Annotated in this window: 45 protein-coding genes and 1 pseudogene; 28 read left to right on the forward strand and 18 right to left on the reverse strand. The window is 72.3% G+C overall.

Annotation, left to right across the window (positions count from 1 at the left end; all coding sequences use genetic code 11):
- Positions 1-1,163: family 16 glycosylhydrolase (locus tag ACFVS9_RS07930; RefSeq protein ID WP_389930919.1), on the reverse strand; the 1,163-nt coding region annotated here is incomplete at its 3' end.
- Between the two features lie 323 nt (positions 1,164-1,486).
- Here ACFVS9_RS07930 and ACFVS9_RS07935 point away from each other — a divergent pair.
- Positions 1,487-2,332 carry a hypothetical protein gene (locus ACFVS9_RS07935; protein WP_389930920.1) on the forward strand — a complete coding sequence of 282 codons (846 nt, stop codon included), beginning with the start codon at positions 1,487-1,489 and terminating at the stop codon, positions 2,330-2,332.
- A 301-nt stretch (positions 2,333-2,633) separates the two neighbouring features.
- Positions 2,634-4,367, forward strand: coding sequence for an RICIN domain-containing protein (locus ACFVS9_RS07940; RefSeq protein ID WP_389930921.1), 1,734 nt, complete (start codon positions 2,634-2,636; stop codon positions 4,365-4,367).
- A 67-nt stretch (positions 4,368-4,434) separates the two neighbouring features.
- Here the strand turns inward: ACFVS9_RS07940 and ACFVS9_RS07945 are convergent, their stop codons facing one another.
- The 3 genes from ACFVS9_RS07945 to ACFVS9_RS07955 all read right to left on the reverse strand — a co-directional run bounded on the left by ACFVS9_RS07945 (position 4,435) and on the right by ACFVS9_RS07955 (position 10,956).
- A complete protein-coding gene (locus ACFVS9_RS07945; protein ID WP_389930923.1) occupies positions 4,435-8,382 on the reverse strand; it encodes a glycoside hydrolase family 2 TIM barrel-domain containing protein in 3,948 nt (1,315 codons plus the stop codon).
- Between the two features lie 758 nt (positions 8,383-9,140).
- Entirely contained in the window at positions 9,141-9,725 is a 585-nt protein-coding gene (locus ACFVS9_RS07950) for a GNAT family N-acetyltransferase (protein WP_389930925.1), read from the reverse strand.
- A gap of 190 nt (positions 9,726-9,915) precedes the next feature.
- Positions 9,916-10,956: an NAD(P)-dependent alcohol dehydrogenase gene (locus tag ACFVS9_RS07955; RefSeq protein ID WP_383118566.1), complete on the reverse strand. Its 1,041-nt coding sequence runs from the start codon at positions 10,954-10,956 to the stop codon at positions 9,916-9,918.
- Positions 10,957-11,128: 172 nt separating this feature from the next.
- Between ACFVS9_RS07955 and ACFVS9_RS07960 the strand changes: the two genes are divergently transcribed.
- The 12 genes from ACFVS9_RS07960 (at position 11,129) to ACFVS9_RS08015 (ending at position 25,269) form a co-directional block, all read left to right on the forward strand.
- The gene (locus tag ACFVS9_RS07960) at positions 11,129-12,073 is read left to right on the forward strand and encodes a helix-turn-helix transcriptional regulator (RefSeq protein WP_383118565.1); all 945 of its coding nucleotides are present in this window, start codon (positions 11,129-11,131) and stop codon (positions 12,071-12,073) included.
- A gap of 216 nt (positions 12,074-12,289) precedes the next feature.
- Complete coding sequence (locus ACFVS9_RS07965; protein ID WP_389930927.1) at positions 12,290-13,105, forward strand: FadR/GntR family transcriptional regulator; 816 nt, start codon at positions 12,290-12,292, stop codon at positions 13,103-13,105.
- Positions 13,106-13,327: 222 nt separating this feature from the next.
- Entirely contained in the window at positions 13,328-14,647 is a 1,320-nt protein-coding gene (locus ACFVS9_RS07970) for an ABC transporter substrate-binding protein (RefSeq protein ID WP_389930928.1), read from the forward strand.
- Positions 14,647-15,594, forward strand: a complete 948-nt coding sequence (locus tag ACFVS9_RS07975) for a carbohydrate ABC transporter permease (RefSeq protein WP_389930930.1) — start codon at positions 14,647-14,649, stop codon at positions 15,592-15,594. The genes ACFVS9_RS07970 and ACFVS9_RS07975 overlap by 1 nt, the downstream gene beginning before the upstream one ends.
- Positions 15,591-16,445: a carbohydrate ABC transporter permease gene (locus ACFVS9_RS07980; RefSeq protein WP_383118561.1), complete on the forward strand. Its 855-nt coding sequence runs from the start codon at positions 15,591-15,593 to the stop codon at positions 16,443-16,445. Before ACFVS9_RS07975 ends, ACFVS9_RS07980 begins: the two co-directional genes overlap by 4 nt.
- A 37-nt stretch (positions 16,446-16,482) precedes the next feature.
- Positions 16,483-17,697, forward strand: coding sequence for a D-mannonate dehydratase ManD (gene manD, locus ACFVS9_RS07985; protein ID WP_383118560.1), 1,215 nt, complete (start codon positions 16,483-16,485; stop codon positions 17,695-17,697).
- Between the two features lie 630 nt (positions 17,698-18,327).
- A complete protein-coding gene (locus tag ACFVS9_RS07990; RefSeq protein WP_389930931.1) occupies positions 18,328-20,370 on the forward strand; it encodes a GxGYxYP domain-containing protein in 2,043 nt (680 codons plus the stop codon).
- A 356-nt stretch (positions 20,371-20,726) separates the two neighbouring features.
- Complete coding sequence (locus ACFVS9_RS07995; RefSeq protein WP_383118567.1) at positions 20,727-21,323, forward strand: TetR/AcrR family transcriptional regulator; 597 nt, start codon at positions 20,727-20,729, stop codon at positions 21,321-21,323.
- A 40-nt stretch (positions 21,324-21,363) separates the two neighbouring features.
- Entirely contained in the window at positions 21,364-21,564 is a 201-nt protein-coding gene (locus ACFVS9_RS08000; RefSeq protein WP_389930933.1) for a ferredoxin, read from the forward strand.
- Positions 21,561-22,745, forward strand: a complete 1,185-nt coding sequence (locus ACFVS9_RS08005; RefSeq protein ID WP_389930935.1) for an NAD(P)/FAD-dependent oxidoreductase — start codon at positions 21,561-21,563, stop codon at positions 22,743-22,745. Before ACFVS9_RS08000 ends, ACFVS9_RS08005 begins: the two co-directional genes overlap by 4 nt.
- 202 nt (positions 22,746-22,947) lie before the next feature.
- Positions 22,948-24,189 carry a cytochrome P450 gene (locus ACFVS9_RS08010; protein ID WP_389930937.1) on the forward strand — a complete coding sequence of 414 codons (1,242 nt, stop codon included), beginning with the start codon at positions 22,948-22,950 and terminating at the stop codon, positions 24,187-24,189.
- 471 nt (positions 24,190-24,660) lie between these two features.
- Complete coding sequence (locus tag ACFVS9_RS08015) at positions 24,661-25,269, forward strand: SUKH-4 family immunity protein (RefSeq protein WP_389930939.1); 609 nt, start codon at positions 24,661-24,663, stop codon at positions 25,267-25,269.
- A gap of 192 nt (positions 25,270-25,461) precedes the next feature.
- On the opposite strand, the gene ACFVS9_RS08020 is transcribed toward ACFVS9_RS08015, so the two are convergent.
- Entirely contained in the window at positions 25,462-26,907 is a 1,446-nt protein-coding gene (locus tag ACFVS9_RS08020) for a dihydrolipoyl dehydrogenase family protein (RefSeq protein WP_389930941.1), read from the reverse strand.
- A gap of 115 nt (positions 26,908-27,022) precedes the next feature.
- Between ACFVS9_RS08020 and trxA the strand changes: the two genes are divergently transcribed.
- On the forward strand, positions 27,023-27,403 hold the full coding sequence (gene trxA, locus ACFVS9_RS08025; RefSeq protein ID WP_383113679.1) for a thioredoxin: 381 nt from the start codon (positions 27,023-27,025) through the stop codon (positions 27,401-27,403).
- An 88-nt stretch (positions 27,404-27,491) separates the two neighbouring features.
- On the opposite strand, the gene ACFVS9_RS08030 is transcribed toward trxA, so the two are convergent.
- Positions 27,492-27,845, reverse strand: coding sequence for a hypothetical protein (locus tag ACFVS9_RS08030; protein ID WP_389930942.1), 354 nt, complete (start codon positions 27,843-27,845; stop codon positions 27,492-27,494).
- Positions 27,846-27,894: 49 nt separating this feature from the next.
- On the reverse strand, positions 27,895-28,923 hold the full coding sequence (locus ACFVS9_RS08035; protein ID WP_389930944.1) for a LacI family DNA-binding transcriptional regulator: 1,029 nt from the start codon (positions 28,921-28,923) through the stop codon (positions 27,895-27,897).
- A gap of 346 nt (positions 28,924-29,269) precedes the next feature.
- On the opposite strand from ACFVS9_RS08035, the gene ACFVS9_RS08040 reads away from it, so the two are divergent.
- The 5 genes from ACFVS9_RS08040 (at position 29,270) to egtD (ending at position 34,951) form a co-directional block, all read left to right on the forward strand.
- Entirely contained in the window at positions 29,270-29,734 is a 465-nt protein-coding gene (locus ACFVS9_RS08040) for a type II toxin-antitoxin system PemK/MazF family toxin (RefSeq protein WP_383113682.1), read from the forward strand.
- An 870-nt stretch (positions 29,735-30,604) separates the two neighbouring features.
- Positions 30,605-31,903 carry an ergothioneine biosynthesis glutamate--cysteine ligase EgtA gene (gene egtA / locus ACFVS9_RS08045; RefSeq protein ID WP_389930946.1) on the forward strand — a complete coding sequence of 433 codons (1,299 nt, stop codon included), beginning with the start codon at positions 30,605-30,607 and terminating at the stop codon, positions 31,901-31,903.
- A complete protein-coding gene (gene egtB / locus ACFVS9_RS08050; RefSeq protein WP_389930947.1) occupies positions 31,900-33,237 on the forward strand; it encodes an ergothioneine biosynthesis protein EgtB in 1,338 nt (445 codons plus the stop codon). Before egtA ends, egtB begins: the two co-directional genes overlap by 4 nt.
- On the forward strand, positions 33,237-33,992 hold the full coding sequence (egtC, locus tag ACFVS9_RS08055; RefSeq protein ID WP_389930949.1) for an ergothioneine biosynthesis protein EgtC: 756 nt from the start codon (positions 33,237-33,239) through the stop codon (positions 33,990-33,992). The genes egtB and egtC overlap by 1 nt, the downstream gene beginning before the upstream one ends.
- Positions 33,989-34,951 (forward strand): L-histidine N(alpha)-methyltransferase, encoded by a 963-nt coding sequence (gene egtD, locus ACFVS9_RS08060; protein ID WP_389930951.1) that lies wholly within the window; start codon positions 33,989-33,991, stop codon positions 34,949-34,951. The genes egtC and egtD overlap by 4 nt, the downstream gene beginning before the upstream one ends.
- Here the strand turns inward: egtD and ACFVS9_RS08065 are convergent.
- From ACFVS9_RS08065 to ACFVS9_RS08075, 3 genes are all read right to left on the reverse strand, one after another.
- Positions 34,894-35,733 carry a lysophospholipid acyltransferase family protein gene (locus ACFVS9_RS08065; protein WP_389930953.1) on the reverse strand — a complete coding sequence of 280 codons (840 nt, stop codon included), beginning with the start codon at positions 35,731-35,733 and terminating at the stop codon, positions 34,894-34,896. The genes egtD and ACFVS9_RS08065 overlap by 58 nt on opposite strands.
- The gene (locus ACFVS9_RS08070; RefSeq protein ID WP_389930954.1) at positions 35,730-36,527 is read right to left on the reverse strand and encodes a GNAT family N-acetyltransferase; all 798 of its coding nucleotides are present in this window, start codon (positions 36,525-36,527) and stop codon (positions 35,730-35,732) included. The genes ACFVS9_RS08065 and ACFVS9_RS08070 overlap by 4 nt, the downstream gene beginning before the upstream one ends.
- A 745-nt stretch (positions 36,528-37,272) precedes the next feature.
- Positions 37,273-38,526 (reverse strand): extracellular solute-binding protein, encoded by a 1,254-nt coding sequence (locus ACFVS9_RS08075; RefSeq protein WP_389930956.1) that lies wholly within the window; start codon positions 38,524-38,526, stop codon positions 37,273-37,275.
- Between the two features lie 203 nt (positions 38,527-38,729).
- Between ACFVS9_RS08075 and ACFVS9_RS08080 the strand changes: the two genes are divergently transcribed.
- Positions 38,730-38,945 (forward strand): dodecin, encoded by a 216-nt coding sequence (locus tag ACFVS9_RS08080; RefSeq protein ID WP_383113690.1) that lies wholly within the window; start codon positions 38,730-38,732, stop codon positions 38,943-38,945.
- A gap of 292 nt (positions 38,946-39,237) precedes the next feature.
- Here the strand turns inward: ACFVS9_RS08080 and ACFVS9_RS08085 are convergent, their stop codons facing one another.
- A complete protein-coding gene (locus ACFVS9_RS08085) occupies positions 39,238-39,564 on the reverse strand; it encodes a plasmid stabilization protein (protein ID WP_383113691.1) in 327 nt (108 codons plus the stop codon).
- Positions 39,565-39,777: 213 nt separating this feature from the next.
- Here ACFVS9_RS08085 and ACFVS9_RS08090 point away from each other — a divergent pair, with 213 nt between their 5' ends.
- Complete coding sequence (locus ACFVS9_RS08090; protein WP_383113692.1) at positions 39,778-39,969, forward strand: DUF6381 family protein; 192 nt, start codon at positions 39,778-39,780, stop codon at positions 39,967-39,969.
- Between the two features lie 98 nt (positions 39,970-40,067).
- Entirely contained in the window at positions 40,068-42,494 is a 2,427-nt protein-coding gene (locus tag ACFVS9_RS08095; RefSeq protein WP_389930958.1) for an ABC transporter, read from the forward strand.
- An 18-nt stretch (positions 42,495-42,512) separates the two neighbouring features.
- Here the strand turns inward: ACFVS9_RS08095 and ACFVS9_RS08100 are convergent, their stop codons facing one another.
- The 3 genes from ACFVS9_RS08100 to ACFVS9_RS08110 are packed head-to-tail and all read right to left on the reverse strand — an operon-like array spanning position 42,513 to position 45,914.
- A complete protein-coding gene (locus ACFVS9_RS08100) occupies positions 42,513-43,259 on the reverse strand; it encodes a succinate dehydrogenase/fumarate reductase iron-sulfur subunit (RefSeq protein WP_389930959.1) in 747 nt (248 codons plus the stop codon).
- A complete protein-coding gene (locus ACFVS9_RS08105; RefSeq protein ID WP_383113695.1) occupies positions 43,256-45,205 on the reverse strand; it encodes a fumarate reductase/succinate dehydrogenase flavoprotein subunit in 1,950 nt (649 codons plus the stop codon). The genes ACFVS9_RS08100 and ACFVS9_RS08105 overlap by 4 nt, the downstream gene beginning before the upstream one ends.
- A 1-nt stretch (position 45,206) precedes the next feature.
- On the reverse strand, positions 45,207-45,914 hold the full coding sequence (locus ACFVS9_RS08110) for a succinate dehydrogenase (protein WP_389930961.1): 708 nt from the start codon (positions 45,912-45,914) through the stop codon (positions 45,207-45,209).
- 95 nt (positions 45,915-46,009) lie between these two features.
- Between ACFVS9_RS08110 and ACFVS9_RS08115 the strand changes: the two are divergent.
- Positions 46,010-46,891 (forward strand): annotated as a pseudogene (locus ACFVS9_RS08115) (LysR family transcriptional regulator); the annotation flags it as partial.
- Positions 46,892-46,894: 3 nt separating this feature from the next.
- Here ACFVS9_RS08115 and ACFVS9_RS08120 read toward each other — a convergent pair.
- Together ACFVS9_RS08120 and ACFVS9_RS08125 are read right to left on the reverse strand one after the other, a co-directional pair.
- Positions 46,895-49,069 carry a putative bifunctional diguanylate cyclase/phosphodiesterase gene (locus ACFVS9_RS08120; RefSeq protein WP_383113698.1) on the reverse strand — a complete coding sequence of 725 codons (2,175 nt, stop codon included), beginning with the start codon at positions 49,067-49,069 and terminating at the stop codon, positions 46,895-46,897.
- Positions 49,066-49,884: an SAM-dependent methyltransferase gene (locus ACFVS9_RS08125; protein WP_383113699.1), complete on the reverse strand. Its 819-nt coding sequence runs from the start codon at positions 49,882-49,884 to the stop codon at positions 49,066-49,068. Before ACFVS9_RS08125 ends, ACFVS9_RS08120 begins: the two co-directional genes overlap by 4 nt.
- A 1,149-nt stretch (positions 49,885-51,033) precedes the next feature.
- On the opposite strand from ACFVS9_RS08125, the gene ACFVS9_RS08130 reads away from it, so the two are divergent.
- Both ACFVS9_RS08130 and ACFVS9_RS08135 read left to right on the forward strand, forming a co-directional pair.
- Complete coding sequence (locus ACFVS9_RS08130) at positions 51,034-51,801, forward strand: hypothetical protein (RefSeq protein WP_383113700.1); 768 nt, start codon at positions 51,034-51,036, stop codon at positions 51,799-51,801.
- Between the two features lie 186 nt (positions 51,802-51,987).
- Positions 51,988-52,515 (forward strand): hypothetical protein, encoded by a 528-nt coding sequence (locus ACFVS9_RS08135; RefSeq protein WP_389930962.1) that lies wholly within the window; start codon positions 51,988-51,990, stop codon positions 52,513-52,515.
- Between the two features lie 98 nt (positions 52,516-52,613).
- On the opposite strand, the gene ACFVS9_RS08140 is transcribed toward ACFVS9_RS08135, so the two are convergent.
- Entirely contained in the window at positions 52,614-53,261 is a 648-nt protein-coding gene (locus tag ACFVS9_RS08140) for a hypothetical protein (protein ID WP_383113753.1), read from the reverse strand.
- A gap of 348 nt (positions 53,262-53,609) precedes the next feature.
- On the opposite strand from ACFVS9_RS08140, the gene ACFVS9_RS08145 reads away from it, so the two are divergent.
- Positions 53,610-54,272, forward strand: a complete 663-nt coding sequence (locus ACFVS9_RS08145; protein WP_389930964.1) for a class F sortase — start codon at positions 53,610-53,612, stop codon at positions 54,270-54,272.
- A gap of 486 nt (positions 54,273-54,758) precedes the next feature.
- Here ACFVS9_RS08145 and ACFVS9_RS08150 read toward each other — a convergent pair whose 3' ends face one another.
- Entirely contained in the window at positions 54,759-55,601 is an 843-nt protein-coding gene (locus ACFVS9_RS08150; RefSeq protein ID WP_389930965.1) for a polysaccharide deacetylase family protein, read from the reverse strand.
- Between the two features lie 175 nt (positions 55,602-55,776).
- Here ACFVS9_RS08150 and ACFVS9_RS08155 point away from each other — a divergent pair, with 175 nt between their 5' ends.
- Positions 55,777-56,238, forward strand: coding sequence for a universal stress protein (locus ACFVS9_RS08155; protein WP_383113704.1), 462 nt, complete (start codon positions 55,777-55,779; stop codon positions 56,236-56,238).
- Positions 56,239-56,856: the final 618 nt, after the last annotated feature.

Genomic DNA, 56,856 nt, shown 5'->3' on the forward strand with positions numbered 1-56,856 from the left:
ACGATGTCCCGCGCCGCCGGCGTGGCCCACTGCTGCGCCGCCGAACCGTTGCAGTCCCACAACTGCACCACGGTCCCGTCCGCCGTACCCCCCGACGCCACGTCCAGGCACTTCCCCAACGCCCGGATCGTCCCGTCGACGCCCACCGACCACCGCTGGGCCGCCGTACCGTTGCAGTCGTACAACTGCACCGCCGTACCGTTCGCCACCGCACCACCCGCCACATCCACACACTTCCCCGCCAGCCCCGTGATGGGGCCGCCGCCGCCCGGCTGTCCCGCGTCCGTGCTGACGCGGACGTAGTCGACGAGGAGTTGCTGCGGGAGAACCGTGCTTCCGTCGGGGTCGCCGGGCCAGTAGCCGCCGACCGCGAGGTTAAGGATCACGAAGAACGGCTTGTCGAAGACCCACTGCTTCCCGCCCAGGTCGGCGGGGGTCCGCCGCTGGTAGACGGTGCCGTCGACGGACCAGGTGATGGCGTTCGGGCTCCAGTCGACGGCGAAGGTGTGGAACGCGTCCGCGAACGCCTGCCCCCCGGGCAGGGTGTAGCCCGCGCCGATGCCTCCGCTGCCCGAGTACCCGGGACCGTGCAGGGTGCCGTGGACGGTGGACGGTTCGAAGCCCACGTTCTCCATGATGTCGATCTCACCCGAGGCGGGCCAGCCGACCTGGCCTATGTCATTGCCCAGCATCCAGAAGGCGGGCCAGATGCCCTGGCCGCGCGGGATCTTCATGCGGGCCTCGACACGGCCGTACGTGGTGGTGAACCTGCCCGCCGTGTTCAGCCGGGCGGAGGTGTACTCGCACCGCCCGTACCAGCACTGGTAGTTGCCCGGGTTCTCCTTGCGCGCGGTGATGACCAGGTGGCCCTGGCCGTCGAGGACGGCGTTGCGGTTTCCGGCGGTGTAGTACTGCCGCTCGTGGTTGTTGACGTTGTCGCCGGTCTCGATCTGCCACTTGCCGCCGTCGACGGCCGAGCCGGCCGCTCCGTCGAACTCGTCGGAGAACGTGACGGCGGCGGCCGCGGAGGCGGCCGTGGTGTGCGCGGCGGGCGGGGACGCCGGTACGGGCGCGCTCTGCGCCAGTCCGGTGGAGAGCGAGGCGAGGCCGAGCACCATGACGAGGGACAGCACCAGGCGCCGAGGCGAGCGCGGGGAACTCATGCCTTCTCCCTTCGGGGAGCGTGAAGGACTGGCGTGCGCATGACAGACTTACACGCACACCGGATCCGTGCGGGTCGGGCGGGGACCGCGTCGAACACCCCGTGCACCCCGCGCCGGCAGGGCGGGGGCGCGAGGCGGAAGCACTTAGTTCACTACGTGATTTAAGGAATGAACGCCCACCGTGTCAAGAGGTTGGTATAGACCGGGGCCGCCTTCACTCCTTGACGTCCGCACGGAGCGGACGACGCGGGAGCGGGGGACGCGGCGCCACGGATCAGCCCGGGGTACGACGACGGCCGGTCGCATCGTGGAGACTTGGAGCAATGACCGGCCGCCGCGGCCACCGGCGGGCGTCACGGCCGGCGCGCGGAAGGTACGAGGGGGCGCAGCGCCCCCGGGAGCACCGGACCGACGCCGACGAGGGGGACACGATCAACACCACCGAAACGGGCCGGCACGCGCTGGACCCCACCAGTGTGACGAACGCGAAGGAGACGCTCCTCGATCTCCTGGGGCGCGCAGGGGTGTTCCGGGGCGAGGCCGAGGAGCTGATCGCGCTCGTCGAGGCCGGCGCGGTCGCGGACGCGCACGACGAGATCGGCAAGGCGATGGGTGACGGGCCCGGCGGCGGCCCGTACGACGCCGGCCGGTACGACGGCGCCCGGGCCGTGAGCGACGAGCTCGCCCGTGTCGCCGAGCGGGCGCTGGAACGCGCCATCGGCCCTGCGGCGGCATCCGGCTCCGCGGACGCCGTCGCACAGGACCGCCACCCCGTGGGGAGGGTGGACGTGGAGCGCGCCAGGGTGGCCGTGACGCCGCTCTACCTCACGTTCAGCGACATCTCGGACCTCGACCCCGAGGTGTCCCAGGAGGTCCTCACCGCGGTGCTGGGGACGATGAGCGTCGTCGGACGGGTCGGCTACGCCGGGCAGCTGGCGCGGTTCACCGCGTCCCACCACGGGCGGCTGACCCGCCTGTACGCGCATTACGGGCCACGCGGCCACATCGCCGTCCACGGCCGCTACTCCCTCCTCCACTCCCCCACGAGCATCGCCGTGCTCGAACGCCTGATCGCCGCGCCGTCGGCGCTCCGGGCCGAGTGGGAGCACGCGGAGCTGCCGCCCGCGTGGCTGGAAGGACTCGCCTCCGCCTGGCACGACGAAGGCTGAGCCGGGTCGGCCCCGAGGGTGCCGACCGGCCACACCTACCAGGAATCAGCCACGTGCGCTCCGGCCACTTCCCGCTTCGGCGGGGGGTGTGCCACAGTCGGGATCCGCATCCGTCCGGCCCGGATTTACATCGATGTACATGGTTCGACCCCGCGTCACCGAAGCCGCCCGTGACCCGGGAGCACCTGTTCCGGAGCCTGATCCGCCAGGGGCGTGCCCGTCCGCCCCGATGCCGCCCGAACCCGCCGCGTGGCGTGCCCCGGCGCGCCACCACGTTCCGCCGTCCGAGAGGAACCCGCTGATGCGCACGCGCCGACCACGGCTCGATCCCCCCACCCCGTCAGGGAAGGGCCGGCCCGCCGGCACCCCCGCAGCCCGCCCGACGGCCGCCGTGCGGCGGCTCCTGCTCTGCGTCGCGGGGGCCCTGAGCCTCCTGCTGGCCCTGGCGGCGCCCGCCCCCGCCGCCCCGGCCCCCGGGCCCGGCCCCGCGACCACCGCGGCAGCGGCGACCGGCACCCCCCTGCGCGACGGTACGGGCCTGTATCCGCGTGCCGTCCGGCTGGCGCACAGCGGTTCCGCCAACGGCCGGGTGCTGGCGAGCGTCGTCACCTTCGACGGCAACAACGGCGTCGGAGCCATCCACGAGAGCACCGACGGGGGTACGACCTTCCGCGAGGTCGGCCGCGTCACCGACCCCGAGTCGGCCGGTGGCCAGGGGCTCTGCTGCTCGACCCTGTTCGAACTGCCGCGCCAGGTGGGCGCCCTGGCACCGGGCACGCTGCTGTGGGCCTCGTCGGCGGGCCAGGACGAGCAGAACCGGCGGATGGCTCTGCGCGTATGGCGCAGCAACGACGTGGGCCGGACCTGGTCCTACCTCTCCTCCTGTGCCACCGCGAGCGGGACCGGGGGTCTGTGGGAGCCGGAGTTCTCGGTGGCCGCCGACGGCGCGCTGGTCTGCCACTACGCCGACGAGACGGACCCGGCCCACAGCCAGAAGCTGGTGGCGTCCCGCAGCTACGACGGCGTCACCTGGCAGGGGCGCCACGACACCGTGGCCAGCGGCTGGACGCCGGACAGGCCGGGCATGCCCGTGGTGCGCAAGCTGCCGAACGGCACGTACTTCATGAGCTACGAGATCTGCAACCCCGGCGGCCAGTACCAGTGCGTGGTGCACTTCCGTACGTCGGCGGACGGATGGGACTGGGGCAGCCCGACCGCACTGGGCACCCGTCCGGAGACGGTCGACGGCAAGTACTTCCGGGCCGCCCCGACCATCGCGTGGTCCCCGTCACCCGGCGGCGGCCCGAACGGCCGGATCCTGCTGGTGGGCCAGCGGCTGCTCAACCGGGACGGCACGCCCGCGGCGGACAGCGGCCGCACGGTCCTCGTCAACACGGAGAACGGGAGCGGTCCGTGGTTCGAGATCGACTCACCGGTGCGCGTCACCGATCCGGCGGTGAACTACTGCCAGAACTACAGCTCTCCGCTGCTTCCTTCGGCCGACGGGACGCGGTTGCTGCAGATCGCCACCGACTGGGACGGGTCCGTGTGCCGCCCCTACTTCGCCACGGGCTCCGCGACCGGAAGCGGTGACGCGGCCGGGGTGGTGGACGGGGCGCTCTACCGGCTGCGGAACGCCGGCAGCGGGCACTGCCTCGACGTGGCGGGCGACTCCCGCGCCGCGGGCGGCAACATCCAGCAGTGGACCTGCAACGGGCTGGCACCGCAGGACTGGACGGTGCGCGCCCGGGGCGACGGCCGGTTCACCCTCACGGGCCGCAACAGCGGGTACTGCGCGGATGTGGAGAACGGCTCCGCCACGCCCGGTGCGAACGTCCGGCAGTGGTACTGCAACGCCCAGCCGGCCCAGGACTGGCGCCTGCAGAGCGTCGGCCGCGGCTACTTCCGGCTCGTCTCCGCCTCCAGCGGCCAGTGCCTCGACGTGGCGGAGGGCTCCCGCACCGCGGGCGCCAACGTCCAGCAGTGGACCTGCAACGGTCTCCAGCCGCAGATCTGGCAGCTCCGGCGGGCCTGAGGGCCCTTCGGAGCGGGTGGCGGCCCCCTCGTCCTTCCGGGGAGGCCGCCACCCGCTCGCCGCCGCGCTAGCCGGGGAACTCCGTCGCCGTCGGACGGCGTGACGCGGCCGTCGCCCCGTCGATGCCGTCCAGCGGCCTCAGCCGGTAGGTGTAGGAGTAGTCCCGGTCGGCGAACAGCTTGAACTCGTCGTGCGTGTGCGCGCCCCAGCTGTCGTCACCGCCCACTCCCATCTGCCGGTGGTTCAGCCGCAGCACGACCTCCTTCCGCGGGGTCAGCTGGTAGTCGTGGCGGACGCCCCGCGAGAGGTCCTCCGGGGTGAAGTGCGAGGCGTTGAACTCCATCAGCGGCTCGGCCGAGGCGAGCAGCCCCCTGCCCCTGCCGTCCGTCAGCGCCACCCATCGCACACCCGTCCTGTTGCCGTTCTCCTGGGGGCGGACATAGGGCGTCCACTGCGCGGAGACGGTGCCGGAGTACAGCCCGACGTCGGTGCCGTTGTCACGGTCCCAGTGGTTCTCCTCCGGACCGCGGCCGTAGTAGTGCAGGTGTTCCAGACGGCCCGGCAGGAGGAGCAGCGAACCGACCTCCGGGATGTAGGGCAGGCCGGACGCACCCGGGTGCAGGGTGTGGTCGACCTTGATCTCGGCGTTGCCGAAGACCGTGTAGGTGGTGGTGTAGGCCGACTCCGTCGTGGTGGGCAGGGTGCCGCTGACGGTGATCTCGACGGCCCGGTCGCCCAGCTCGCGCACCGTGACTCCCGTGACCTTCCGGTCGCTGCCCGCGAAGCGCCAGGTGCCGTTCCGGCCGGGCTGGCCGTTGCCGATGTCGTTGTCGGTGGGGGCCCGCCAGAAGTTCGGCGCGGGGCCCGAGGCGATCAGCTGGTCGCCTCCCGCCTCGTAGGAGGTGATCAGGCCGCTGGACTTGTCGAGAACGACGGAGAAACCCTCGCCGGTCACCGTCACCGAGCCGTCGCCGTCGCGGTGGCGGAGCGCGGGTACGGAACCGAGCGGCCGGGGCGTCACGGCGGGGCCGCCGGTGTCGAGGGCGAGCTGCCGGCCGGCCACCTCGAACCCGGCCTCGGCCCACTTCGTGGCCTGCCTGGTCGTGAACGACAGCCGCAGGAAGTACTCCGTGCCCGGCCGGGGTGCGTCGGGCAGGCTGAAGGGGACGGTGAGCGTCCTGCTGGAGAGCGGGGCGATGTCGAGCTGGGCGCGGGTCAGCTTCCCGCGCTGCACCGTCCTCCCGTCGGCGACGACGGTCCAGCTGCCGTCGAACTCACGGAGGTTGGTGAAGAGGTACTCGTTGGTGACGGTGACGCGCCCGGAGGCCGCGCCGCCGTCGGCACTGACGCCGATCGCCTGGAGGACCCGTTTGATCTCCGCGGCCTTTCCGGTGTGGGCCCGGTCGGCGGTGACGATCCCGTCGGCACTGAAACAGCCGTCGTTCGGGTTGTCGCCGAAGTCACCGCCGTACGCCCGGAACGTCCGCTCCGGGGGCCGGACCTCCTCGAAGCCGACGGTGGCGGCGTCGAACCAGAGGCGTACGCCGTCGTCGCCGGGTCCACGGGAGCGGGAGGCGAGCTCGGCCGCGGTCAGGGCCCTGGCGTAGACACGGGCACGCCGGACGGTGCCGCTGAACTCGCGGGTCCCGTTGTCCGCGTCGGTCGCCAGGGAGACGGGCGCGTTGTTGCTGTCCGGGCGCCGGGGGGCGGCCTCGGTGGCCTTGACCTCACCGTCGACATGGAGGGTGAGCGTGGCCGCCGACGCGTCGTAGACGCCCGCGATGTGGTGCTCGCCACCGGTCCAGTCCGGCGGCAGTGACCAGCTCGCGGTGGTCCAGCGCCCGCCCGAGTGGATGAAGAACTCCAGGCGGCCGTCCGTCTGCTTCAGGGCGTACTGGGTGTCCCCCTTGGCCACGATCGGCTGGTGACGGCCGGTCACCTTCTGCGTGACCCATGCCTCCAGGGTCAGTGAACCGGTGATGTCGAGCCCCGCGTCGCGCGTGAAGACCGTGCCGCCGCTGACGCCCTCGTCCCGGTCGAAGGTGCCGCTGGGGGCGAGGATCTCGCCGCTGACCGCGCCCGGTCCGGTTTCGGTGAACAGTTTGCGCGTCGGCGTCGGCCAGGTGAGGGCCTGGTCGGCGAAGTCCCAGATCCAGCCGCCCTGGAGGACGTCGTACCTGCGGATGATGTCCCAGTACTTCTTGAAGTTGCCGCTGGAGTTACCCATCGCGTGGGAGTACTCGATCAGGACGAACGGGCGTGTGTCGGCGGTGTCCTTGGCACGCTGCTCGACCTGGGCGGGCCTGGTGTACATCTCCGAGCGGATGTCGCTGATGCCGGGGCGGTCGTCGCCCTCGTACTGGATGACCCGAGTGGGGTCGTAGGCGCGGATCCAGTCGTGCATGGCGACGAACGAGGATCCGGTGCCCGCCTCGTTGCCGAGGGACCAGATGACGGCCGAGGCGTGGTTCTTGTCGCGGTGGACCATGTTCCTGGCGCGGAACAGACAGGCCTCGGTCCAGTCGGCGCGGTCGCCGGGATAGCTGTCCCGGATGCCGTGGGTCTCCAGGTTGGTCTCGTCCACCAGGTACAGGCCGTACTCGTCCGCGAGTTCGAGCCAGAGCGGGTTGTTGGGGTAGTGGGAGGTGCGGACCGTGTTCATGTTCAGCCGCTTGACGACCTCGATGTCCTTGACCATGTCGGCGCGGGTCAGGGACATCCCCCGCTCCGGGTGCATCTCGTGCCGGTTGGTGCCGCGCAGCGAGACGGGCTTGCCGTTGATGCGCATCAGACCGTCCGTGAGGGCGAACTCACGCAGGCCCACCCGGTGCGACAGCGTCTCGGTCACCCTGCCCGCGGGATCGCGCAGCCGCAGTACGGCGGTGTAGAGGTACGGGTGCTCGGCGGACCACAGGCGCGGCTTCGGCACGGCTCTTTCGGCCCGTACGGTCACGTCGTTCCCGGCCGGGGCGGAGCCGAGGTCGGCTGACTGCCGAAGCGGGCGGGACCAGACGGGGTGCCCGTCGGCGTCGTAGAGCTGGGCCTCGACGGTGTACGTCCCCTTCGCGGTGGCGTCGTAGGCGCGCACGGAGGCGGTGACGGACAGTCCGGCCGTCGTGTGGCCGTCGCCGAGCGGGGTGTCGAGCTTGAAGTCCCGCAGGTGGACGGCGGGGGTGGAGAAGAGGTGGACCGAGCGGAAGATCCCGCTCAGCCGGATCATGTCCTGGTCCTCCATCCAGTCGCCGTCGGAGAAGCGGTAGACCTCCACGGCGATCTGGTTGCGGCCCCGCCGGAGGTGCGCGGTGATGTCGTACTCGGCGGAGGTGTAGCTGTCCTCGCGGTAGCCCACCGGCTTGCCGTTGATCCACACGTAGTGCGCCGACTTCACGCCCTCGAAGTGCAGGAACACCCTGCGTCCGGCCCAGCCGCCCGGGACGGTGAACGTACGGCGGTACTGGCCCACGGGGTTGTAGCGGGTGGGCGCGAACGGGGGCTGCGCCTCCTCCCCCAGGCCGTTGGCCCCGGCCCAGGGATAGGTGATGTTGGAGTAGATCGGGAAGTCGTAGCCGTGCAGCTGCCAGCAGGACGGCACGGGGATGGTGTCCCAGGAGCGGTCGTCGAGGTCGGTCCGGTGGAAGTCGGGGTCGCGGTCGTCGGGACGGTCGGCGTAGGCGAACTTCCACGCCCCGTCGAGGTCGAGCCGCCACGGGGACCGTGTCCGGTCGCAGGCCAGGGCCTGGCGGAGGTCCGCGTACGGCATGAGCGTGGTGTGGGGCGCCTCCGAGCCGACGTCGAAGACCGCGATGTTGTTGTTCCACTCCGGGTAGCCGTTGGCGGGCGGCCCTCCGGCAGCGGGTGCGGAGCCGGCGTGTGCGGAGGCGCCCCCGGACATGGCTGCCGGAAGGGCGGAGAGGGCGAGCGCGCCGAATCCGGCGGCTCCGCCCTCCAGAAGCCGGCGACGGCTGACGTTCAGGTGCGGGCGGCCCGGCTGGTGGGGGGAGGACGAGTGCTGCATGGCAGTGGACCCCTAGGGATGGCCGTACTGCGCGCGGCGGTGCGGCGCACAGCACGTGGGCGTGTCGTCGTGTTCCGTTCGATGCCGTCGGTATCCCGGCCGGAGGCTCACGGCCCGGACCTGCCGCGGTGGCCGCCTCCCCGGCCGGCTCGGCCCTGTTCGCGGCTGTCACGCCCTGCGCTGTCGGTCCTCATGTCGATGCGGCTCCTCGCGGGGGAAGTTGCCTCTTCGTCACGTTCGGGATTTCGTCACACGTCCGAAATCCTGCCGAGACCGTAGTGACGCGTGGTGAGGGGTGTCAACGGTCGCGCAGGACAGGTGTGTCCCGAGGGAGCCGCGGGCGTCTCCGCGCGGACGGGGGCGTCTCCGGTGCCCGGCGCGGTCAGGGGGCGGGACCGGCGCCCGGCGCGGACGGGGGGCGGGGCCAGCGCCCGGCGCGGACAGAGGGCGGGGCCAGCGCCCGGCGCGGACAGAGGGCGGGACCGGCGCCCGGCGCGGACGGGGGGCGGGACCGGCGCTGGCTGCGGCGAAGGCGACCCGCACGGTGTTCGGCGTATCGGCGCCGGCTGCCGGGGGCACGGACGCGGCAGGGGTGGGCGGCGCTGTCGGGCCGGGAGCCGGCCTCGGTGAGCGGGCCCGGCGGCGCGGAGCGGGCGGTCACCGCTCCGACGCCTCCCGGCCGGGGCGGCGGGGCGGCCGGTGCGGGACAGTGCGGCCGGGGCGGCCAGTGCGGCCGGGGGACGGTCGCGTGCAGGCGCTCACCCCGTCCGGCCACCGGTCCCGTGGCCCGACGGAGCCCCTGGCAGCTGGTCCGGCAGGTCTCCGAGGATCCGCTCCCACAGCAGCGCGTCCCGCCAGCCGCCGTCGAGGAGGATCGTGGAGTGCGCGACGCCGTAGGGGCTGAACCCGTTGCGGCGCAGTACCCGTTGCGAGGGCAGGTTCTCCAGGTCGGTCGACGCCTCGGCGCGGTGCAGCCCGAGTTCGCCGGCCATCACCCCGAGCACGAGACCGAGGGCGCGCCCGGCGTGCCCCCGGTTCTGGGCGACGGCGGCGATCCAGTATCCGACGGAGCCGCGGCGCAGGTGCGGCTGCCGCAGGATTCCTCCGACGGTGACCTGCCCGATCACCTGGCCGTCGGCGAGCACCACGCCCGGCCAGACCGTTCCGGCCCGGTATCCGGCCAGCAGGCCGTCGATCCGTTCGGCCTGGCCCTCCGGGGTGAAGAAGCCGTCCGGCTGGGCCGGTTCCCACGGCCGGAAGGCCTCGATGTCCCGCGCCCGGTGCCCGGCTATCGCCGCGGCGTCGGCGGGCTCGATCAGTCGGATCCTGGTGCTGCTGCGCATGGGCCGGTCCTCGTCGCGGTGCGTCACATGGGCGGCCACCCTATGCGAGCACCACCGGGGCCGGAGCGGGGCCGGGCGGCCGGAGGCCCGGTCCCGGTCCGGGGCCGTGCACGAGCGCGTCGTCCGCCCACGCGCGAAGGCCCCGCGCACGGCCAGGTGGCCGTGCGCGGGGCCCGGAGGACGGGCGGGCTCAGATCGTCGCGGCGTCGATCACGAACCGGTACCGCACGTCGCTGTTCAGCACGCGCTCGTACGCCTCGTTGATCTCGGACGCGCCGATCAGTTCGATCTCGGCGCCGAATCCGTGCTCGGCGCAGAAGTCCAGCATGTCCTGGGTCTCCCGGATTCCGCCGATGCCGGAACCCGAGAGGGACTTGCGGCCGCCGATCAGCGAGAAGAGGTTGAGGGAGACGGGCTCCTCCGGTGCGCCGACGTTCACCAGGGCGCCGTCCGTCCTGAGGAGGGCGAGGTAGGCACCGAAGTCCAGGGGCGCGGACACGGTGGACAGGATGATGTCGAACGTACCGCGCAGCTCCTCGAAGGTCTTCGGGTCGCTGGTGGCGTAGTAGTGGTCGGCGCCGAGCTTCAGGCCGTCGTCCTTCTTGCGCAGGGACTGCGAGAGGACGGTCACCTCCGCACCGAGCGCGTGGGCGATCTTGACGCCCATGTGTCCGAGGCCGCCCATGCCGAGGACGGCGACCTTCTTGCCGGGACCGGCGTTCCAGTGCTTCAGCGGGGAGTACGTGGTGATGCCCGCGCACAGCAGCGGCGCGGCCTCGTCCAGCGACAGGCCGTCGGGGATGCGGAGGGTGTAGTTCTCGTCCACGACGATGTGCGTGGAGTAGCCGCCGTAGGTGGGGTCGCCGTTCCGGTCCAGGGCGTTGTAGGTGCCCGTGTTCCCCTCGGCGCAGTACTGCTCCAGACCGGCCTCGCAGTTCTCGCACGCGCGGCAGGAGTCGACCATGCAGCCGACGCCCACGCGGTCGCCCACGGCGAACCTGGTCACGCCGGAGCCGGTTTCGGCGACGACGCCCGCGATCTCGTGGCCGGGCACCATCGGGAAGATGCCCTCGCCCCAGCCGTCGCGGGCCTGGTGGATGTCGGAGTGGCAGATACCGGCGAACTTGACGTCGATCAGCACGTCGAACTCGCCGACCGCGCGGCGCTCGATGGTGGTGCGCTCCAGCGGAGCCTTGGCGGAAGGAGCGGCGTACGCAGCGACAGTGGTCATGTGGGAATGCTCCTAAGCGGTGGTCCTGCAGCCCGGTGGCTTTCGGTCCGGGCACGCCGTCCAGCCTGCTCCACTTCCGGGCGTCCACCCAGCCCACGGTTGTGCCTACGTCCAGTGGTCCTACTACTGGCGGGGTCAGGATGGTGTGCGTACGACCGTGGATACTGGACATATGGAGGAACAGTCTGTGACCGGGCGACGCCCCGTCGGTGGCCCCGGTCCCGCCGGTGGCCAGGGGCACGCCCTCGACCGTCGCGCCGAGCTCGGCGAGTTCCTGCGCAGCAGGCGTGCGCGGCTGAAGCCCGAGGACGTGGGGCTGCCCGACTTCGGGCGGCACCGCCGGGTCCCGGGGCTGCGGCGTGAGGAGCTGGCCCAGCTGGCCGGTGTGTCCGTGGCGTACTACACACGCCTTGAGCAGGGCAACGGACAGAACGTCTCCGGGGAGGTGCTGGGCGCCATCGCGTCCGCGCTGAGGCTGACGGACGCGGAGCACGCGCACCTCACCCATCTCGCGAAGCCCAAGCGGCACAAGAAGAAGCCGTCGGCGCGCCAGCAGCGGGTGCGGGGCGCCCTGTGCCAGCTGCTCGACACCATGGACGGCGTTCCCGCGTACGTCGTGGGACGGCGCTCCGAGATCCTCTCCTGGAACCCGATGGCCGCGGCGGTCTTCGGCGACTGGTCGCGGCTGCCGCCTCCCGAGCGGAACTGGGCGCGGCTGGTGTTCCTGGTCCCGGAGTACCAGGAGCTGTTCGTGGAGTGGGACCAGAAGGCCTCGGACATCGTCAGTTATCTGCGGATGGACGCGGGATGCCATCCGGACGACCCCCGCCTCTCCGCGCTCATCGGTGAACTGTCCGTGAAGAGCGAGGAGTTCCGGCGGCTGTGGGCCAGGCACGACGTCAAGGAGAAGAGCCACGGCGTCAAGCGGCTGCACCATCCGCTGGTGGGTGAACTCTCGTTGTCCTTCGAGACGTTCGCCCTGCCCGACGACGCGGAGCAGTCGGTGGTCGCCTATCACGCGGAGCCGGGCTCCGCGTCCGCCGAGGCGCTCCGGCTGCTCGCGAGCTGGGGGACGGACGCCACCCGGGCGGGCGTGTCCGCACCGGGACGGCAGTAGCCGGGGCAGGATTCCCGCGTCCCGGCGGACAGCCGGCGACGGCGGGTTCCGCCCGTTCGGCGGGGCGTCGCGCCGCTGACGGCGAGGTCGTCCCGGGCAGGTGCGGAGGCGCCCGGAGGCGGCCCGGCACCGGGGCGGGGGCCGCGGGCCCGGGTGTGATCCACCGGCTGTCCGGTCAGCCGGGTACGGCCCCGGACCAGCCTGTACGCTGCGGGGATGCAGTCGTCCGCCTCCTCCTCCCCCACGCGGTCCGGCCGGACCGCGGCCCCCGCCCAGCGCGGTCTCCTGACGGAACGGATCGCGCGGGAACTCGAGCACGACATCCGTTCCGGCGAGATTCCCGTCGGGGCGAAGCTCCCCTCGGAGCGCGAGCTCGCGACGCAGTTCGGCGCCAGCAGGAACGTCGTGCGCGAGGTGCTGCGGCGCCTGGAGGCCCAGCATCTGATCGAGGTCGCACCGGGCCGCGGTTCGTTCGTGCGCGAGCAGACCTCGGGGCAGGCCAGGGGGTACGACGCGCTGTACCGCGCCGGCCGGCCCACCGTCAGACAGCTGATCGAGGCCCGGCTGCCGCTGGAGGTCGAGACCGTGCGTCTGGCGACCGAGCACGCGACGGACGAGGACATCGAGGCGCTGAGGACCGCGCGCGACACCCTGGAGTCGGCGAGCGACGTGGTCGTCAAGGCCCGCGCGGACATGGCCTTCCACGACGCCATCGCGGTGGCGAGCGGGAATCCCGTGCTGCGGATCATGCTCTCGTCGATCAGCGGGATGATGTTCGAGATGATGCTGCGCTCCAACTCCGACCCCTCGATCGGGGAGCCGGGTGTGCCGCACCACCCCGAGATCTTCGAGGCGATCGAGGCGCGCGACGCGGAGCTGGCCTGTGAACGGATGCGGGAGCACCTGATGCTCGGTCTGCGCACCTACGGGAAGGATCTCGACGTCCAGGTGGACATCATGGCGCGCAACCACATCGAGGCGCTGCTCGACGAGACCGGAAACCCCTACGGCGCCGGCCGGACGGGCGAGTAACGCCCCGAAGGGCCCTGACCTCCCTCTTCCCGTCCCGCACGGGCCGGGAAGGCCCCGTTCGATCCGGTGCGTCGAAGGGGTACCGGGTACGGCTCCCCCCTGCTAACGTCCCTGTGGTCCGACTGGTCCTACCAGTTGGACCGGCAGGGACGAGAGCTTTCCGGGGGCGGCACGCCCCCGGGTGAGCACGACGCACCACAGCGCAGAAAGACGAGGACAACGATGTCCACGAGCAGCCAGCTCATCAGCCGGCGCTCCTTCGGCAGGCTGGCGGCAGGGGTCGCCGGAGCTGCCGGGATGGGGGCACTCGGCGCGTGTACGACCAGGGGTGGACGGCCCTCCGCCGACACCCCGCTGCGGATCATGGCCATCAACCACGTGTGGTCGCAGGCGATCCGGCGCCGGACGAAGGAGTTCGAGGAGCGGGTGGGGCGGCGGGTCTCCATGACCCTGCTCACCGCGGACCAGCTGGCGAGCAGCTACAACGTGAAGCTCAACGCCTCGGGCACGGACGTGGACGTCATGATGGTCCGCGCCCTCCAGGAGCAGTTGCTCTTCGCGCACAACGGCTGGCTGGCCGACCTGAGCGACCGCGTCACGCAGGACACGGACTTCGCCTGGCCCGACTTCCAGAAGGCCCCGCGTGAGGCCTCCCTGTCGGGCGGCAAGGTGCTGAGCGTCCCCGTGGTGACCGAACGCCCCGCCCTGTACTACCGCAAGGACCTGGTGGAGGACCTCGGCGGACCGCCGCCCACCCTGGAGGGGCTGATGTCGGCCGCGCAGGAGCTCACCGACAGGAAGAAGGGGTTCTTCGGCTTCGTCGGGCGGGGCCAGCGCAGCGGCGCCGTGTCCCAGTGGTCGAGTTTCCTGTACTCGCACGGCGGCGACTTCGTCGTGCGCGGGAAGTCGGGCATCGGCACACCCGAGGCTCTCGCCGCGTACGAGTACTACGGCAGGCTGCTGTCGAGGACGGGCCCGCCCGGCGCCACCAACATGAGCCTCGAACAGGCCATGCCGATCTTCGCGCAGGGCAAGGCCGCCTTCTACATCGACGCCGACGCGATCTACAGCAGTTTCCTGGACCCGAAGGTGTCGACCGTGCGCGACAGCGTCGGCTTCGCCCCCTTCCCGGCCGGGCCGGCCGGCGCCCGTCCCCACAACATCCCGTCCTGGAGTCTCGGCATCAGCGAGTTCAGCCTGCTGCGCGACGACGCCTGGGAGTTCATCCGGTGGGCCGCCGGCGCCGAGATGACGGCGGCCCTCCAGAAGGAGGGCATACCCGGCGCCCGCGCCTCGGTGTGGTCCGACCCCGCGTCACTGGCCTCCTTCCCGCCGGATCTCGCCGAGGCCATGCGGCTCAACGCGGAGCGGGGCCTGGGGTACGACAGGCCCCGCGTCCTCCAGGTCGGCCGGGCCCGGGACATCGTGGGACGGCCGCTGGTCGCGGGCATCCTCGGCAACGACGTGCGGCCGGTGGCCCGTGACGCCGACGCGGAGTTCGCCGATTTCCTCGTCCGCGACAACCGCCACAAGGAGTCCTGATGTCCACCACCGAGGTCTCCCCCGCGCGCGCCGGCACCGGCCCGGCCCCCGCACGCCGTCCCCGTACCTTCGAACAGGCCAACCGGCGGCTGAAGTGGACGATGCTCGCCCCGGCGCTGCTGTTCGTCGGCCTGATGATCGTCTTCCCGCTGGTCTACACGGTCCACCTCAGCCTGACCGACGCCTTCGGCGCGGTGAACGCGGGCAAGGAGCACGTCGGGCTGCGGAACTTCACCGACGCCCTCGGTGACACCCGCCGGTTCTGGCCCGCCGCGCGGCGCACGCTGGTCTTCACGGTCGGGGCGGTCGTGCTGGAGACCGCGCTCGGTCTGGCCCTGGCGATGCTGATGCGCAAGCCGTTCAGGGGCATGCGCTGGGTGCGTACGGTCCTGATCATCCCGCTCCTCACCACACCGGTCGCGATCGGCATCCTCTGGCTGCTGATCCTCGACCCGACCAACGGCATAGCCAACCACCTCCTCGCCGGGGTCGGGCTGCCCCGCCAGGAGTTCCTCGGCTCCGTCAGCCAGTCGCTGCCGACCCTCATGCTCATCGACGTCTGGCAGTGGACGCCCATGATGACCCTGCTGCTGCTCGCCGGGCTGACCACACTGCCCGAGGAGCCCGAGGAGGCCGCCCGCGTCGACGGGGCGAACGGCTGGCAGCGCTTCCGCCACGTCGTGCTGCCCATGCTCGGACCGGCGCTGGCCACAGCCCTGGTGCTGCGCGCCGTGGACGCCCTGAAGACCTTCGACATCCTGTACGCCACCAAGGGCGCGGGCGGTGGCTCGGACTTCGAGGTGGAGACCCTGAACGTCTACGCCTACGGGCTCACCTTCGACTACCAGGAGTACGGCCTGGCCGCCGCCGTCCTGGTCCTGTTCACGCTCTTCATCATCGGTGTCGTGGTGCTGCTGCGCCGCCGGGGCGGAAGGAAGACCGCATGACTGCCACCGTCACCCCCGCACCCGTCCCGGCGCACCTGCGCCGGCGTGCGGTCCGCTCCTGGCTGCGCGGCGCCGCCATCGCCGTCGTGACACTCGTCTTCGCGCTGCCGCTGGTGTGGATGTTCGCCGCCGCGTTCAAGACCAACGTCCAGGTGACGGATCCGTCCGTGGGCCTGTGGTTCAGCCCCACCCTGGACAACTTCCGGAGCATCGTGGAGGCCGGGCAGATCCTGCGGTCCATGGGGAACTCGCTGCTGGTCGGCGTGGTCTCCACCGTGCTGTCCGCGGTCATCGCGGTGCCCGCGGCCTGGGCGGTCGGACGCTTCGGCATGCACCGCACCGGATCACTGATCCTGGTCGCCCGCATCGTGCCGGCGATCTCGCTGCTGGTCCCCTGGTACTACCTGTTCGCGCAGCTGGGCCTCGTCGGCTCCTACACCGTGCTGATCCTCAGTCAGATGTTCGTCTCGGTCCCCCTCATCATGTGGATCATGATCAGCTTCTTCGCCGGCCTGCCCGTCGAGCTGGAGGAGGCCGCGCGCACGGACGGGCTGAGCGCCTTCGGAGCCTTCCGCCGCATCGCCCTGCCCCTCGCCGCACCCGGCACGGCGACCGCCTCGCTGCTCGCCTTCGTCTTCAGCTGGAACAACTTCATGTTCGCGCTGATCTTCGCCGACGACCGCACCCAGACCGTGCCGGTCACCCTCTTCAACTTCATCTCGTACGCGAGCACCGACTGGGGCGGCCTGATGGCCGCCGCGACGCTCATCACCGTCCCGGTCGTCCTGGCCGCCGTCCTCGGACAGAAGTACCTGGTCGCCGGGCTGACCTCCGGCGCCACCAAGGGCTGAACGGCCCTCTCCCCCGCATCCGGAAGAAAGAACCCCCATGAAAATTGTCGACGCGAAGGTCCTCGTCACCAGCCCCGGCCGCAACTTCGTCACCCTCAGGCTGACGACCGACGAAGGACTCACCGGCCTCGGCGACGCCACGCTGAACGGGCGGGAACTCGCCGTGGTCAGCTACCTGGAGGACCATGTGGCGCCCCTCCTCACGGGCCTCGACCCGCACCGCGTCGAGGACACCTGGCAGTCCTTGTACCGGGGTGCCTACTGGCGGCGCGGGCCGGTGACGATGGCCGCCATCGCCGCGGTGGACGTCGCCCTGTGGGACATCAAGGCGAAGGCCGCGGGCCTTCCCCTCTACCAGCTTCTCGGCGGCGCGAGCCGGGACCGCGTGGGAACGTACGGCCACGCCAACGGCCGTGACATCCCCGAACTCCTCGACTCGGTCCGCGCCCGCCTGGCCGAGGGCTACCCCGCGGTGCGCGTGCAGTCCGGCATTCCGGGTCTCAAGGCGGTGTACGGCGTCTCCAGCACGAACGCCGACGGCTCCCCCGTGCTGCACCAGCAGGCCCGGCCGCTGGTCGAGGACTGGGACACGGACGCCTACCTGCGCCACATGCCGGACGTACTGGAGGCGGTACGCGCGGAGTTCGGCCCCGAGCTGCCCCTCCTGCACGACGCGCACCACCGGCTCACCCCCGTCCAGGCGGCCCGGCTCGGCAAGGACCTGGAGCCGTACCACCTGTTCTGGCTGGAGGACTGCACGCCCGCGGAGAACCAGGAGGCGCTGCGCATCGTCCGCCGCCACACCACCACGCCGCTGGCCGTCGGCGAGGTCTTCAACACGGTGTACGACTACCAGACCCTGATCACCGAGCAGTTGATCGACTACGTCCGGTCCGCCGTCACCCACTTCGGCGGCGTCACCCCGCTGCGCAAGCTCTTCGACTTCGCCGCCCAGTACCAGATCAAGAGCGCGATACACGGGCCGGAGGACATCTCCCCCGTCGGTATGGCGGCCGCCGTCCATCTCGACCTCGCCGTGCACAACTTCGGTATCCAGGAGTACTCGGGCCACACCGCGCTCACCGAGGAGGTGTTCCCCCACGCCTACACCTTCCGGGACGGCCACCTGCACCCGGGCGAGGCTCCGGGCATCGGGGTGGAGCTGGACGAGGGACTGGCGGCCGCCCATCCCTACGAGGCGGCGTACCTGCCGGTCAACCGGCTGCACGACGGGTCGGTCCACGACTGGTGACCTCCCGGCCCGTGTTCCGGGACCCGGCGTCTCCCCGCCGACGGGCCCGGAGCACGGGCGGACGGCCCCGGGGGCGCACCGCCGGCCGGGAAGCGGAACGCGATGCGGTTCGACGCGCGTGAGCCGTGCGTCCAGGACCTCGGCCCTCCTGTACGTGCGGTGCGTGCAGGGCGGCTGTCGGCGCGGCCGGTCGGTCGGCGGGCCCGGATCGAGCAGGCGTGGCAGCGGTGGTGTCCCGCGGGATGTGGCCGTACGCGGACACCAGGACGTCGGGGACGCGGTCCGCACACCGCTCCTCGTGTGCACGGCACGCCCCTGTTCCGTGCACGACGCCGAAGCGGAGCCCACCGGACTACACCCGCGCGAACCCGCTCCCGGCTCGGGCCCGTCGTGGTCACCGAAGACGCCCACGGCTCGCCTCGCCCGGGCATCGGCCGGTTCGGGCGTCGCCAGGCCCGCCCGGTCCCCGCGCGGACGATCGCATCGCCCCCGTCACGCCCCGCCCGGATCGATGCCGGCAGCCGCCGGGCCGCCGGTAGGCGCCATGGACAAGGCGCGCGCTCCCCGCTAGCTTCTCCGATGGTTCGACAACGATGTCACGACGCCTCTCCCAAGGAGCAGTGATCGCCGATGGTGTCCCGGAGAACCCTTCTTCAGGCAGGCGGAGCAGCTCTCGCGGCCGGTGGGCCGGGAGTCCTCCTGCCCGGCCGGGCGGACGCGGCCGGGCACGGTGCCGCGTCCCGGCAGCTGCCGTCCTTCGGCCGCCCCACCCGGCTCGACGTCGCCGACGTCAGCTCCCTCCACGGCGACGACCAGTTGCTGCTGACGACGCTCCAGGGGGTCGTCAACCGCCGCCGCCCCCGCCTCTACTTCACCTTCGACCCGAGCGGCGCCGACCTCAGGTGGCTGCCCGGCACCGGCGCCTCGGTCACGCTCCACGACCATGCGCTGGACCTCGTCGGCCGCTACCGCGGCGAGACCCGGGGCGCGGTCCTGCACGATCCCGCCGTCCCGGACTCGGTGAACGTGGCGACCACCCTGGCCGGCCTGGAGAACGCCGTCGTCGCGACCGCCGCACAGGCGCGTGAGCACCGCCTGAGGACCGTCGTCGACCTGCGGGGCCGCTTCGACGCCGGCGACGTGGTCGCGACGTACCGCTGGCAGCTGGACCACCTGTTCCCACGCTGCGCCCGCACCCTGCTCGCCGGGCTGCCGCCCACCCGGACCGTAGGTGTCGAAGGGGTGCGCTGGCGGGAGGTCGCCCGGGAGGCCGTGCGCGTGCGCGACGCGTCGAACCGGCGGGTGCGCACCTTCGATCTGGGCGCGGAGCTCTCCGGCGGCGACGGGGTGTACCTGCGCTTCCAGGACTCCTTCGGCGACGACGGCTGGGGCGCCTCGGTCGGTTCCGTCAGGGTGACGGCCGACGACGGCCGGGTGGTCGCCGCCTTCGCCCCCGGTACGGCCGCCGAGGCGCCGTACCTCTTCGACGGCTCCGGTTCCTCCGTCGGTGCCGCGGGAAACCGGTTCTGCGACGGCGGCGGGTCCTTCGTCTACCGCTTCACCCCGCCGGCCGGTACACGCGGCCTCACGGCCGAGGTCGATTTGTGGAACCAGTTCCTCGTGTCCGCCACCACGACCGCGCCCACCAGGTCGGAGCCGTTCCCGTACTTCCGCGACTACGCCGTCGCGAGCCGTGCCATGGTCCTGTGGCTGCCTCCGTCCGGCGGGACGGGCCTGCTCCTGGACGAGGTATTCGGCCGGGTCGAGCCCACCACGCCCTACGCCGGATGGTTCTCCGACGACGTGGCGGGCGAGTGGGGCGGCGTCGACCGGGCCTCACGGCACGGAGTGCACGTGGTGCCCGCCGACTTCTACATGAACGGCACGGTGCACGCCGGCGTCCCCGCGAAGATCCCGCGCACGGTCCCGCCGAGGCCGAAGGCCGCTCTCCGTAACCGTGTCCACCTCACGTTCACCGTCGGCGAGGGCGACAACATCCAGTACTGCCAGCGCCGTATGCGGACCATCTGGGACGACCCGGAGCGGGGCCGGGTCCCCGTCAACTGGACCGTCAGCCCGCTTCTCGCGGACATCGGCCCCGCGCTGCTCGCGTACTACCGGAACACCGCGACCGAGAACGACCTGCTGATCGCGGGTCCGTCCGGTGCGGGTTACACCTACCCCGGCTCGTGGCCCCGGGAGGCGCTGGACGCGTACACCGCGCTCACCGGGCGCTACCTGCGGCGGACCGGCATGGACCTGGTCTACGCCTACAACCCCCGCAACGCGACGGGCGACGGGTGGGTCCCGATCGACGAGCGCGTCGCCCGCTCGTACCGGAAGAACACGCCGGTGCGCGGCATCATCCAGTCGTGGGAGACCGGAGACCTCCAGGCGCGGCCGGCCGGGATACCCGTGATCGGCAACTTCTTCCCCCCGGGGAAGGCCGCCGGGTACCGGGACGCGCTGCTGCGGCACATCGAGGGCTGGGACGGCGCCGCACCGCTCTTCGTCGCCTGCGCGATCAACGCCTGGAGCTGGACGCCCACGGACATCGCCGAACTGCACGACTCGCTCGGCGAACCGTTCGAAGTCGTCCGGGGAGACACCTTCTTCGATCTGTACGACGCGCACCTCCGCTCAGGCCGGGCGGGAACGGACGGGCGGACCTGACGGGTCACGGATCTGACGAGCACTCAGGCCGACCGCACGGCGCGGTGACCGCACGCCGCTCCTGACGGGTCAGCGGATCCGGCGGCCTCCCCTGCCTGCGGCGTCAGCTGCGGCGACGCGGCCCGCACACGTTTCCGGTCAGCCATGGTACGCAATTAAGTCAGTTGATTGATTTAGAAAGTGGGGTGGTGTCTAGTGGCGGGGAGAGCGGACGCAGGGAGGCAGGCATGAGTGAAGCCCAAGAGGTACGGCCGCCGGACCGCGCGGCGGCGGCCCTTCAGCCGCCCCGGGGCCGGGAGGCGGTGAGCGGCACGGAACCCCGCACCGGACGCGGCGCCGGCACCCGCGAGGCCATCATGGCGGCGGCCGAGCGCCTCTACGCCGAGCACGGGCTGTCGAACGTCTCCAACCGGCAGATCGGTGAGGCGGCGGGGCAGGGCAACAACACCGCCGTCAGCTATCACTTCGGCAGCAGGACGACGCTCGTACGGGCCATCATGGCCAGGCACGGCGCACACGTCGACGTCATCCGCGGGCACTACGTGGAAGCCGTCGGCGACAGCACCGACCTGCGGGACTGGGTGCGCTGCCTGCTGCGCCCGGTGACCGACCACCTCGCGGGCCTGGGCGTCCCCTCCTGGCAGGCCCGGTTCGCCATGCAGGTGATGGCCGACCCGCTGATGCGGGCGCTGGTGGCGGAGGAGTCACTCGCACGGGACAACCTGCGCCGGACGCTCCAGGGGCTGGGCGGGTGCCTGTACGACATCGTGCCCCCGGAGATCCGCCCCGTACGCGCCGACATGGCCCGCCATCTGATCACCCACACCTGCGCGGAGCGGGAACTCGCCCTGGCCGAGAACCCGGTCGAACCCGGCAGGTCCTGGGAGCGCACCGCCGACGCGCTGGAGGACGCGCTGGTGGGACTGCTCGCCGCGCCCACCGCCCGCCGCTGAGAGACCGTCAGGACCCACCGATCCGAGAATGAGGGAGAGCATGAAGATCACTGTGGACGAGGAGAAGTGCTGCGGTGCCGGGCAGTGCGTACTGATCGCACCGGAGGTGTTCGACCAGCGTGACGAGGACGGTGTCGTCGTCCTCCTCGACTCCGCGCCCCCGGCCGGTCAGCACGAGGCGGTCCAGGAGTCCGCCGCGGTCTGCCCCGCCGCCGCCATCCACCTCCACGAGGACGCGTGAGCACCCCGTCGAGCGTGCTCGTCGTCGGCTCGGGCGCCGCGGGTCTCTCGGTGGTGGAGAGCCTGCGCCGCAAGGGCTACCGCGAGCCGATCACGCTGCTCGGCGAGGAGATCGGCACGCCCTACGACCGCCCGCCCCTGTCCAAGCAGGTGCTCGCCGGGACGTGGGAAGCCGAGCGCACACACCTGCGTACCCGGGACGTACTGGACGCCCTGGACACGGAGTTCGTCCTCGGCGACCGCGCGCTGTCCCTGGACGCCGCGAAGCGCACCGTGCGCACCGAGAGCGGCGCCGAGCTGGGCGCCGAGGCCGTCGTGGTGGCCACCGGACTCCACGCGCGCAGGCTGCCCGCCCTGTCGGGTGTGGCGGGCGTCCACGTCCTGCGGACGCTGGAGGACGCCGCACGGCTGCGCGGGGAACTGCTGGAGGCTGACAGGGTCGTGGTCGTCGGTGACGGGGTGCTCGGCTCCGAGATCGCCGCCACCGCCCGCCTGATGGGCGCCGACGTCACATTGATGGGTCCTCAGGCGGCGCCCATGCAGGCCCAGTTGGGCCTGGAGGTCGCCCAGCTCCTCGCCGCGCTGCACACCGGGCACGGGGTGCGGCTGCGCCCGGACACCCTGGTGGAGGCGCTGGAGACCGCCGACGGGCGCGTCACCGGTGTCCGCCCGGTCGACGGCGGAACCGTCCCGGCGGACCTGGTCGTCGCGGCGGTCGGCAGCGTTCCCGCCACCGACTGGCTGGCCGGCAGCGGGCTCGTGCTGGAGGACGGTGTGGTGTGCGACTCCCGCTGCCGTGCCGCCGAGGGGATCTACGCCGCCGGGGACGTGGCCCGCTTCCACCACGAGGTCCTCGACCGGTCACTGCGGCACGAGAACCGTACGAACGCCACCGAGCAGGCCATGCTGGTCGCGGCCAACATCCTGGGTGAGGACCGCCCCTACACTCCCCTCCCCTACTTCTGGACGGATCAACTGGGCGTCAAGATCCAGGTGTACGGCCTTCCCACGCCCTCGTCCACCGCCCACATCGTCGAAGGCGGCACGCGGGAGGGGCGGTTCGTCGCGCAGTTCCGCGACGGCGAGGGCAGCCCCGTCGCCGTCCTCGGCTGGAACATGCCCAAACAGGCCCGCCTGCACCGCCAGCAGCTCCTCGACAGATACGCCCCCGCCCCGCGGTGACCGGAGCCTCCGCCGGGTCTCCGGCAGGCCCTACCCGCCAGGCCCCGCCCTGACCGTCCGGAAGCGCCGCCCGTACCCGGCCCGGTGACAGCGCCCTCGCCGGGCCCGGCGCCCGCACGCCCCGCAGCACGCCACCGACCGATCCGCGCACGCCTCCCGCCCCCCACCACGGCGGAGGCGGCACACCCCACCGGAGAAGACCGTGACCAGCACGCCCACCACCACCTCCGAAGCAAGCGCCCACGAGGTCCCCGACTTCCCCGCACCGCGTTCCTCGGAGTGCCCCTTCGCCCCCTCGCCCGGCATGCGGGCCCTGTCCGGGTACGGCCCGCTCACCCCGGTCCGCTCCTGGGGCGGCAGCACTCCCTGGGCCGTGACCGGGCACGCCGAGCAGAAGGCCTTGCTGTCCGACCCCCGCCTGAGTGTGGAGTTCTCCCGGCCGGGTTTCCCCAGCCCGGTGGACCCGTCGCACGCCCACGCAGGGAGCGCCGACCTGAGTTTCGTCGGCATGGACGATCCCGAGCACGCGCGGCTGCGCCGCATGGTGAGCGGCGCGTTCACCATCAAGCGGGTCGAGGCGATGCGCCCCCGTGTCCAGAAGATGGCCGACGACTTCATCGACGCGATGCTCGCGGGCCCGAAGCCGGCCGACCTCGTCCAGGCCCTCGCCCTGCCGATCCCCTCCCTGGTCATCTCCGAAATGCTCGGAGTCCCCTACGAGGACCACGAGTTCTTCCAGACCAACAGCAAGGCCATCGTCTCCGCCGTCGCCTCCCCCCAGGAACGCCAGGACGCCCACACCAACCTGGCCTCGTACCTCGACGAGCTCGTCGGCCGCAAGCTCGTGGAACCCGGCGACGACCTCCTCTCCGGCTTCTGCGCCCGGATCGAGAACGGCGAACTCACCCGCCGTCAGGCTGCCACGATGGGCGTGCTCCTGCTCCTGGGCGGACACGAGACCACCGCGAACATGATCAGCCTGGGTACGCTCCTGCTCCTTCAGCACCCCGAGCAGCTCGCGTCGATCCGGGACACGGACGACCCGGCCGTCGTCCGGGACGCCGTCGAGGAACTCCTGCGCTACCTCTCCATCGTGCACCTCGGCCGCCGCCGCACCGCGCTGGAGGACATCGAGATCGCGGGCCGCACGATCCGTGCCGGGGACGGCGTCATCCTCCTCGGCGAGCTGGCCAACCGCGACCCGTCGGTCTTCCCCGAGCCCGACCGCCTCGACATCACCCGCAACGCCCGCCAGCACCAGGCCTTCGGCGCCGGCAGCCACCACTGCGTGGGCCAGCCGCTGGCCCGCATGGAACTCCAGGTCCTCTATCCGACCCTCTTCCGCCGCATCCCCACCCTCCGGGCCGTCGGTGAACTCGACGCGATCCCCTTCAAGTACGACGCCCTGATCTACGGCCTCCACGCCCTCCCCGTCACCTGGTAGCGAGAACCGTCCGGCCGCGACACCGTCCGCCCGGGCCGGGACCGGGAGCCCCCTGGTCCCGGCCCGGGCGGCTGTCCGCGCGCCCCGGGACCGGACCGGGCGTCGCGTCCGCGATGCCCTTCCCCGCGCCGCGCGGTGGGCGACGCGCGGACCGCACGGGGCCGTGGTCGTCGCGCGGGAAGCGCCACCAGCCGCTGACGCCGTGCGTGGCTCCCGGCGCGCGTGCGGGCGTGCGCTTCCCGGGCCACCCGGCGCCTCGTGGCAGGCCGGCCCGCTGGCCGCGCGCTCCGCCGGCCGGCCGGGGCGAGCGGTCCTCACCGTCCCGCACGAGGTCCGCCCGGCGCCGGAGGAGAGCGGCCACGCGACCCCGCCCGGCGGAGGCACCCCCGGTCCGTCAGGCTGTCGCCCGCTACCGTCGTCCACGTCCCACAGTCCTACGGCGGCGTGCGACCGCCGAGTCCGGAGTTCCGCATGCTTTTCGACGTCACCCGCAGTCAACTCTCCGACATCTTCGGTGAGAACCGGCTCGCGGTCCTGCCCGCATCCGCCTTCCCGCCCTCGGCCGCCGGCACCGAGGGCGCCCGTCTCCTGCGGAGCGTCGGTGTCCCCACCGGAACGCTCCTGCTGCGTGATCCGGACGAGGGCACCGCCCGGCTGCCCCTCGTCCAGGACGTCGTGCACACCGACGACCTGGAGGGCGTCACGCAGGACGCGGGCTCGTGGCCCGTCATCGGCTGGCTGCTCAACGCCCACCTCGCCCTCGACCCCGGTTCCGGCGCGGTGTACGCCTTCGACGCCGACGAGGCGAACGTACGGGAACTGCACTCCGACGTCTCCTCGCTCATCGAGGTCACCCACCGGCTCCAGCGTCTGCTCGACGAGTTCAGCTTCGGCGACGACGAGGAGGCCGGCTTCGAACGCCTGGAGTGCGAGGTCGAGCGGGTCCGCCAGGAGATCAGCGGCCTGGATCCGCTGCCCTTCCAGGACGACGAAACCGACTGGTACGTGGTGTCGGAGGAGATCGCGGCAGGCCAGCGGTTCCAGGGCGACAGCCCGGGTGCCCGCTCGCTCCACGCGTGACCGTCGGCCGCCACCACGCACACGGGCGTCCGTCCCCCGTCTCACGGCGGACCGCCGGCGGCCGGGTGGCGGCGGCCGACGGTCACGCGACCGGCGGTGGACACGGACGCGCGGCAGGGCACCGGCCACGACCGCCGTGGTGGCGTGCGCACGTGGGCCGGGCCGTGCCGCGCGTCCGCGCGCCGTTCGCGCTCAGCCCCGGTACGTCTCCAGCAGCCTCAGCCAGATCTCGCTGATGGTCGGGTACGCCGGGACCGCGTGCCAGAGCCGTTCGACGGGGACCTCACCGGCCACCGCGACCGTCGCGGAGTGCAGCAGTTCACCGATGCCCGGTCCGACGAAGGTGACGCCGAGCAGGATCTCGCGGTCCAGGTCCACGACCATCCTCGCCCGGCCCTTGTAGCCCCGCGCGTACAGCCCGGAACCGGCCACCGAGGCCAGGTCGTAGTCGACGGCGCGGACCCGGCGGCCGGCCGCTTCCGCCTCGGCGAGGGTGAGACCGACCGAGGCGGCCTCCGGGTCCGTGAACACGACCTGCGGGACGGCCGCGTGGTCGGCGGTGGCCGCGTGCGCACCCCAGGCGTCCGTCTCCAGCAGCGGGGTCCCCTGCGCGCGCGCCGCGATGGCGGCTCCCGCGATGCGGGCCTGGTACTTGCCCTGGTGGGTCAGGAGGGCCCGGTGGTTGACGTCGCCGACCGCGTACAGCCAGTCGCTGCCCTCGACGCGGCAGCTGTCGTCGACGGTGAGCCAGGATCCGGGTTCCAGCCCCACCGTGTCGAGGCCCAGGTCGTCGGTGCGGGGAGCCCGGCCGGTGGCGAAAAGGATCTCGTCGGTCTCCAGCCGTTCCCCGTTGTCCAGTTCGACGGTGACCGGTCCGTCGTGGCCCGCCCTGCTCACGGCGGTCGTCGAGACTCCGGTCAGGATCCGCGCTCCGGCCTCGGTGAGTGCCTCGGCGACCAGGTCACCGGCGAAGGGCTCCATCTTCGGGAGCAGTTGCCCGCCCCGGATCAGCATCGTCACCTCGGCACCGAGGCCCTGCCAGACGGTGGCCATCTCCACACCGACCACTCCCCCGCCGACGATGACGAGCCGGCCCGGGACCTCCTTGGCGCTGGTCGCCTCGCGGCTGGTCCACGGCCGGACGTCGGCGACACCGGGCAGGGCGGGTACGACGGCCCGGCTCCCGGTGCAGACGGCGACGGCGTGCCGCGCGGTGAGGTGCCGCACCGCGCCGTCGGCGCCGGTGACGGACACCTGCCGGACTCCGGTCAGCCGTCCCGTGCCGCGGTGGATGTCGGCGCCGATGCTGTCCAGCCAGCCGACCTGACCGTCGTCCTTCCAGTGGGAGGCCTCGTCGTCCCGGTGGGCGAGGACGGCGTCCGCGTCGAGGGGCCCCTGCACGGCGGCGCTGAGGCCGGGGACACGGCGGGCGTCGGCACGGGCGACGACCGGGCGCAACAGCGCCTTGCTGGGCATGCACGCCCAGTACGAGCATTCACCGCCGATCAGTTCGGACTCGACCACGGCGGTTCGCAGCCCTGCGGCCCTGGCACGGTCCGCGACGTTCTCCCCCACGGGTCCGGCACCGATGACCACGACGTCGTATTCAACACTCTGCACACCATCGACTTCACTCATGGGAACAGTGTCCTCGTGGGTGTGCGCCCCGGCCACATGGGCAGGCGGAATACCGCAAGAGACGTCACCGTTGTGCCGGACAGAATCGACCGGTCCCAGGAAGAGGTAAGAGAGTATGAGCACCGTAGAGCTCACCAAGGAAAACTTCGATCAGGTCGTGAGCGACAACGAATTCCTGCTGATCGACTTCTGGGCTTCCTGGTGCGGTCCGTGCCGGCAGTTCGCCCCGGTGTACGACTCCGCGTCCGAGCGCCACCCGGACCTCGTCTTCGCGAAGGTCGACACGGAGGCGCAGCAGGAGCTGGCGGCCGCCTTCGAGATCCGGTCCATTCCCACGCTGATGATCGTCCGCGACAACGTGGCGGTCTTCTCGCAGCCGGGGGCGCTCCCCGAGGCGGCGCTGGAGGATGTCATCGGCCAGGCGCGCAACCTGGACATGGACGAGGTGCGCAAGTCGGTCGAGGAGCAGAAGCAGGCCCAGCAGGAGCAGCAGTAGTCCCTGTGGACGCGGGACGTACGTGAGGAAGGCCAGGAGCCGTGTCGGCCCCTGGCCTTCCTTGTCGAACGGGCGTGGGCCGCGCCGCTCAGTCGCCGTCGGGCCGCTCGGAGGCCGGGGCGTCCCCCTCGGCCGCTTCCGGCGCTTCGGGGTCGTCGTACCTCTCGCCGCCCCCTGTCCCGCGGACGCGTTCGGCGATCCGCACGGTGAGCCCGTAGTCGATCTCGAAGCCGTCCACCAGCAGGGCCTCCACGGTGTGCGTGGAGGGGTCGATGTCCGCCTCCATGCCGCCGCCCTCGTAGCGCGGGTATCCCGACGCACCGGTGTCCCCGGTGGCCGCCACGACCGCGGAGCGGAGGGCGGTGCCGGGCTCGGGTGCCCCTTCACCGGGCTCCTCCGGTTCCGGGAACAGCAGGATCTCGTAGCTCTGCGGATGGCTCATGCCGACGACGCTAGACACGCGGGGGCGAGCCCGCATGTCGTGGCACGGGTCAGCCGGACTCGCGGGCGACGGCCGCGGGCCGCAGGAGTGAGTGGCGTTCCGGTGCTCCACCGGGGTGCTGCACCAGCCGGTCGATCAGTTCGGCCGGTGGCTGCGCGGTCACCAGTTCCATGGTGATGGTGCTGAGCCGGGGCCGCAGGAGCCTGCCGAGCATCAGGTCGTCGGCGCCGATCACGGCGGTCTCGGCGGGTATGCCGACGCCGGCGTCCTGGAGCGCCCGCATCAGGAGCATGGCGTACTCGTCGTTGTACGCGAACACGGCGTCCAGGCCGAGCGACCGCCATCGCGCGGCGAGGTCCCCGGCCGATTCCTCCTCGTAGCGCAGGGGCAGCGTCCGGACGACGGCGTCCGTCCCCGACTCCTCCACCGCGCGCAGGGCTCCGGCCAGACGTGGTTCGGCGAACAGGGCGAGGCCGGGTTCCTGCGGCACGACCACACCGATCCTGCGCCGTCCCCGTGCGAGCAGGTGCCGGACCGCGCAGCCGCCGACCTCGCTCTGGTCCATGACGAGGGCGTGCGCGCCGTCCACCGGCCGGGGGCCCAGGGTGATGACGGCCTTGGCCCCGGACCGGGTGAGCACGCCTATGCCGTACGGGGTGAGGGCGATGCCGCCGGGCGCCACGACGGCGACGGGGCGGAGTTCCGCCCAGGCCCTGGCGGCCTGGTCGGCGTCGAGGCCGTCACTGCCGTACTGCACGACGGTGTAGTCGAGGCGGCGCAGTCCGGATTCGAGCCCGGTGAAGAACCGCTGGTGGGCGGGCCCCGCCGAGGTCTGTCCTGCGGGCAGCAGCACCATTCTGGTGTGCCCGGCCCGAAGGGTCCGGGCAGCGGCGTGCGGGACGTAGCCGAGGTCGGCGGCGGCTTCCCTGACGCGTCGGCGGGTGGGCTCGCTGATCCGCACGGTCGTGTTGTTGTTCAGTACGTAGGACACGGTGGCCCGGGACACTCCTGCGGTCCGCGCCACGTCGGCGCTGGTCGGGACGGAGATGCCGGCGGGCTGCTCGGGTAACTGGCTCATGGCGTCCGGCAGTCTTCCAGACGCCTCGGCGTGCGGGACGGGCCGGGGCACCGTAACGGGCGGTGTCCTCGGGCGGGGCCGCCCGTGACCTCGGCGGTCCGGATCCTGTCCGTGGGCCGGTGGACTGCCGTCGGTGGGCCTCCGGTTGTCGCGGGAGCGGCCCGCGGCGGCGGGCTGACGCCACGCCAGGGGTCGCGGGCAGCAGGGGAGCCGGGGCCGGCCCGGCGACCAGGGAGGCGGCGCGCAGGACTTGGCACCGCGTAAGGGGTGGTCAGGAGGCCCTGCCGGCGGCCCTTTCGGCGGACCCGCCCCACGGACGGGGCCGTGCGGGTTCTACGGTGTTGCGATGACGTTCGAGCACAACCACAGCAGCGACAGTACGACCGACTTCCCGGGCCGCAGCGGTCCGGCCGCCACCACGGAGGCCGAGCCGCACGACGTGGGCCCCGTCCGCACCTCGTACGCCCCCGACCGCGACGGTGACCCGGACCCCGGCGAGATCGTCTGGACCTGGGTGCCGTTCGAGGAGAACGACGGGCGCGGCAAGGACCGGCCCGTTCTCGTGGTGGCCCGGGAGGCGGAGGGCACCCTGCTCGCCGTGCAGCTGTCCAGCAAGCAGCACGACGGGGACCACGAGTGGGTGTCCCTGGGCGCGGGCCCGTGGGACAGCTCGGGACGGCCGTCCTGGGTGGATCTGGACCGGGTGCTGCGGCTGTACGAGGACGGGATGCGGCGCGAGGCCTGCGCGCTGGACCGGGGCAGGTACGACCTGGTCGTGCAGCGGCTGCGGGAGCGCTACGGCTGGAGCTGACCGCCCCGGCTCACGGGTGAAGGCCGCCCGGACGACGGAGCGGGGACCGCGCCCCGGGACGCCGAGGACGAGGTGCTCGAAGTGTCCCGCGAACCGTCCGCGGCCGGTGAGCAGGTCACGGAAGGGGCCCGCCACCTCGGCCCGGTCGTTCAGGAGGACCCCGGGCGCCCGGTAGCCGTACCCCGCCCTAGATTTCGAGCATACGTTCGAGCTGGTGCGGCGAGGATGATCGGGACGGGCTCCGGTGCGCGGCGGCGGATGACTCCGGCACCGGGCGCGGGCGACGAGGCGGGGAATCCGGCGGTGTACGGGGTGTGCGGCGATTTCCCCCGGTCGCTCCGGAGGACCGGCACGCCGGGTGAGTGGACGACCCGGTCGGTGCGGAAGGTGCCGCGTTCGGCACGGTGTGCGCGTAGCGCCCGAGGGCACGGAGCCGTGGCACGGGGCCTCCTCCCGGGCCGGTGCCCCGTTCAGGTGGCCGCCGCCGGGATGCGACCGGGAACGTGGGCCCTGCGGGATCGTCCCGTCCGCCACCTCGACCAGGGTGCGGCCGGTGTGCACGACCATCCCGGGTACGCGTTCGCGACCGTGCGGGCGGGTGCCGGAGAGCACGGCGGCCAGGACCCGCCCGACCGGCACCTGGTGCCCCTGGGGCGTGCGGTTCCGCCCGGCCCGGGCGAGGGACCCGGTCCCCCTCGCGGTGCCGCGCGGCCGTGCGCTCATGAGCGCTCCCCCGTGTGGTGCATACGGGGCATGCTGAACGTCCCGGCGGCATGGACGCAACCGGTTTCCCGTCGCAGGGGGGCACCCTTGTGCGAACTCCCGGTAAGGGTTTGGGTGGGAAGGAAGCACCCCAAGAGGAGGCCCAGCATGCCCCCGGACACTCTCGGTCAGCACGGCCCGCCGGTCGGCGCGGCGCCGCTCGGCGAGGAAGAGGCGGAGGATCTGCTCCGCGGCATATGTTTCAAGACGGGACCGCCCCGGACGGTCGGTGTGGAGCTGGAATGGCTCATCCACGACCGTGAGCACCCCGAGGTCGCCGTTCCCCACGACCGTCTGCGCGCCGCGGCGGACGCGGTGCGCGCGACCCCTCTGGACGCGGCGCTGACCTTCGAACCGGGTGGTCAGCTGGAGCTCAGTTCCCAGCCCAAGGGCTCCCTGATGGCGTGCGTCGACGCCACGGCGGCCGACCTGGTCTCCGTGCGCGACACGCTCGGCCGGGCCGGGCTGACCCTGGCCGGTATCGGTGTGGACCCCTGGCATCCGCCCCGGCGTCTGCTGCGTGAACCGCGCTACGACGCCATGGAGGCGGCTCTCGACCGGTCGGGGCCGGCGGGCCGCGCGATGATGTGCACCTCCGCCTCCGTGCAGGTCTGCCTGGACGCCGGGGAGGAGGAGCCGGGGCCGCTGGGTTTCGGGCGGCGCTGGCAGCTCGGGCACCTGCTGGGCGCGGTGCTGGTGGCCACGTTCGCCAATTCACCGTTCCAGCAGGGACGGCGCACCGGCTGGCGTTCCACCCGGCAGGCGTTGTGGGCCGATCTCGATCCGGCCAGGACGCTCGCGCCGCAGGGCCGTCTCGCACCGCGCGACGCCTGGGCCGCCCACGTGCTCGCCTCCCCCGTGATGTGCGTCCGGCACGACGAGGGCCCCTGGGCCGTGCCCGACGCCCTGACCTTCCGGGACTGGATCCGTGGTGGCGGGCCGCGTCCTCCGGTCCGGGCGGATCTCGACTACCACCTCACCACCCTGTTCCCTCCCGTGCGCCCGCGCGGGCATCTCGAACTGCGCATGATCGACGCCCAGTCCGGCACCGACGGCTGGCTGGTGCCGCTGGCCGTCACCACCGCCCTGTTCGACGACCCGGAGGCGGCGGAGACGGTGTACCGCACCGTGAAGCCCCTCGCCGAGACCGCCGGCCCGCCGCCGGCGCCCCGCAACCCGCTGTGGACGACCGCCGCGCGTGACGGGCTGGGCGATCCGGAGCTGGCGGCGGCGGCAGCAGCCTGCTTCAGGGCCGCGATGGAGGCACTGCCCAGGATGGGGGCGAGCGACCACGTGCTCGGGACGGTCGCCGCCTTCCATGAACGCTATGTGGCCAGGGGCCGATGTCCGGCCGACGATCTTCCCGACCCGGCAGAGGCGCCGTACGGAAAGGGCGTGGTCCGATGACCGGCATTCCTGCCCCGCACACCGGCGGGGAACCCGACCCGGAGAAGCTGCGCGAGCGCGCCCTGGCCGCGCTGCTGGCCGCCCGCGAACGCACCGCCCTGCTCACCGACATCGACGACCACGAGCTCACCGCACAGCACTCCCCGCTGATGTCACCCCTGGTCTGGGACCTCGCGCACATCGGGAACCAGGAGGAGCTGTGGCTGCTCCGGGCCGTGGGCGGCCGGGAGGCGATGCGCCCCGAGATCGACGGACTCTACGACGCGTTCGAGCACTCCCGGGCCAGCCGGCCCTCGCTGCCGCTGCTGGCACCCGCGGAGGCACGGACGTACGCCGCCGACGTACGGGGCCGGGCGCTGGACATCCTGGGCGGCGCCCCGCTGCACGTCGAGGGCCGGCCACTGGAGCGGGCGGGCTTCGCGTTCGGCATGGTCGCCCAACACGAACAGCAGCACGACGAAACGATGCTGATCACCCATCAGCTGCGGTCGGGCCCGGCGGTACTCGGTGCTCCCGAACCCCCCGGACCCGCCGTCGGCGACACCCTCCCGGCCGAGGTGCCGGTCCCAGTGGGCCCCTTCACCATGGGGACCTCGACGGAGCCGTGGGCCCTGGACAACGAACGGCCCGCGCACAGGCGCGAGGTGGCGGCGTTCCACATCGACACCGCCCCGGTCACCTGTGGCGCGTACCAGGGATTCATCGAGGACGGCGGCTACACCGACGCACGCTGGTGGGCACCCGAGGGCTGGGCGATGGTCCGCGAACACGGCCTGAACGCACCCTTGTTCTGGCACCGCGACGCGGGCCAGTGGCTGCGGCGGCGCTTCGGGGTGACCGAGCCGGTGCGGGCGGACGAGCCGGTGCTCCACGTCAGCTGGTACGAGGCCGACGCCTACGCCCGCTGGGCGGGCCGGCGTCTGCCGACAGAGCCGGAATGGGAGAAGGCCGCCCGCCACGACCCGGAATCGGGACGCTCGCTGCGCTACCCGTGGGGCGACGAGGACCCGGGTCCCGAACGGGCCAATCTGGGTCAGCGCCATCTGCGGCCCGCCGACGCCGGCGCGTACGCGGCGGGACGCTCCCCCGCGGGCGCCGGCCAGCTGATCGGCGACGTGTGGGAGTGGACGTCGAGCGACTTCCTGCCGTACCCGGGCTTCGTGGCGTTCCCGTACCGGGAGTACTCGGAGGTGTTCTTCGGCCCCGGGCACAAGGTGCTGCGCGGCGGTTCCTTCGCGGTGGATCCGGTGGCCTGCCGTGGCACGTTCCGCAACTGGGACCTGCCCGTCCGGCGCCAGATCTTCTCGGGCTTCCGCACCGCGAGGGATGCCTGATGTGCCGTCATATTGCCTATCTGGGGCCACCGGTGACACTGGGCGAGGTGCTCGTGGCGCCCGCTCACGGGCTCGTCCGCCAGTCCTGGGAGCCACGTCGCCAGCGGAACGGCACGGTCAACGCCGACGGGTTCGGGGTCGGCTGGTACGCGCCGGGGGATCCCGTCCCCGGACGCTACCGCCGCGGCGGCCCCGTCTGGGGCGACGAGACCTTCGCCGACCTGTCCCGGGTGGTGCGCAGCCCGGCGCTGCTCGCCGCCGTCCGCGACGCGACGTTCGCGGGAGCGGACGGGGAGGCGGCCGCCGCGCCCTTCGCGGAGGGCCCGCTGCTGTTCAGCCACAACGGTGCGGTCAGCGGCTGGCCGGGCTCGCTGGCACCGCTGGCCGCGGGGCTGCCGCCGGAGCGGCTGCTGTCCCTGGCGGCGCGGAGCGACTCGGCGCTGATCTGGGCGCTGGTGCTGCACCGGACGGCACTGGGTGAGGAGATAGCGCAGGCGGTCGCCGGCACGGTCCTCGGCATCGGCGCCGCCGCCCCGGGCTCACGCCTCAACCTGCTGCTCACCGACGGTTCCACGGTCGTGGCGACCGCGTGGGGCGACTCCCTCTGGTACCTGCGCGGCCCGGGCCGCCGCACGGTGGTGGCCTCCGAGCCGTACGACGACGATCCGAACTGGTGCGAGGTGCCCGACCGCACCCTGCTGACCGCGACCCGTACCGATGTCCTGCTGACCCCGCTCAAGGAGCCCACCGCGTGAGTCCCTTCCTGCTGACCCGCACCCTGCCTGCGGACGCGACGGACGCGGCGCTGCGCGCCGACGTGCTGAGCGGTCTGACGCGGCAGCCGAAGACCCTGCCGCCCAAGTGGTTCTACGACGCCCGCGGCAGCGACCTCTTCGAGGAGATCACCCGGCTGCCCGAGTACTACCCGACGCGTGCCGAGCGGGAGATCCTGATCGCCCGCGCCGGTGAGATCGCCGCGGCGTCCGGGGCGCGGACGCTGATCGAGCTGGGGTCGGGCTCCTCGGAGAAGACCCGGCACCTGCTGGACGCGCTGCCGGAGCTGCACACGTACGTGCCGGTCGATGTCAGTGAGAGCGCCCTCGCGGGCGCGGCCGAAGCGCTGCTGGCCGAGCGTCCCGGACTCTCCGTACACGCGCTGGTGGCCGATTTCACGCATGTCCTGGAGCTGCCCGCGAGTCCGGGACCACGACTGGTGGTGTTCCTCGGCGGGACGCTCGGCAACCTGCTCCCCGGGGAGCGCGCCGAGTTCCTGCGGTCCGTGCGGGCGCGGCTCGCGCCCGGGGACGGGCTGCTGCTCGGCACGGACCTGGTCAAGGACGAGGCGACCCTCGTCGCGGCGTACGACGACGCGGACGGGGTGACGGCCGCGTTCAACAAGAACGTACTCGCCGTGGTGAACCGTGAGCTGGGGGCCGATTTCCCGCCCGAGGACTTCGCCCACGTGGCGCTCTGGGACCCGGACCACGAGTGGATCGAGATGCGGTTGCGCGCCCGCAGGGCGCTGACGGTCAAGATCGGGGAGCTGGACCTGGTGGTGCAGTTCGAGGAGGGCGAGGGACTGCGCACGGAGATCTCGGCGAAGTTCCGCGAGGAGAAGGTGCGGGACGAGCTGGCGGCGGCGGGTCTGCGGCTGGATCAGTGGTGGACGGACGAGGCGGGCAGATTCGCGCTGTCGCTGGCGACCGCGGACTGAGCCGTGCGCGCCAGTGCCCGCCGGTCGTGGCCCCGGCCGGCGGGTACGGGCGGCAGGATCCGGATCTCGGCGGTGAGCCCGGCGGCTGTCACCACGCGCCACAGCGACGCGGCCAGCGGATCGTCCCCCACGAACGCGGCCGCGCCCGCCGTGCCCTCGTCCGCCGTCCGGTAGGTGATGCGGACGGGGCGGACGGCGGAGCCGGCGTCGACGGCCGCCTGGAACGCGGCGGAGGTGAACCGGCCACCGCCGTCCCTGCCGCACCAGGTGCTGCCCTGGGGGAACACCGCGACCCGTGAACCGGAGGCCAGCGCCCCGGCGAGGGACCGCACCGTGTGCGGCAGGGCCCGGAGCCGGTCGCGCTCGATGAACAGCGTGCCGCCGAGGGCGGCGAGGGGCCCCAGCAGCGGCCAGTTCCGTATCTCGCTCTTGGCGACCATGCGGGCGGGGAGCGCGGCGGCCACGAGGGGGATGTCCAGCCACGAGACGTGGTTGGCGACCACGAGTTCGCCCGTGGGCGGCCGTTCCCGTTCCACCGGGCAGCCGGTGACCCGTACGCGTACGCCGAAGGCCCGCACCACCGCGTACGCCCACCGGCGGACGAGCCGGTCGCGGGACGGGGGTGCCAGGAGCAGCACCGCGGGCACGGCCAGCACCCCGAGGAGGGCCAGGGCGCAGCCGGCGAGCAGCAGTGCCACGGCGGGTACCGCCGCACGCCTGGCGCCTGCGTGGTGTGCGCAGTCGCGCGGGGTGCAGGGGGCGACGGGCAGCCAGGCGCTCATCGCAGCGGCGCCAGCGAGAGGAAGTGGCGCAGGTAGCGGGGGTCGGTGCGGCGCATCGAGAGCAGCACGTAGAGGTCGGCGACGTTGAAGTCCGGGTCGTGGGCGGGGGCACCGCAGACCCAGGCGCCGAGCCGCAGGTAGCCGCGCAGCAGCGCCGGGAGTCCGGCACGGCCGCCCGCGCCGCCTCCGGGGTGGCCGGTGGTGTCCCACAGGCGGTGGGGGGTGACCCAGTACTCCTCCGGCGCCATGTTGTGGGTCCGGACGGTGTCCCAGGTCCTGGCGGCGAGCGCCCCGCCGTCGGCGAGGGGTACGGAGCAGCAGCCGGCCAGCCAGGTGTGGCCGGTGCGCTCCATGTAGCGGGCGAGTCCGGCCCAGATCAGGGCGATGACGGCACCGTCCCGGTGGGCCGGGTGGACGCAGGACCTCCCCACCTCGACGAGGTCGTCGCGGATGGGACTCAGCCGTGCGAGGTCGAACTCGCCCTCCGCGTAGAGTCCGCCGGCGAGCCTGGCGCCCTCGGGCGGCAGCAGCCGGTAGGTGGCGACCACCTCTCCGGTGGCCGTCTCGCGCACGAGCAGGTGGTCGCAGTACGCGTCGAAGGCGTCACTGTCCAGTCCGGGTTCGGCGCTGTCGAGCCGGGCGCCGAGCTCCCCGGCGAAGACCAGGTGGCGCAGCCGCTGGGCGGCTCGTACGTCGTCCTGGCAGGTGGCCAGGGAGACCCGGTATCCCGAGGGGGTGTTCGCGGGACGCGGCGCGGGTACGCCGGCGGGGGAGGCGAGGGGCAGCACGGTCATGGCGGTCTCCGGGGACGGATCGGCGGGGCGGCTGCCGGGCTGTCGCGGGAGTGCGACGGCCCGGCCCCCTACTTCTTCCGTGACCGGCTGGATTCGACATGACCGCTGTGGAGCGAAGGGATGTGCGACGGCTGAATCCCCGGCTCGCGGGGGTGAGGGCGGGCGGGCTCGCCCGGTCCGTGAGCCGGCCAGGGGCTCGGACCGCACGGTCACCACGCCGTTGATGATCAGCGCGGACCCTCGCAACGCGGCGCAGCCGGTGGTCCGCCCCGGCCTCAACGGCGCCGCACGGCCGACGACCGGCCCGGAGCCTCCCGGCAGCACACGGCCGACGATCGGCTCCGGCCTCCCGGACACCGCCCGGCCCGGACCCTCGGGGCGGCCCGGCAGGTGATCAGCTCCGTCTTTCCCGGCCTGCCACACAGCCGACGACCGGCTCCGACCCCCAGAGGCCACCCGATCGGTGACCGGCCCGGACCCACCGGGCGGCCCGGCAGTCGAACGGCCCCCGACCCTCCCGGAGCCATGGAGCCGGTGATCCCGGCTGGACCCTCCGGACGCGGCACAACCGGTCATCAGCCGGAACACTCCTGGCGGCCCAGCCGATGATCGGGCCCCGACCCTCACAACGCCACACGGCCGGCGACCGGCCCGACCTCCACGGCACCGTCCAACCGGTGATCAGTCCGGCCGCTTACAAGGTCCGTTCAGCCGGCGGCGATCAGCTCGTTCTCCCCGGGCCCGTTCAGCCGTTGATCAGTTTCGACGTGATGCGGTCGGAGGCCTTCTTCGCCTCTTCCGCCGGGTCGCCGCCCTGGAGCACCGCTGTCATGTACGGCTTGATCGGGTTGTCCGCCTCGACGGCCGCCCAGTAGGGCGAGTTGGGGGTGGCGCGGCCCTCGGTGGCGCCCTGCGCCATCGCGGAGGTCCCCTCCTGGCCTTCGACGACACTCGCCAGGGAAGGCTTGTTGGGCACGTAGCTCATGGCCCGGGCGAGTTCGGTCTGCCACCTCTTCCCAGCGAGGGCCTTGACCACCTCGATGCCCTCGCTGCGCTGGTCGGCGCCCTCCGGCACGATCAGGTCGGAGCCTCCGGTGAACACGGCGCCCGGCTTCTTCGCGGTCTTGCCCGGGATGGGGAAGTAGCCGAGCTTCCCCTTGAGTTCGGGGTTCTGCTGCTCGATGAGGGCCGCGCTGCCGGGCACGGAGATGATCTGGGCGACCTTGCCCCCCGCGAACACGTCGGTCTCCGGGGGCGACTGCTCGTCGGCGTCCTTGGGGCCACTGCCGAAGGCCTGGATCTTCGCGTAGAAGTCCATCCCCCGCAGCGCCTCGGGCGAGTCGAGCGCGCCCTGCCACTCGCCGCCACCGTCATCGGCCAGCTCGCCGCCCTCGTCCCAGATGAAACCGGCGAGCACGTACCAGTTCTGCCCGGCGAGGTAGAGGCCCTGCTGGTCGCCGGTGTTCAGCTTCTCGCTGATGTCCACCCACTCGTCGCGCGTCCTGGGCAGTTCGGTGATCCCGGCCTCCGCGAAGAGGTCCTTGTTGTAGATGACGACGCGGTTGGCGGCGTACCAGGGGATTCCGTACTGCCCGCCGTTCACCTTGCCCGGCTCGGCGAGTCCCGGCAGCCAGTCCTCGCCCCCCAGGTCCCGCAGCGATTCGAGGGTGAGGTCGCGGAGTTCACCGCTCTCCGCGTACTGGGCGACCTGGGTGTTTCCGACCTCGATGACGTCCGGCGCGTCGTCGCCCTTGAGGGCCTTCAGTACCTTGGGGCCGATGCCGCCCCACTCCTGGAGGACGAACTCCAGTTCGACCGAGGGGTGCTCGGCCTCGTAGGACTCCTTGAAGCGGTCGAGGAAGCCCTGCGAGGCGCTGCCCTTCATCAGCCACACCGTCACCGTGCTGCTCTCGGCACCCGCGCCGGGAAGGTAGCCGCAGCCGCTCAGCGCGACGGAGGAAACGAGCGCGACGGCTCCGGCCAGTATGCGGATCTTCACGAGGGTCACCTTCTGCGAAACGGCACGACGAATGACAGGACCCGGGTGGGGGGACTGCGGGCGGCGCTCGCACGGGCGTATGGACCGGAGTTTGGTATGGACCAATGAGCAGGTCAAGCCCCCTTCGCCGTGGACCGCCACACGGATACCTCGCGCTCCGACCCGGAGTGAGGCACCGTGGAACGACGGAAAGGAGACATTTGATGTCTAATCACACCTACCGGGTCACCGAGATCGTAGGAACCTCCGAGGAGGGCCTTGACGCGGCGATCCGGAACGGCGTCGCGAGAGCCTCCGAAACTTTGCACAATCTCGACTGGTTCGAGATGACGCAGGTCCGGGGCCACATCGAGAACGGCCGTATCGCCCACTACCAGGTGGGCCTCAAGGTCGGCTTCCGCCTCGACGAGGACGGCTGACCGGCTCCCCCGGCACGGCGGGAACGGCGACGCACCCCCTCCGGGTGCGCACCTCACGCACCTCACGCAGCGGTCCGAGCGTCCTGGTGACGTACGGCGGCCCGGCGGACGTGTGACCGCCCGGACCGACGCGAGGCCTGCCGGACCGACACGACGCCTGCCGGACCCACGTTCAACCGCCCGGACCCACGCAGGACCGGCCCGACGGACGTGGGACAGGCCCGACGGGCCCGCGCCCGCGCCCGCGCCCGGGTGCCACGTCACCTGGTCCGGTCGCCCCGGGCCCGGGGCGTCAGCGTCCGAGGGCCTTGCGCAGCTGCTCCTTGGTCATCGAGGAGCGGCCCTCGACAGCGCGCTTCTTCGCCTCCTCGTACAGCTGGTCCTTCGTCGGACCCTGCGCCCCGCTGTGGGAGCGCCGGCCGCCGCGCTCGGAGGACGACTCGGGGTCCCGCAGCGACGCGGGGCTCGCACTCCTGGACTCTCCCGAACGGGCCCGCTCCTTGTTGACCGTGCGCGCCGCGATCTCCTTCGCACGCCCCGTGGAGGTGCCGCGCTTCTCGGCACCCTCCTTGATGTGCTCGTACTGCCGTTCACGCTTGGAGCTGGATCCTGCGGGCATGGCGCGTCTCCTCACCGTCGGGCGGCGGTGGCGCTCCGCCGCACCCACCACCCCACACCTTCACCCCGGAGCACGCCGGACAGGAGGGCCGAACGGGGCACGGCGCACGGACCCCGGGGCACGGAGTCGCGGAGCGTAGCCGTTCGAGATGCAGGCCGGCCCCTGCGCTGATTCGCTGGGTAGGTCCCGCACCCCACAGATCCAGGAGTGATCATGAGCGTTGCAGGTGAGTCCGGCGGCCGCGCCCAGCAGCTGCGTGCCAAGGCACAGGAACTGAACGAGGCCGCGGACCGCGCCAGCGATCCGGAACAGCGGCAGCGGCTCCAGGACAAGGCCCGTCGCCTGCGGGAGCAGAGCGAGAAGGAGAGCTCCATGAACGACCGGGGCATGGACCCGATGGTGTAGGACCGGCACCCCCGAGCTGCCGGTGGTCCTCACCCGTGCGGGAGGATCACCGGCAGGAACATGCCCGCCCCGCCGATCCCCACGGAGCCGCACCGCCGATGTCCACCCCCCATGATCCGTACGTCCGGGTGCGCGGTGCGCGCGAGCACAACCTCCGCGACGTGGACGTCGACATCCCGCGCGACACCCTCACGGTCTTCACCGGCGTCTCCGGTTCGGGCAAGTCGTCCCTGGCGTTCGGCACGGTCTACGCGGAGGCCCAGCGCCGGTACTTCGAGTCCGTGGCCCCCTACGCCCGCCGGCTGATCCATCAGGTCGGGGCGCCGAATGTCGGTGAGATCACCGGCCTGCCACCCGCCGTGTCACTGGAGCAGCGCCGGTCGGCGCCCGGGTCACGCTCCTCGGTGGGCACGGTCACCACGCTGTCCAACTCGCTCCGCATGCTCTTCTCCCGTGCCGGTGACTATCCGCCCGGTGCCGAACGGCTCGACTCCGACTCCTTCTCGCCGAACACGGCCGCGGGAGCGTGCCCCGAGTGCCACGGCCTCGGGCTGATCCACCGCACCACCGAGGAACTGCTCGTGCCCGACCCCTCGTTGTCGATCCGGGAGGGCGCGATCGCGGCCTGGCCCGGTGCCTGGCAGGGCAAGAACCTGCGCGACGTGCTGGACGCCCTCGGGTACGACGTCGACCGGCCGTGGCGCGAGCTGGAGCCCGCGGACCGTGAGTGGATCCTGTTCACCGACGAGCAGCCGGTGGTGACGGTCCATCCGGTGCGCGACGCGGGTCGTATCCAACGCCCTTACCAGGGTACGTACATGAGCGCGCGACGCCATGTGATGCACACCTTCGCCGATTCCAGGAGCCGGGCGCTGCGGGCCCGGGCGGAACGCTTCCTGACGAGCGATCCGTGTCCGGTGTGCGGGGGCAGCAGGCTGCGGCGGGAGGCGCTGGCGGTGACCTTCGCCGGCCGTACGATCGCCGACCTCGTGGCGCTGCCCCTCACCCGTCTCACCGAGGTGCTGCTGGAGGCGGGCGGTGGGAGCGACACGGCGCGGGTGCTCACGGCCGACCTGCTGGCCAGGATCGAGCCGGTCACCGAGCTGGGTCTCGGCTATCTCAGCCTCGACCGTACGGCCCCGAGCCTGTCCTCGGGCGAACTGCAACGGCTGAGGCTCGCCACACAGCTCCGGTCGGGGCTGTTCGGTGTGGTCTACGTGCTGGACGAACCGTCGGCGGGCCTCCATCCCGCCGACACGGAGTCCCTGCTCGGGGTCCTCGGCAGGCTGAAGCGGGCCGGGAACTCCGTGTTCGTGGTGGAGCACCAGATGGATGTGGTGCGGCAGGCCGACTGGCTGGTGGACGTGGGGCCGCTGGCCGGCGAGCACGGGGGCCGGGTCCTGCACAGCGGGCCACCGGCCGGCCTCGCCGGGGTGGCCGGGTCCGCGACCCGGCGGTTCCTCTTCGACGAGGATCCGGCGCCCGTCCGCGAGCCGCGCTCCCCCTCCGGGTGGATCACGCTGCGCGGGGTGGACCTGCACAACGTGCGCGGTGTCGACGCCGCGTTCCCGCTCGGTGTGCTGACGGCGGTCACGGGTGTGTCGGGGTCGGGCAAGTCGACGCTCGTGGGCCAGGTCCTGGCAGGTGTGCTCGCCGACCGGCGGCCCTCGGAGGCGGCGGAGGATCCCGTCGCGCCGGTGGTGCGGGGCTGCGCGTCGGCGGAGGGCCTGGAGGCGGTGGACCGGCTCGTGCAGGTCGACCAGCGGCCCATCGGGCGCACTCCCCGGTCCAACCTGGCGACGTACACGGGGCTGTTCGACGTCGTACGGAAGCTGTTCGCGGAGACGGAGACCGCGCGGGCCCGGAAGTACCGGGCGGGGCGGTTCTCGTTCAATGTGGCGGGCGGGCGGTGCGAGACCTGCCAGGGCGAGGGGTTCGTCTCGGTGGAGCTGCTCTTCCTGCCCAGTACGTACGCTCCCTGCCCGGACTGTCACGGCGCGCGCTACAACCCGCGGACGCTGGAGGTCACCTACCTCGGCCTCACCATCGCCGAGGTCCTGGACCTGACGGTGGAGGCGGCGGCCGGGTTCCTCGCGGGGACCCCGGCGGCCGAGCGCAGTCTGCGGGCGCTGCTCGACGTCGGGCTCGGCTATCTGCGGCTGGGCCAGCCGGCGACGGAGCTGTCGGGCGGCGAGGCGCAGCGGATCAAGCTCGCGACAGAGCTCCAGCGTGCCCGGCGGGGGCACACCCTCTATCTGCTGGACGAGCCGACGACGGGTCTGCATCCGGCCGATGTGGAGGTGCTGATGCGGCAGTTGCACGGCCTGGTGGACGCGGGAAACACGGTGGTGGTCGTCGAGCACGACATGGCGGTGGTGGCGGGGGCGGACCGGGTGATCGACCTGGGGCCGGGCGGCGGTGACCGGGGTGGTCGGATCGTCGCGGCCGGCACGCCGCGGGAGGTCGCCCGCGCGACGGGGAGCCGTACGGCCGCGTACCTGGCGAAGGCGCTGCGGACGGACTGACTCCCCGGGGCGCCGGGGTCAGCGGCGCACCTTGCGGTTGGCGCGCAGCCACTCCTTGTTCATGGCCGTGATCGACGGGAGCGGGATGCCCTTGGGGCAGGCGGTGGCGCACTCCCCGGTGAGGGTGCAGCCGCCGAAGCCCTCGGCGTCCATGGTGGCGACCATGTCGAGCACGCGGGTCTCCCGCTCGGGCGCTCCCTGCGGGAGCACGTTGAGGTGGTTGACCTTGGCGGAGGTGAAGAGCATCGCCGAGCCGTTCGGGCAGGCGGCGACGCAGGCGCCGCAGCCGATGCACTCGGCGTGCTCGAAGGCCGAGTCGGCGTCCGGCTTGGGGACCGGCGTGGCGTGGGCGTCGGGCGCCGTGCCGGTGGGGGCCGAGATGTAGCCGCCGGCCTGGATGATGCGGTCGAAGGAGGAGCGGTCGACGACGAGGTCCTTGACGACCGGGAAGGCCGAGGCACGCCACGGTTCGACGTCGATCGTGTCGCCGTCGTCGAAGGACCGCATGTGGAGCTGGCAGGTCGTGGTGCGCTCCGGGCCGTGGGCGTCGCCGTTGATGACGAGGCTGCACGCGCCGCAGATGCCTTCGCGGCAGTCGTGGTCGAAGGCGACGGGTTCGTCCCCGCCGAGGATGAGCTCCTCGTTGAGGGTGTCGAGCATTTCGAGGAACGACATGTCCTCCGAGATGCCGTCGACCTGGTAGGTGGCCATGGCGCCGGGCGTCTCGGCGTTCTGCTGGCGCCAGACGCGCAGGGTGAGCTTCATGCGTAGCTCCGCTGGGTGGGGTGGACGTACTCGAAGACGAGGTCTTCCTTGTGCAGGACGGGGGCTTCGCCGGTGGCGCTGAACTCCCAGGCCGCGGCGTAGGAGAACTCCTCGTCCCGGCGGGCGGCTTCGCCGTCCGGGGTCTGCGACTCCTCACGGAAGTGGCCGCCGCAGGATTCGGCGCGGTGCAGGGCGTCGAGGCACATGAGCTCGGCGAGCTCCAGGTAGTCGACGACGCGGTTGGCCTTCTCCAGCGACTGGTTGAACTGCTCGCCGGTGCCGGGCACCTTGATGCGGCGCCAGAACTCCTCGCGGATCTGCGGGATCCGGCCAAGGGCCTTGCGCAGTCCCTCCTCGGTGCGGGCCATCCCGCAGAACTCCCACATGAGTTCGCCGATCTCGCGGTGGAAGGAGTCCGGGGTGCGGTCGCCGTCGACCGCGAGCAGGAGGTTGAGCCTGTCCTCGGTCTCGGCGACGGCCTCGGTGACCGCCGGGTGGCCGGCGTCGACGTCCTCGGCGTGCGGGTTGCGGGCCAGGTAGTCGTTGATGGTCGACGGCAGCACGAAGTAGCCGTCGGCGAGGCCCTGCATCAGCGCGGAGGCGCCGAGGCGGTTGGCTCCGTGGTCGGAGAAGTTGGCCTCCCCGATGGCGAACAGGCCGGGGATGGTGGTCTGGAGGTCGTAGTCGACCCAGAGGCCGCCCATCGTGTAGTGCACGGCGGGATAGATCCGCATGGGGGTCTCGTACGGGTCCTCCGCGGTGATGCGGGCGTACATGTCGAAGAGGTTGCCGTACTTCTCCTCGACCTTCTCACGGCCCATCCGGGCGATGGCCTCGGCGAAGTCGAGGTAGACGCCCTGGCCGCCGGGCCCCACGCCGCGGCCCTCGTCGCAGACGTTCTTCGCCGCGCGGGAGGCGATGTCACGGGGCACGAGGTTGCCGAACGCGGGGTAGACGCGCTCCAGGTAGTAGTCCCGCTCGTCCTCGGGGATCCGGTTCGCGGGGCGGTCGTCGCCCTTGGCCTTCGGTACCCAGATGCGTCCGTCGTTGCGCAGCGACTCGCTCATCAGCGTCAGCTTGGACTGGTGGTCGCCGGTGCGCGGGATGCAGGTGGGGTGGATCTGTGTGAAGCAGGGGTTCGCGAAGTACGCGCCGCGGCGGTGGGCACGCCAGATCGCGGTGGCGTTGGAGTTCATGGCGTTCGTCGAGAGGTAGAAGACGTTCCCGTAGCCCCCGCTGGCCAGGACCACGGCGTCGGCGAAGTAGGTGTCGGTCCTCCCGGTGACGAGGTCGCGGGCCACGATGCCGCGGGCCTTGCCGTCGACCACGATCAGGTCGAGCATCTCGGTGCGGGAGTGGAGCTCGACGTTGCCCGCGGCGATCTGGCGGGAGAGCGCCTGGTAGGCGCCGAGGAGGAGCTGCTGGCCCGTCTGGCCGCGGGCGTAGAAGGTGCGGGAGACCTGGACTCCGCCGAAGGAACGGTTGTCGAGGAGACCGCCGTACTCCCGGGCGAAGGGCACGCCCTGGGCGACGCACTGGTCGATGATCTCCACGGAGATCTCGGCGAGGCGGTGGACGTTGGACTCGCGGGCGCGGAAGTCGCCGCCCTTGACGGTGTCGTAGAAGAGCCGGTGCACCGAGTCACCGTCGTTGCGGTAGTTCTTCGCGGCGTTGATCCCGCCCTGCGCGGCGACGGAGTGGGCGCGCCTCGGCGAGTCCTGGAAGCAGAACTGGACGACGTGGTAGCCCTGTTCGGCGAGGGTCGCGCCGGCCGAGCCGCCGGCCAGGCCGGTGCCGACGACGATGACGGTGTGCTTGCGGCGGTTGGCCGGGTTGACGAGCTTCGCCTCGAAGCGGCGGGTGTCCCAGCGCTCGGCGACGGGGCCCGAGGGCGCCTTCGCGTCGGTGACCGGCTCGCCGGTGCGGTAGTCCGTGTAGTCGTTCATGTCAGCTCACCACTCCGGTCATCACGGCGACGGGTACGGAGACGAAGCCGGCCGTCAGCACCACTGCGAGGACGTTGGCAAGGGTCTTCAGGACCCGGTCGCGCGCCGCGCTGCCCACGCCGAGGGTCTGCGCCGCGCTCCAGAAGCCGTGCTGGACGTGCAGGCCCACGGCGAGCACGGCGACGATGTAGATCACGTTGCCGTACCAGGTGGAGAAGGTGTCGAGCACGTTCTGGTACGGGTGTCCGCGCTGGAATCCCCCGCTGTGCACGGTGCCCGTCGTCAGGTCCAGGATGTGCCAGACGATGAACAGCGCGAGGATGATCCCGCCGTAGCGCATGGTGCGCGTGGCGTAGCTGGACCGCGCCTTCCTGTGGACGTACGCCGTGGGGCGCGCCCTGAGGTCGCGGCGGCTCAGCTGGTACGCGGAGACGGCGTGCAGGACGACGGCCGCGACCAGCACGACGCGGACGATCCACAGGGCCCACTCGTAGTGCAGGAAGGGCTCGCCGAGGGTGCGGAGCCAGTGCGCGTAGTGGTTGAACTCGTCCGGTCCGAAGAAGATCTTCAGGTTGCCCAGCATGTGGACCACCAGGTAACCGAGCATGATCAGGCCGCTCACAGCCATGATCGTCTTCTTGCCGACGGACGAGTCCCAGAGCGTACGCGTCATGGACGGCCGTCGGTCCGTCCGCGTTGCCAATGCCATGGACACGACGCTAGAGCCGAAGGGCACCATCAGTCCAAGACATGAAACGACTCATGTCCATAGGCAGAGGCTATGGAGTTCGCTATCGTCGCGGTATGCACTTCCAGCAGCTCGCCTACTTCGTGGCCGTCGCGGAGGCCCGGCACTTCACCCGGGCCGCCGAGGAGGTCCATGTGTCCCAGCCCTCCCTCTCCCAGCAGATCAAGGCGCTGGAGAACGAACTGGGCGCCGAGCTGTTCAGCCGCGCACGCGGCAACATCGCACTGACCGACGCGGGTGAGGCACTGCTGCCGCTCGCCCGCAGGATCCTCGCGGACGCGGACACCGCGCGGCTCGAGGTGCAGGAGCTGGTACAGCTGCGCCGGGGGCGGGTCAGGCTCGGCGCCACCCCGAGCATCTGCACCGGCCTGCTTCCGGACGTGCTGCGCGCCTTCCACGGCGCACACCCCGGGATCCGGCTCCTGATCGAGGAGGGCGGCTCCCACGACCTCGTACGGCAGCTGGCGCGCGGCGCCCTCGACCTCGCGCTGCTCGTGCTGCCGCTGCCCGCCGCCTCACCGGCGCTGACCACGGTGGAGCTGCTGCACGAGGACCTGGTGGTGGTGTCGTCCACGTCCCGTCCCGCGCCGGGGCGGAAGGGCTCCGTGAGCGTCGCCGACCTGGAGAACGAACCGCTGGTGATGTTCCGCCACGGCTACGACCTGCGGGAGCTGACCGTCGCCGCCTGCCGGGCCGAGGGCTTCGAGCCGTCGTTCACGGTGGAGGGCGGCGAGATGGACGCCGTGCTCGGCTTCGTACGCGCGGGCCTGGGCATCGCCGTCGTGCCCCGCATGGTCGCGGTGCGGGCCGGCCAGGACCTCCGCACGACGGCGCTGGCCTCGCCCGGCCTGCGGCGCACCATCGCGCTCGCCCACCGCAGCGACGTGGAACCGCCGCGTGCGGCGCGCGAGCTGCAGCGGATGCTGCTGGGGGCGGGGCCGTCACACCGCGTCCGCCAGCAGCAGCGAGTGGATGCGGTCGGGCGCGCCCGGACGCGCGTAGTACCAGCCCTGGGCGGTGTCGCAGCCGAGCTGTCGCAGCTGCTCGGCCTGGGCGCCGGTCTCCACACCCTCCACCGTGACCGCGAGGTCCAGGCTGTGGGCCAGGGAGACGATCCCCTCGACGATCTTCAGGTCGACCGGGTCCGCCGGGTGGTGCTGCATGCCCTGGGTGAAGGAACGATCCAGCTTGAGCACGCTCACCGGCAGCCGCCGCAGGTTCGCGAGATTCGAGTAGCCGGTGCCGAAGTCGTCCAGCGCGATGTCGACGCCCATCTCCGCCAACTGGCGCAGCGGCTTGAGCAGATCGTCGTCCGCGCCGATCAGTGCGGACTCGGTGACCTCCAGGCAGAGGGCTCCGGCCTCCAGACCGGAGCGTTCCAGCACGTCGACGATCTCGGCGACCAGGCTGGGGTGGTGCAGCTGCGTCGGGGAGAGGTTGACGTTGATCCGCAGGGGCCCGCCGTCGGTGTGACGTTCCTGCCAGAAGTTCGCCTGCCGGACCGACTCCTCCAGGACCCAGCGGCCGAGCGGCACGATCAGCCCGGTGTGCTCGGCGAGAGGGATGAACCGGTCCGGGCCGAGCACCCCGTGCTGCGGATGGCACCAGCGCACCAGGGCCTCGGCACCGTGCACGCTGCCGTCCCCGAGGTGCACCAGCGGCTGGTACTCGATGAAGAACTCCCCGCGGTCCAGCGCCGTGGGCAGTGCCGTGGTCAGTCCGTGGCGGGTGATGGCGCGGGCGTCGGCCTCGGCGTCGGCGAGCGCGAAGCGGTTGCCTCCCGCCGCCTTGGCCCGGTACATCGTGATGTCCGCGCTGCGCAGCACCTCGGCGCCGGTGCGCTCACCCGACGGCCCCTCCACCACGCCGACGGATCCGCGTACCGTCAGCTCCCGGCCGTCCAGACGTACAGGCGTGGCGAGCGCCGACAGGATGCGGCCGGCCAGCTCGTGGACCTCGTCCTGGGTACGCGGTCCGGTCGTGAGGGCCACGAACTCGTCGCCACCGAGCCGCGCGACCATCTCGCCGGGGGCGGTCGCACAGCTCTGCAGCCGGTCGGCGACCTCGACCAGGAGCCGGTCCCCCGCCGCGTGCCCCAGGCTGTCGTTGATCGCCTTGAAGCCGTCCAGGTCGAGGTAGCAGAGCCCGAAGCGCATGCCTTCCCTGGGCGCGAGTGCCTTCTCCAGCCGCTCGAAGAACAGCGTCCGGTTGGGCAGGCCGGTGAGCGCGTCGTGGGTGGCCTCGTAGCGCAGCCGCAGATTGAGCAGCCGCCGCTCGGTGGTGTCCTCCATCAGGGCGAGCTGGTACTCCGGCCGCCCCTCGGTGTCCCGCAGCAGCGACACCGTGAGGTTGGTCCACAGGACGGTGCCGTCGTTGCGGTAGTACGGCTTCTCCACGCTGTAGTGCTCGCGCTCCCCACGCACCAGCTCGTCGTAGTACTTCCACACGTGGGGCGAGTCCTCGGGGTGCACCCACTCGTTCACCTTGTGGCTGCGGACGTGGTGCTCCAGGCCTCCGAACATCCGGGTGAGGGTGTCGTTGATCTCCAGGATGTTGCCTTCGAGGTCGGCGATGCCGATCCCGATGGCGGCGTCCTTGAACACGGCGCGGAAGCGTGCCTCGGTGGCGTGCAGGGCCTGTTCTGCGTTCGAGCGGGCCGTGAGCGCGGACCGGGCTATCGCCTCCTGCTCGGCGAGCGTCCGCTCGCGCAGTGCCTGGGTGAACCCGCCGGCCAGCGCGTGCTGGATGCGCGCGCAGCGGGCCCTGCTGTCCTCGGTGGACAGCTCCACCGGCCCGTTGCCACCGCAGTAGAGGACCAGGTAGGAGTCGACGACGCCGAGTGTGGAGCTCAGGGCGTCGGGGTCCGTGCAGTGCGCGGCGACCAGCCCGGCCCCGACGCGGTGTGCGGGGGTCGCGTCGAAGATCCGTGTGTGGAGGATGTCGCTGAGTTCCCGGGCGAGCGGCAGCAGGTGCTCCTCGAACTCCGGGCGGGTCAGGGAAGTGGCCGTGGAGGGGAAGATCGCCCGGCTCCAGATGGTGGCGAATCTCCGGAGCCGGCCTTCAGGGCCGTCGGGTTCCGCGTCCGGTGCGCCGGACGACTGGGCGGGGATGCTCACGCCTTGCGCCCCACCCCGGCGAAGCCCGAGAAGGCGAACGGGTCTTCCTGCGCGACCGTCTCGGGGGACTCGGGACGCCATTCGGGCATGGAGACGAGCCCGGGCTCGACCATCTCGTACCCCTCGAAGAAGCGGCCGATCTCGGTGCGCGAACGCATGATCAGCGGATTGCGGATGGTGCGGTAGACGCCGACCGTACCGCCCGCCTCCTCCTGGGTGAGCGGGATGCCCTCGTAGGAGGCGTGGGTCAGGACCAGCAGGCTGCCGGGAGCGAGGGCGTCGCGCAGTTCGGCGACCGCCCGGTACGGGTCGTCGGTGTCCTCGATGAAGTGGAGCACCGCGACCAGGAGCAGCGCCACCGGCCTGTCCAGGTCGAGGAGGCCGTTGATCTCCGGGTTCTCCAGGATGTCCCGGGGCTTGCGCAGGTCGGCGGCGGCGATGACGGCCCGCTCGTTGCCCTGGAGCACCGCCTGGCTGTGGGCGACCGCGACCGAGTCGTGGTCGACGTAGGCGATCCGGGCCTCGGGGTCGGCGGCCTGGGCGACTTCGTGGACATTGCCGAAGGTCGGTATGCCGGATCCGATGTCCAGGAACTGATTGACTCCCGAAGTGGTGGCGTAGTGCACGGCCCGCCGCATAAAGGCGCGATTGGCCTGCATCACCTTGGGCAGGCCCGGCATGAACTCCATGGCCTTGCGGGCCGCTTCCCTGTCCACCTCGAAATTGTGCGAACCGCCCAGATAGAAGTCGTACATTCGAGACACGCTCGGCACCGAGATGTCAATGCCCTGCGGTGCCCAGGCGGGACGCTCCATCGATGTCTCCAACAAGTCGCCACGGCGATCCGGCCATGTTCATGGTCAGTGTTGACCAGAGGCTACTGATCGACCGCCAGGAGAGCGAGTGGAAACGGAAATTAGAGATCCGTTATTGGTCACACACCGCAGGCAAGTGCGGCCGCCCCGTCGCTGCGTGTGCACCTCCGGCGACGGAAAGGCACCACCGGGGTTCTTTCCGGGGCCACTTGGGGATCCGGGCGGCGGTGTTCCGGGTGGTGCCGCGTACGATGTGCCGCCGGTCGGCCGGTCGTTGGCCTCGCCTGGTCCGGTGCCTCCGGAAGGGACGTACGGAAGCGGGTATCCGGGCGGCCGTCGGCGCATGCCGTGCGGTTCTCCGAGGGTGACACCTCACTTCACCAGGACACCTCCGGCGTCATTCTTCGGCACCCCGGACCGAGGGCCGGCCACTTCTTGAGGCGCTCCCCCGTGTACGGCGACTTCACCGGCCGGCGGGGGACTTCCCGTGCCGGAAAAACGCCGGGACGCGCGCAAACGCGAATTGCCGAATGTCCCCTCCATCAGGCGAATCAGCGCCTCGCCCCGCGTGTCACGGGGCTGCGGGGAACATGCTCCCCGGCGTGTACGGATCACGCATATGGCGGCTGACAGCCGCCACTCTGCTCCTGCTGCTCGCCGTCCCGTTGCCGGCGGCCGGTGACGACTGCGCGGTCGCCTCCATCGGGCAGGGCGACGGCGGCTCGTCCGTCGCCGTGGCGGGCGAGGGACGGTGCGGGGCGGTCATCACCGAACCCGAGCCGGAGCCCACGCCACCGCCTCCCCCGCCACCTCCACCGACACCGCCGCCACCCCCGCCACCACCGCCACCTCCTCCCCCGCCACGTGTGCAGCCGCCCCCGCCGCCGCCCCCTCCGTCCCGCGCCCCCGCGCCGAAGCCGGAACCCGCGCCGCCGGAACCCGCACCGCCCAGGCCGGTCAGGACCACCGCGCACCCCACGCCACCGGCCCCGACGCCCGTCGCGCTTCCCTCCTACCGCAAGCCACCCCGCAAGGCACCCCGCTCCGGGACCTCGCTCGTCTCGCTCACCCTTCTGATCACCGCGCCCGCCGTTTTCGCCGTGGCCGTGCTGCGGCCCCGCTCGTCCCGCTGACCGAAGAGGGGAACACATGTCGGAATGGCTTGTTCTGACCATTGCGATGGCGGCGGCCTGTGCCGTCGTCCTCACGACCGCCATCCTCAGCAACCGCCGCGTCGCCGAGGACGACGATCCGTCCGAGACACCCGACGTCATCGAGTACATGACGATGATGATCGGCGTGGTCTACGCGATCGTGCTCGGCCTGGCCATCGCGGGCGTGTGGGAGGGCCGGAGCGCCGCCCAGGAGTCCGTACGCCTCGAGGCGCAGGCGCTGCACGAGGTGAGCGCGCGGTCGGCCGTCTACCCGGCCGAGGTACGTGACCGTATCCGCGCCGACGTCGACGCGTACGTGGCCCATGTGGTCGGCGACGAGTGGAAATGGATGACGAAGCACGAGAGCCTCACGGACGAAGGGACGCGCCTGCTCGACCGGGTGCGTGCCGACGTGACGATGTACGAGCCGCGCACGGACCTCGAAGGGCAGGCGTACCAGCCGCTGGTGGACCAGGTGGCGGCCGTCGACGACGCACGGGGGGCCCGGGGGCAGAACGCGGGCGCGACGATGCCGGGTGTCGTCTGGTTCGGCCTGATCACGGGGGCCGTGGTCACGGTGGGGCTGATCTTCACGCTCCAGATCCGCAGAACCTTCCGCGAACTGCTGCTGGCGGGCCTCTTCAGCGTCCTGATCGCGTTCCTGCTCTTCCTGATCTGGGATTTCGACGCCCCCTTCGGCCGGGGCATCTCCGCGACGACCGCCCCGTTCATCGATCTGTTCCCGCACGCCACGGGGAAATAGACGCGCGCGGCCACCCCTGCGGGTCCCCCGGCCGGTGCGCCGGGCGGGGGACAAGGCTGCCCCATTCGCCGGACACCGATCGCGGGTGGTATGCGGCGCTTCTACCGTTTCGGGCATCGAGGCGTATCTCCCACGCCCCGCGGAAACCGGTTCCGCGACTGCGCCTCGGGACCCGGAGGATTCACCATGCGCGCGATACGTGTCGCACCCGTCGCCCTGCTGGGCGCCGCCGCCTGCCTCTTGACAGCACCGGCCGCATCGGCCGGCGTACCCGCCGGCGGCACGCCCACCTCCTTCACGCCGACGATCACTCCTTCGACGGTCGCGCCGGGGGGCCGGGTCACCCTCGGCGCCGTGGGGTGCGCCAGTGACGCGACCGCGTTCTCGGGGGTGTTCGACACCACCACCATCCCGAGCGGGAAGTCGGCCACGGCCACGGTCGACCAGGGCGCCAAGCGGGGGGCGGTCTACGAGGTGACCTTCCGCTGCGGCACCGCCACGCGGACCGCGAACCTGACCATCACGAGTCCCGCCACCACCTCCCCCACCACGAGTTCCACCGCGATCCCCAACGGCGTGCTGGGCGGGCTCGGCGGAAGCGTCGGCACCGTGGATTCCACGGAGATCGCCGCCGGTGCCGCGCTGGTCGCGGTCGCCTCGGCCGGCACCTTCCACGTGCTGCGCAGGCGCCGCCGCACCGGCCGTCAGCACTGACGCCCCGTACCGCGCGCGGACGCACGACAGTCGCCCCGGGTCCTGGTTCCAGGACTCGGGGCGACGGGCGTATCGGGCCGGGCAGGAGGCGGGACGTGTCAGCTCGCCGCATTGCTCGTCCGGCGACGCACGAGGAACACCGCACCGCCGACGGCCGCCGCCGCGACGAGGCCGCCGCCGACCTGCGTCTCGACGGAGCTGGGGCCCATCGAGCCTCCGAGGCCGCCCTGCGCGCCGCGTGCCGGCAGCACGGTGAAGCGGGCCGTCGCGACCCGGTCGCCGTCACCGCCCCGGCCGCCGTCACCGCCCTCGCCGCCCCGGCCGCCGTCGTCGGGGCCACGGCCACCGTCGCCACCCTGGCCGCCGTTGCCGAACTGGTTGCCGTCACCGCCGCGGCCGCCGTCGCGGCCGCCGTCGCCTCCGTTGTCGCCCCCGAAGTTGTTGTCACTGTCGTTGCACCGCACGAAGAGGGTGTAGCGACCCGGCGTCGCGTTGTCCCGGATGCGCGCCGTCGCGAAGCCGACCCGGCCCGGCGAGAGGTTCACCGTCGGGAACGCGTTCGACCACACCCGACCGCCGGAGCGGCCGCAGCCCTCCGCCCTGACCTGCATCGTGGCGCCCTGGAAGACCGAGGACGGGTTGACGGTGACATTGGTCGGGAAGTTGTTCGGGTTGCTGCCCGGGCCGCCGCCGGCGGCGGCCAGCGGGGCAGCCAGCCCGACCGCCGCGAATGCGGTCGCGGTCACCGCGAGAGCGCGTGAAGCACGCATCGTTGAACCTCCAGCGGGAAGCGCCCCGGAGTCTTGTTCTCCGGGATCAGTCGACGAGAACGCATCCCATGACGAACCCTCACCAGTCACCGCACATATCGCACTTCGACACTGCTCCACCCCGGTGAGCCGACACGCCGCGAGCCAGGTCAGGAGTCTGACGGAGTCGCAGGTCACGGACCGTCAGAACTTTTATCCGCTCATTACTCCGAAGAGAACGCGGCCGAAGCCGGGGCCCGGTCGGCCGCCACCCGTTCGCCCTTCCCTGATCGCCGCCGGGCGGACCCGCGCCTAGCGTGACCCTGTCGCGACGAAGGGAGAACCATGGGCCGGGACCAGTGGGGCGCCGAGCGGACCAGACGTACACCCTGGGGCGCGATCGCCCTGGTGATGCTCACCGGACTCGCTCTCATGCGCAACGGCGTGGAGACGTCCCCCGGGCCCCCGCAGCCGGCGGCCGCGGCCTCGGTGGCCGGCCCCCGGGACACCACGGTGTCCGCCCCTCTCGACGGCGATCTCGTCCAGCCGCTGGCGTACGCCCCCGCCGCGCGCATCCGGATTCCGTCGATCGAGGTCGACGCACCCGTCGTCGACGTGGACCTGGACCCCGCCGGCTGGATCGAGGCACCGCCCGCCCAGGACCCGAACCTCGCCGGCTGGTACCAGAACGGCATCGCCCCGGGCCAGCGGGGGACGTCCGTGATGGTCGGTCACGTCGACAACCTCGCCGGTCCCGCGGTCTTCTACGGCCTGGGCTCCCTCGGCAAGGGCCAACAGATCGAGGTGGAGCGCTTCGACGGCAGGGTGGTGGTGTTCGAGGTCTACGGCGTCGAGGTCTTCGCCAAGGACGACTTCCCCGGAGCCCGGGTCTACGGCGACACCGGTGACGCGGAACTCCGGGTCATCACCTGCGGCGGCGGATACACGAAGGCCGCCGGTTACGACGGGAACGTGGTGGTCTTCGCCCGGCTGGTCGAGACACGATGACGGGGGCGGGCCTCCTCCCCCTCACGGGCCCGGCGTCCTGACGGGGCGGGGCCCGGGACGCCGGTCGGAAGGTGCGGGCCCCAGGGAGCCGCTTCCGACGCGGCGCGGCGCGGGGCGCAGGGTGCCCGTCAGGCCCGGCGCGGGGATCGCAACGCCCGTCAGAAAGGAGCGGGCCCCGGGACGCCCGTCCGACGCGGCCCGGCGCGGGACGCAGGGCGCCCGTCAGGCGCGGCGCGGGGCTCGGAACGCCCGTCAGAAAAGTGCGGGCCCCAGGGAGCCGCATCCGACGCGGCGCAGAACCCGGAACACCCATCAGAAAGTGTGCGGGCCCCAGGACGCCCGTCCGACGCGGCCCGGCCCGGCGCGGCACGCACCCGGGGCCCCTCCGGCGCGGCGCGGCACGCACCCGGGGTGCCCGTCAGACGCGGCGCGGCACGCACCCGGGGTGCCCGTCAGACGCGGCGCGGCACGCTCCCGGGGTGCCCGTCAGGCGCGGCGCGGGACGGTCGGACGGTAGCCCTTCTCGATGAGCGCGGGCAGATACCGGCGCAGGGCGGCCACGCTCTGGGACCGGTTCCCGCCCGCGTCGTGCGACAGCACCACGACCCCCGGCGCCGCTCCCTTCTTCACCCGGCGGACGATGGTGTCGGTGCCCGGCGTGGTCCAGTCCAGCGAGTCCACGGTCCAGGCCATCGGCTCCATGCCCATGGCCGCACCGATCTCGAAGGAGTTGCGGTTCCAGGCGCCGTACGGGGCCCGGTACCAGAGGGGCGGCACGCCCAGCGTCTTCTCGATCACGTCGCTGGTACTGCCCAGTTCGTCACGGATCCCGCCCCGGGAGAGCTTGGGGATCAGCGGGTGCGACCAGGAGTGGTTGCCGATCACGTGCCCGTCGTCGGCGATGGCACGGAGCAGGTCGCGGTTGTCGGCCGCCATCTCGCCGCAGACGAAGAACATCGCCCGGACGTCGTACCTGCGCAGCGTGGCGAGGATGTCGGGGGTGTACCGCGGGTCCGGGCCGTCGTCGAAGCTGAGCACCATGGCATCGCGCCCCAGCTCGGGCAGCTGCTCGAACGGGCGGGTGCGTACGGGGGGCGCGGCGGGCTGGAAGCGGGGCGGTGTCTCCGAGGTCATGGGGCGCAACCGGTAGGCACCGGGGCCCGTCCGTGCCGCCGAGGGAGGCCCGGCGGCGGGAGCCGGCTCGCCGCCGGGGCGTACGGGTGTACCGGCCGGATCCGCCGCGATCATGTGCACCGCGGCGGCGGCCCCCAGCGCGAGGGCGAGGCGCAGGAAGGTACGTCGTTCCGCAGGAATCTGATCATGCTTCATGACCAACTGCTCGCACGGAGCAAGGCCCACGCCCGCCGACGACACCGGATATGAGATGTTTTGCACCCGATGGATGGAGTGCGTGGGCGGCATACGGCGGGGAGGTCCCGCCGGCCGCGGAAGCGGAGCGGAGGCGCCCGGGGAGCGGATCACCCGAGCGACTACCCTCGGGGCCGTGACAGACCAGCAACAACACCGGTTCGAGCGCGGCACGGACGGTCCCAAGGTGATCGTCGCGGGCATCGACGGGTCCCAGTCCTCGATGCGGGCCGCGGCGTACGCGGCGGGCCTCGCCCGCCGGCAGAACGCGATGCTCGCCCTCGTCTACGTCCAGCCGGTGATGCCGGCCGGCGCCGCCCTGGGAGCCCCGGTCGCCGAGGCGACAGGAGAGGTCGCCGAGGGGCTGGTGAACGAGATCAGGGACTCGACCGAACGCCTCAAGGACATATGGAACGTCCGCTGGGAGTTCCACACCTTCCACGGGGATCCGTACAACGGGCTCGTGACGGCGGCCGACGAGCTGAAGGCGGACGCCGTGATCGTGGGGGCGTCGGAGTCCGCCGGGCACCGCTTCATCGGCTCCGTCGCGGTCCGGCTGGTGAAGGCCGGACGCTGGCCGGTGACCGTCGTGCCGTGATGCCCCTCGGGGTACGCCGGCCGGTGACGCACCGTCGGCCGGCCGTCAGCGCTTTCCGGCCACGAGGCCGTCCTCGGCCGCACCACGGCTGAAGACCGGACTCCGTATCCGTTCACGCACCTCGTCCCGGTCCGCATCCGTTCACGCACCTCGTCCCGGTCCGTATCCGTTCACGCACCTCGTCCGGCCGGTCTCCGGCCGCCCGGCCGGGACGAGGCCCCGGAGCCCGGGACGACGACGCGCCCCGCCTCGCGTCGCAACCGCGGCGGGACGGAACCCGCCCTCGTGACGACCCGACGCCGCCCGGATTCCGCGCGCCGCCCGAAGCCGCCGGAGCCGTGACCGGTGGCACGCGGCGCGGCCGCCACCTCGGGCGAATCCCTGAAGGCCCGGGTGGCACGCGCGGCGGCCACCGCCCTGGACCGGCACGGCCCCAGGGCCCGGATGGCCGGATCCGCCGTGGAGACCGCGGGGGCAGCGCCGTTGAGCGCCGGGCGGACGCCGTAGCCCTTTTCGCCTGTTCCGGCGGCGGGCTCGGCCGACGACCGATGAGTGCGGCTGGACGGCGTCCGAGGCCGGCAGCGTGAAGCCGTGCGCCCCCGCCGCTCCCCCGGCACC

Origin of the sequence: Streptomyces sp. NPDC058008 (assembly GCF_042886395.1) — a bacterium.
Lineage (GTDB): Bacteria > Actinomycetota > Actinomycetes > Streptomycetales > Streptomycetaceae > Streptomyces.

What these genes read in the sequence shown, in the direction of transcription:
- ACFVS9_RS08080 (WP_383113690.1), top strand. Translation starts at nt 38,730, where the DNA reads ATGTCTAATCACACCTACCGGGTCACCGAGATCGTAGGAACCTCCGAG.
- ACFVS9_RS08070 (WP_389930954.1), bottom strand. Translation starts at nt 36,527, where the DNA reads ATGACCGTGCTGCCCCTCGCCTCCCCCGCCGGCGTACCCGCGCCGCGT.
- ACFVS9_RS08100 (WP_389930959.1), bottom strand. Translation starts at nt 43,259, where the DNA reads ATGAAGCTCACCCTGCGCGTCTGGCGCCAGCAGAACGCCGAGACGCCC.
- ACFVS9_RS08110 (WP_389930961.1), bottom strand. Translation starts at nt 45,914, where the DNA reads ATGGCATTGGCAACGCGGACGGACCGACGGCCGTCCATGACGCGTACG.
- ACFVS9_RS08135 (WP_389930962.1), top strand. Translation starts at nt 51,988, where the DNA reads ATGCGCGCGATACGTGTCGCACCCGTCGCCCTGCTGGGCGCCGCCGCC.
- ACFVS9_RS07975 (WP_389930930.1), top strand. Translation starts at nt 14,647, where the DNA reads ATGTCCACCACCGAGGTCTCCCCCGCGCGCGCCGGCACCGGCCCGGCC.
- ACFVS9_RS08150 (WP_389930965.1), bottom strand. Translation starts at nt 55,601, where the DNA reads ATGAAGCATGATCAGATTCCTGCGGAACGACGTACCTTCCTGCGCCTC.
- ACFVS9_RS07970 (WP_389930928.1), top strand. Translation starts at nt 13,328, where the DNA reads ATGTCCACGAGCAGCCAGCTCATCAGCCGGCGCTCCTTCGGCAGGCTG.
- ACFVS9_RS08090 (WP_383113692.1), top strand. Translation starts at nt 39,778, where the DNA reads ATGAGCGTTGCAGGTGAGTCCGGCGGCCGCGCCCAGCAGCTGCGTGCC.
- ACFVS9_RS08145 (WP_389930964.1), top strand. Translation starts at nt 53,610, where the DNA reads ATGGGCCGGGACCAGTGGGGCGCCGAGCGGACCAGACGTACACCCTGG.
- ACFVS9_RS08040 (WP_383113682.1), top strand. Translation starts at nt 29,270, where the DNA reads ATGACGTTCGAGCACAACCACAGCAGCGACAGTACGACCGACTTCCCG.
- ACFVS9_RS07995 (WP_383118567.1), top strand. Translation starts at nt 20,727, where the DNA reads ATGGCGGCGGCCGAGCGCCTCTACGCCGAGCACGGGCTGTCGAACGTC.
- ACFVS9_RS07990 (WP_389930931.1), top strand. Translation starts at nt 18,328, where the DNA reads ATGGTGTCCCGGAGAACCCTTCTTCAGGCAGGCGGAGCAGCTCTCGCG.
- ACFVS9_RS07980 (WP_383118561.1), top strand. Translation starts at nt 15,591, where the DNA reads ATGACTGCCACCGTCACCCCCGCACCCGTCCCGGCGCACCTGCGCCGG.
- ACFVS9_RS08065 (WP_389930953.1), bottom strand. Translation starts at nt 35,733, where the DNA reads ATGAGCGCCTGGCTGCCCGTCGCCCCCTGCACCCCGCGCGACTGCGCA.
- ACFVS9_RS08035 (WP_389930944.1), bottom strand. Translation starts at nt 28,923, where the DNA reads ATGAGCCAGTTACCCGAGCAGCCCGCCGGCATCTCCGTCCCGACCAGC.
- manD (WP_383118560.1), top strand. Translation starts at nt 16,483, where the DNA reads ATGAAAATTGTCGACGCGAAGGTCCTCGTCACCAGCCCCGGCCGCAAC.
- egtA (WP_389930946.1), top strand. Translation starts at nt 30,605, where the DNA reads ATGCCCCCGGACACTCTCGGTCAGCACGGCCCGCCGGTCGGCGCGGCG.
- ACFVS9_RS08130 (WP_383113700.1), top strand. Translation starts at nt 51,034, where the DNA reads ATGTCGGAATGGCTTGTTCTGACCATTGCGATGGCGGCGGCCTGTGCC.
- ACFVS9_RS08105 (WP_383113695.1), bottom strand. Translation starts at nt 45,205, where the DNA reads ATGAACGACTACACGGACTACCGCACCGGCGAGCCGGTCACCGACGCG.
- ACFVS9_RS08015 (WP_389930939.1), top strand. Translation starts at nt 24,661, where the DNA reads ATGCTTTTCGACGTCACCCGCAGTCAACTCTCCGACATCTTCGGTGAG.
- ACFVS9_RS07935 (WP_389930920.1), top strand. Translation starts at nt 1,487, where the DNA reads ATGACCGGCCGCCGCGGCCACCGGCGGGCGTCACGGCCGGCGCGCGGA.
- ACFVS9_RS08000 (WP_389930933.1), top strand. Translation starts at nt 21,364, where the DNA reads ATGAAGATCACTGTGGACGAGGAGAAGTGCTGCGGTGCCGGGCAGTGC.
- ACFVS9_RS07960 (WP_383118565.1), top strand. Translation starts at nt 11,129, where the DNA reads ATGGAGGAACAGTCTGTGACCGGGCGACGCCCCGTCGGTGGCCCCGGT.
- egtB (WP_389930947.1), top strand. Translation starts at nt 31,900, where the DNA reads ATGACCGGCATTCCTGCCCCGCACACCGGCGGGGAACCCGACCCGGAG.
- ACFVS9_RS08085 (WP_383113691.1), bottom strand. Translation starts at nt 39,564, where the DNA reads ATGCCCGCAGGATCCAGCTCCAAGCGTGAACGGCAGTACGAGCACATC.
- ACFVS9_RS08030 (WP_389930942.1), bottom strand. Translation starts at nt 27,845, where the DNA reads ATGAGCCATCCGCAGAGCTACGAGATCCTGCTGTTCCCGGAACCGGAG.
- ACFVS9_RS08095 (WP_389930958.1), top strand. Translation starts at nt 40,068, where the DNA reads ATGTCCACCCCCCATGATCCGTACGTCCGGGTGCGCGGTGCGCGCGAG.
- ACFVS9_RS08020 (WP_389930941.1), bottom strand. Translation starts at nt 26,907, where the DNA reads ATGAGTGAAGTCGATGGTGTGCAGAGTGTTGAATACGACGTCGTGGTC.
- ACFVS9_RS07945 (WP_389930923.1), bottom strand. Translation starts at nt 8,382, where the DNA reads ATGCAGCACTCGTCCTCCCCCCACCAGCCGGGCCGCCCGCACCTGAAC.
- trxA (WP_383113679.1), top strand. Translation starts at nt 27,023, where the DNA reads ATGAGCACCGTAGAGCTCACCAAGGAAAACTTCGATCAGGTCGTGAGC.
- ACFVS9_RS08125 (WP_383113699.1), bottom strand. Translation starts at nt 49,884, where the DNA reads ATGGAGCGTCCCGCCTGGGCACCGCAGGGCATTGACATCTCGGTGCCG.
- egtC (WP_389930949.1), top strand. Translation starts at nt 33,237, where the DNA reads ATGTGCCGTCATATTGCCTATCTGGGGCCACCGGTGACACTGGGCGAG.
- ACFVS9_RS07955 (WP_383118566.1), bottom strand. Translation starts at nt 10,956, where the DNA reads ATGACCACTGTCGCTGCGTACGCCGCTCCTTCCGCCAAGGCTCCGCTG.
- ACFVS9_RS07965 (WP_389930927.1), top strand. Translation starts at nt 12,290, where the DNA reads ATGCAGTCGTCCGCCTCCTCCTCCCCCACGCGGTCCGGCCGGACCGCG.
- ACFVS9_RS07940 (WP_389930921.1), top strand. Translation starts at nt 2,634, where the DNA reads ATGCGCACGCGCCGACCACGGCTCGATCCCCCCACCCCGTCAGGGAAG.
- ACFVS9_RS07950 (WP_389930925.1), bottom strand. Translation starts at nt 9,725, where the DNA reads ATGCGCAGCAGCACCAGGATCCGACTGATCGAGCCCGCCGACGCCGCG.